The sequence below is a fragment of the Pseudanabaena sp. Chao 1811 genome, assembly GCF_027942295.1.
In the GTDB taxonomy this organism is placed as follows: domain Bacteria; phylum Cyanobacteriota; class Cyanobacteriia; order Pseudanabaenales; family Pseudanabaenaceae; genus Pseudanabaena.
The window spans coordinates 4,612,537-4,670,207 of the sequence record NZ_CP101416.1; the positions used below are offsets into that span (position 1 = coordinate 4,612,537).

The following is a 57,671-nucleotide window of genomic DNA, read 5'->3' on the forward strand; positions in this document are numbered from 1 at the left end:
ACGATCGCTTTGATGGCGTGTCGGTGGAATTAGGTCAAGCGAATTTTGATATTTCGTAATTTATACATACTTGAGATATCGGTTTATACTGACTAAAATGCGATCGCCCTAAGCACCATGACTCAAGAACCAGAAAAACCATCTCGACTGCGAAAATTTTTAAGTTTTTCATCGTTAGGCATTACTGGTAGTGCATTTATCAATTATTTGATTAAGCAAGACTGGGTAATGGCAGCGATCGCACTAACTTGTTTTGTCTTGGCGGCGATTTTGGGGATTTTCTGGGCTTATGTCAAAAACTTTTTGGAACGACTAAAAGAAAAGTTAGCAGAGAAAGGGGCTGAGGATGCCGATCGTTTTTTAGAAGGGATGGAACATTTGCGAGAAAAGTTAGCGGCAAAATCATCACAACAGGAAGCTTTAAAGGAAGTTGTCTCTCAACTATCTGATTTTGAGTCAAAATATCTCGAAGAGCAAAAACTTACCTGCCATGAAGATCGGGCAATTGGCATTAGAGAGATCGAAGGATTTGATAACTATCCTGTCTTACAGGAGATCTTTGTCCCTTTGCGTTTGACGATTAGTGCAAGGGATGCAGGCTATGATCGTCCCGAATCCTTAGAAGATTACAAGACTACCCAAATTTGGGATTTACTACGCAATAGTCAAAACAGACCAAAACTAAAACAAATCGCGATTCATGCTTGGGGCGGATTTGGTAAAACTACGCTTTTAAAGCATCTCTCATTTATTTACAGCGCTCGCGCCTATGGCAAATATAACGCGCCGAAGTTCATTCCCTTTTTAGTTTATTTAGCAGATTGTTATCTGACTCTCTCGCAAGATAATCCGCCAAGCTTGCCAGAATTTTTAACCAATGATCACGTTAATAAATTGCTGGAAGATCAAGAGCTAGTCGCGCCGCCAGATTGGGTGTTGAACTTGCTTAGAGAAGGTCAAGCATTGGTGATGTTTGATGGTTTTGATGAAATACCAATTTCGGAAAGAGCAAAGGTCAGTGAGTGGCTAAGTGCGGCGATGCAGAAATATCGCAATTCGGTTTTTATCATCACTTCGCGTCCAACTGCCTATCGCGAAAACTATACTGCTCAGAAGCCATCATCAAGTTTTTGGATTGAGAAATTTAATCAGGAACAACGTCAAAAGTTTGTCGAGCAGTGGTATCTCTGCCAAGAAATCATGGCTAGGGGTGGTCGTTCTGGCAAAGATGTGGAACGCGCCGCTAAAAACAAAGCAAAGTCTCTCTTAGCGCAAATTAAGGAACGTCCAGAACTAGATGCGATCGCAGGTAATGCACTCTTGTTAAATATGATGGTGCGCTACCATCGGGATGAGCTAGGCGCAGAGCTACCAAAGCGCAAGGTGGAGCTATATCAAGGCATTTGTGAGTTACAGCTAAACCGCAGACCGAGTTTAAGAAAAATTGAATTATTACTCAAATCGACAAATCAGCGTCAAGAGGTGCTGCAATTTGTGGCGCTAGAAATGATGAAACGGGCTACAAACGATCGCGAAGAGGGCTTTAAACAAATTCAACGTGATGATTTGTTAGATAAGCTGAAGATTGGTTTGGATAAATTTGATAGTGAAGTTAATGTGGAAAAGTTTTTGGCGCAAATGGCTGATATCAGTGAGATGTTGGTTAGAAGAGACGAAAATATCTATCAGTTCTCCCATTTGAGCTTTCAAGAATTTCTAGCTGCTTCGGAACTTGTGCGTTTAAAAGAAGATGGGGAGTCTTTGTTATTTAAGAAGTTAAGCTTGAACGTATGGAAAGATACGATTTTGTTTTATGCCAGCCTGACACCAAATCCTAATAGACTCATTCAAAGGCTAGTCGATCTCGATAATCGTGACCTCGTAGATCTCATTTATCGCCAAACTAATAAGGCTGATGTTTTAAAGTCACTCGAAAAGTTAGTGATCGATAAGCGCTATGAGCAATTAGAAACTTATCTCAAGGCGAAGGAATGGGAAAAGGCGGATCGGGAAACCGATAGATTGATGCTGAGTGCAGTCGGGAAAGAATCAAATCAATGGCTAGATGAAGATGACTTACGCAACTTTCCTTGTGATGAGCTATTGGCTATAGATCGCCTCTGGGTAAAGCATAGCAATGGACTGTATGGCTTTAGTGTCCAGAAGCAGATTTATGTCGAGTGTGGTGGTAAGCTAGATTTTAGTTTGCCAAGTTCTGAGACTTGGGATAAATTTTGCGATCGCACTGCATGGAAAAGCGAAGGTAAATGGGTGGACTATCCCGACCAATTTTTTAACGAAAATTTTATAAGTGTGAAGGGACACCTCCCTAGATGGGATGGAATATTCTTTCTCGCATCGAGACTTGTGAAGTGTAAGGCATAAACGTTTCACACTTCTTTTAACTTTTGTAAACCGACATTTACCTACGACATAATGCGCCTTTCCAAGATCCGTTACCTGTCACCAGCCGCCTCTCCTTCATCATTGTCTTTTTCCGAAAATTTCTGGCAAGCCACCTTTGGGTCATAGCAATTTGCTATTACAAATTTTTCAGCAACTTGTCTTATCTCTCCATCGGGCTTATCCCACTCATCCCATAACGACTTCTGCCCTCGACAACCCTTTCCCGTCTTGCCCTTAATTTTTAAATTCGCCAACAACTTCGTACCCCAATAATTTTGCCTCTCAGGTTTCGGCTTCGGCTTATATTTCTGGCAAAATTTGCGATACTTCGCTGCACAGATCTCCAACATCGCACCCAACATTAAAAACGCAGGATGCCACTGCGTCAACCCATCATCAGTTAAGCGGTCATAGGTTCCATAATTGCTATAGTCATAAAAAAATCCCAACTGCATCCCCGCCGCCTTCGGGTTCGCATGAATATATCGCAACGTATTCAAAGCCCACCGCATATCCGTATTCGCAAACCCCGTACTGTGATATCGCTTCTCCCAGAAATGCCCCGTGCGATTCATCATCTGGTTAAAACACATCGCTGTATACCAGTTCAGCCAATGCATGATCTTTGGTAAATTCTCTGGTTGAGAAGGTTCTATCAAATAATGAATGTGATTGCTCATGATGCACAGAGCATAGAGTTTAAACCCAAACTTGTCTTTACATTTTTGAATAGAAAAGAGCAACACCTCTCGACATTCATCCCGAATCAATCGAAATTCGCGATTATTACACCGAACTGTAACGTGATAGCAATAGCCAGTTTTTAGTTCGCGTGGTTTTCGAGCCATAATTTTGATTTTGATTAATTCTGTAGGGGTAGAGCATTTGCGCCACTATCTCGCAACACTCCACCACAATCTCCATCCGCAAATGCTCTACCCTCTTCGCTATTACGAACAATTTATACCTGCGATTGAGAGATTAAATATAGCCATAGCCAGTTATGTTATGACAAAAACAAAACCCAAAAGAGAGTTGCGGCGCTTCGCGCCGCAACTCTCTTTTGGGTTTTATGTCTTAACTTACTTGGCTATAGCTATATTAGATATTTCGGGCAGTTCGAGATTTTTGGTGAATGATGAAGATTAAGGGCAGAGCATTCCCGATTTAGACGGATCTAAGAATTCATAAATTGTTGCGGGAATGCTCTGCCCCTACGACCTGTAAACAAATATTTTCCTTTCCTTGTGTCTAACCGACCATTCCCAAACCGCAGGGATAAATTATCGGTAAACGCGAAGAGGGTAGAGCATTTGCGTATCAAGATTTCCGTGATAATTTACAAACCTTGACGCAAATGCTCTACCCCTACTTGGGAATGCTCTGCTTAAAAACTCCAACCATCTGCCCATCCACCTCCAGATTTGTATGGATATATCGCACTGTATAATTCAACAAAGGCGTTGCATAGCAGCGTCTTTAATTTTTAATTAGATAAAACTTCATGACAGAGCTTTGCGCGATCGCCCTCGGTAGTAACCTGAGCAGTGAAATCGGGGACTCCGAAAAAATAGTCCAAGCAGCGATCGCCCGACTCGCTAATCATCCTGAAATAGAGGTGGTTAAGGTTTCGCGTTGGTATCGCACCAAGGCAATTACCTTGCCAAATTCCGCCCCACAGCCTGACTACATCAATGGTTGTGCAATTTTAAAAACTATTCTTAGTCCATTGCAGTTATTACGCGCTTTATTTTATATAGAGCAAATTTTTGGACGTGAACGCCGCGAACGGTGGGGAGCTAGAACCCTCGATCTGGATTTATTGCTCTATAGCGATCGCCTGATTGACTCGCCCGAATTAGTGTTACCGCATCCCAGAATGAGCGATCGCGCCTTTGTCCTCTTACCCCTAGCCGAAATCGCCGCCGATTGGATTCATCCTGTCACTGGTTTAGCGATCGCCGATCTCGCCCAAAATCCCCCTGATTTAGACCTGAGCCATCCGATTGCCATTAATACTGAAGCCTTGGCATTATAGGCGCTTTTCCAGCAAGCGAGATACAGAGGCTCTCCTACAGCAACAATATAAAAACCAAAAAACTGTGGCGCACGCGCCACAGTTTTTTGGTTTTTATATTTAACTGCGCCCAGCTACTTAACCATTAATAAGCCAACAAGTTAAAGCGGCGGCGATCGCATCGGCAGCATCATCAGGACGGGGAATACTATCTAGCCCTAATTCCCGCTTTACCGCCTCCTGTACATCAGTTTTATCAGCATTGCCATGCCCTGTTAATGCTTGCTTAATCTGTGGTGGCGAAAACTCAATCGGTTCAATATTGTGCTGATTGAGAACTAACACAATTACCCCTCGCGCTTGAGCCACATTTACTAAGTTGCCCATTCGATAAAAGAACAATTTTTCCATCCCCACCACCTGAGGTTGAAATTGTTCAATCAGCGTGTGCATGTCCTCATAAATAGTTTTCAGGCGATCGCCAATTGGTGTCTGCTTGGGTGTAACGATCGTGCCAAATTCTAATAGTTTGGGGGAAGCAGGTTTTTCTACTTCGATTAAGCCAAATCCAACAATTGCTAAGCCTGGATCAATTCCTAAGATTTTCATGACAGCAATCTTATCAGACTTTATCGCGATCGCTTCTTTGGGAAATGTAAAAAGCAATATAAAATACGGATTGCCACTTTTTTATCATAATCATGGCATAACGATTTTATTGTGATCACTAGTGCAATCTAGTTTAATTAAGTTAAGAGTTTTAATGTTAAATCAAAAAAAATTTCAAAAAGCATAATATTAATTTGTTACGGGGGAATAATTAATTGTGCAGGTCTCAAAATCATCCAAGCTATCTAATTTCAATAGTGGAGAATGTATGAAAAAATACCTAGGATTTATTGCAGCTACTTTTCTTTTGGCTGAGGGATTTGGAGTTGGAGCTGCGCTCGCTGACGATAAGTATGGAGCAGTAGCAACTGGTTCCGATGGCTCGTATGGCTATGCCTATAACTACAACAGTAAAGATGCAGCGATCGATGCAGCACTTTCACAATGTGGTGACACCTGCACTACCAAAGTTTGGTTTGCGAATGCTTGTGGAGCAGTAGCAAAGGGTGGTGGAGCTACTGGATGGGCTTGGAATGCTAGTGAAACTGCGGCTAAAGATAATGCTGTTGCTAGTTGTTATGACTACGGTGGTTCTAGTTGTGAAGTAGTTGTTTGGGCCTGCACTGATCGCTAAAATTAATCCTTAAAAAGATTACAAATTAATCTTTTTAAGGATTTTGAGTAATAATAAATTACTAATTCTTAAAAACAAAAAAATCTGAGACAAGATTAATGAGAAGGAATTAAGTTTTAATTCTTTGGGAAACTAAGGCACGGCTATTCAAACATTGGTAGTGATCAAGAGAATGGGATAGTTTCCTTTATTTAGCACTACTCAATCATCTAGGAAATCATCAAACTACTAGGCTATTAAAAAACATGAAAAAGTATCTAGGATTTATTGCAGCCACTTTTCTTTTAGCTGAGGGATTCGGAATTGGAGCAGCGATCGCAGGCAGCCAATACGGAGCAGTCGCCACTGGGCCAAATGGGGCTTATGGCTGGGCTTATAACTTCGATAGTGAAGAGGGCGCAAAACAATACGCGCTTTCGGCTTGTGAAGGCAGTTGTACGGAAGTAGTTACTTTTAGTAATGGTTGTGCTGCTGTTGCTAAAGGTGGTGGCTACTTTGGATGGGCTGCCGCAGCAGACGAAACAACTGCTAAAAATAATGCTCTTGGTTATTGTGGCAATGATAGCTGTGCAATTCAGGTATGGGCTTGCACAGATCATTAGGATTTAATAAAAGCCCTGTTTAGTAAGGCTTTTGCTTCTGATTTTTGAGAGAGGGTTTGCGTAGCAAACCCTCTCTCAAAAACCGTTTTAAATTATTCCGAACTCGTATTTTTCAATGTCAGTTAAACAAATAGCGAAAAATGGTAAGAAGCACCAAGTGCTTCTTACCATTTTTCGCTATTTGCGCTGTGCTTCTCAATAATGCAAATAGCTATATCGAACTCACGTTTTTTTACGCGATTACTGGAGGTACATAAAAACTTATTCTGAGATGGTCTCGACATATCTGTAAGGCTTTTAAGCTATAATGGCAGAGTGTTTTTGAATCTTTACTCAAAAAACACCTTAAAACACCATCAAGAGCGCTTGTAAAGTTTTTCTTTAAAGCCCCCTTGAAGACGACATAATTTCTGGAGTTGTTTACCTTCATGCCTGAGATCGTTACAGAAACTTATAATGCCAATCAGATCCAAGTACTAGAAGGTCTAGAAGCAGTTCGTAAGCGACCTGGGATGTATATCGGTACAACAGGACCAAAAGGATTACATCACCTTGTTTTTGAAGTCGTTGACAACAGCGTTGATGAAGCCCTTGCAGGACATTGCGATCGCATTTTAGTTGAGCTTTTACCCGATGGCTCCGTACAGGTCTCCGATAATGGACGCGGCATCCCAACCGATACTCATCCGAAAACTGGAAAATCTGCCCTCGAAACCGTACTCACCGTTCTCCATGCAGGTGGAAAGTTCGGCGATGGTGGTTACAAAGTATCAGGTGGCTTACATGGTGTCGGTATTTCTGTAGTTAATGCCCTCTCCGAATGGGTAGAGGTCTCCGTATGGCGACTAGAAAAAGTCTATAAGCAACGATATGAAAGGGGCTTTCCTGTCACAGAATTAATCGCTAGCCCAAGCGAAGAAGCTCAACCCCGACGAGGTACACAGGTACGTTTCAAGCCTGATTCGCAAATTTTTACCACCCAAACTGAATTTGAATACGATATTCTCGCGAGCCGACTCAAAGAGCTTGCCTACCTCAATGCTGGCGTAAAAATTGAATTTTGCGATCGCCGAGGTGAAGAACTTCGCACCGATATCTATTGTTATGAAGGTGGTATTCGCGAATATGTCGCCTACATGACTCGCGACAAAGAACCTATTCACCCTGACATTATCTATGTAAATGGTGAACGCGATAACGTTGTTGTTGAAGTCGCATTGCAATGGTGTATTGATTCCTACAATGACAACGTTCTTGGCTTTGCGAATAACATCCGCACAATTGACGGTGGAACTCACTTAGAAGGACTGAAAACCGTTCTTACGCGCACGATGAATGCTACGGCTCGGAGACTCAAAAAGATCAAAGAGGGCGAATCAAATCTCGCTGGGGAAAATGTCCGAGAAGGTTTAACGGCAGTAATTTCCGTTAAGGTTACTGATCCAGAATTTGAAGGTCAAACTAAAACTAAGCTAGGTAATACGGAAGTACGCGGTATTGTTGATTCCTTCGTTGGTGAAGTTCTCAATGAATATCTAGAGTTCCATCCTGCGGTTGCTACTTCAATTATCGAAAAAGCACTACAAGCTTTTAATGCGGCTGAAGCTGCCCGTCGCGCCCGTGAACTAGTTCGACGCAAATCTGCTTTGGAGTCTTCCACTTTACCGGGAAAGCTTGCCGACTGTAGTTCTCGCGATCCCAAAGAATCCGAAATCTTCATTGTTGAGGGAGACTCCGCAGGCGGCTGTTTTGATGGTGATACCCTCGTTGCCCTAGTAGACGGACGCAATATTAGTTTCAAGCAATTGGTAGAAGAAGAAAAGGCTGGTAAGCAAAACTTCTGTTACACGATTCGTAACGATGGCACGATTGGAGTTGAGCAGATTATCAATGCCAGAATTACTAAGCGAAATGCAGAGGTAATTCGTGTCACTTTAGATAATGGTGAGCAGCTAGTTTGTACACCTGATCATCCTTTCATGCTTCGCGATCGCACTTACAAAGCCGCCGCCGAACTCGCGGTTGATGATTCATTAATGCCTCTCTATCGCAGGCTGTCTAGTAAAGCTGATAAGAGCATCACCATCGATGGATATGAAATGGTATGGAATCCCAAATCCGATGGCTGGTTATTCACGCACGTGATCGCAGATTGGTATAACCGTTATCAAGGTGTTTACCAAGTCGAAGATGGGGATCATTGTCATCATGTTGATTTTAATAAACTGAATAATAATCCAACTAATCTCCAACGTTTGCCAAAGTTAGATCATTTGCAATTGCATCAAGTTCACATTGCCCAAACCTTACATCGTCCTGAAGTCATCGAAAAATGCCGTCAATTAAAAACTACGGAAGAATTTCGCGATCGCATGAGTCAGAGAATGCAAGAACCTGCAACTAGAGAAATTCTCTCGCAACAGGCAAAGGCACAGTGGGAAGATGCCGATTACAAAGCCTATATGACTGCGAAGTGGCGTGAATTTTATGAGAGCAATCCTGATTATCAAACACAAAATCAGCAGCAGTTAGATCGGTCTCAGCGAGAATATTGGAGTAATCCTGAACATCGTCAGCAGCAATCTACAAGAACAAAAGAATTTTTTGCCCAAAACCCTGAAGCAAGACAACGCTTATCAGAAATTGCACAGCAACAATGGCAAAATCCTGATCTGATCGATTGGCGACGTGTAAAAACTCAAGAGCAATGGACAGATACCTTTAGAGCAAAACGTAAGGCTGCTTTACAACAAACCTATTACCGCAAAACCTTAGCTGCTCTTAAGCAGATTGCAGTTGAGAATGGTTGTCTTGATTTAGATGCCTATCGTGCTTATCGCATTGATACTCGCGATAAATCTCTACTCAAGTTTGAGACATTTTGCGATCGCTATTTTGAAGGTAATTCCGAACTTGCAGTTGAGGCAGTTACTAATTACAATCATCGCATTGTCAAGGTTGAGAAACTAAGCGAGCGTATTGATGTTTATGACATCGAAGTGCCAAATAGCCACAATTTTGCCCTTGCTAGTGGTGTATTTGTACATAACAGTGCTAAGCAAGGACGCGATCGCCATTATCAAGCAATCCTGCCATTGCGCGGTAAAGTTCTCAATATCGAGCGAGCCGATGATAGCAAGATCTATAAAAACAATGAAATCCAAGCCTTAATTACAGGCTGTGGTCTTGGTATTAAAGGTGAAGACTTTAACGAAGCCCAACTTCGCTATCACAAAATTATCTTGCTGGCTGATGCGGATGTGGATGGAGCGCACATTCGGACATTGCTCTTGACCTTCTTCTATCGCTATCAAAGAGAACTACTCGATCGCGGCTTTATCTATATCGGTTGTCCTCCACTCTATAAGGTGGAGCGCGGTAAAAACCATACCTATTGCTATACCGATCGCGATTTGCAGGAGCTAATAGCTTCTTTCCCTCCTAATGCCAACTACAGCATTCAGCGCTTCAAAGGTTTAGGTGAAATGATGCCGCAACAGCTATGGGAAACGACCATGAACCCTGCCACGCGATCGCTGAAACGTCTCACCATTGAAGATGCTGCGGAAGCTGATCGGATCTTCACAATCTTAATGGGTGATAAAGTTGCCCCACGCCGCGAATTTATTGAGACCTATGGCTCAAAATTAGGACTTGCAGATCTAGATATCTAAAAGAAGAAAGGCAGCAATGCTGCCTTTCTTCTTTTAGAAAGCACCACACAAAGTGTGGTGCTTTTTTGTTAGGATTTCGTTTTTTCTAAAACAAAGCTACTAAGCGATCGCTGGATTGAGACGATAGGAATCTCAGAAATCGCTTCCGTTGCAAAGGCATAGGTCAGCAGTTTTGCCGCACTCTCGGCATCGATCGCCCGACTTTGGAGATAGAAGATTTCTTCAGCATCCAATTGGCTAACCGTTGCACCGTGAGCGCATTTGACATTATCCGCAAAAATTTCTAACTGCGGTTTAGTATCTACTCGCGCCTTGCCCGATAGTAACAGATTACGACTTAGCTGTGCAGAATCAGTCTGCTGGGCTAACTTCGCGACTTGAATCTTGCCATTAAAGACCGCATGGGAACGCCCATCGGCAATACATTTATGCAGTTGCTTGCTCGATCCATGCGGATAGTTGTGAGAGATTACCGAATGGGTATCAGCAAGCTGTTCTCCATCAATAAAAGCTAAACCTGTGAGCGAAGTTTCCGTTTGTTCCGCCATTTGATGCACAATCAAATTTTGACGAGAAATCTTTGCTCCAAAGCTAATCGCTTGGTTCTTATAGACACTATTGCGAGCTTGAGCGATCGCAGTAGTGTTGATATGAATCGCTTCATCGCCTTGTCTTTGCACCTTTGTATGATTGACCTGAGCGCCTTCCGCTAGCCAAACTTCCGTCACCGCATTAGTGAAATAGAGGTGATTATTTTCACCCACAAAGGTTTGCACAAAGGTCAATTGGCTATGGCTTTCCGCAATGATCAAACAACGAGGCTGGGTGATTAAAGTTGCTTCACCTGATTGGGGAGCAGAGATAAAGAGCAATTGCACAGGATTCTCTACCACCAAATTTTTCGGTGCGAGAATGATTGCTACATCTTCCATGCAAGCGGTATTGAGACTCGCAAAAAAATCATTAGCATCGGGATGCTGGGCGAGATGCGATCGCAACTTTGGCAAAATGCGATCGCCTAGAGATTCTAATGTCCCGATGACCAAGCCTTCCGTTACATCGCTAGTATCGGATAAGTCCTTACGATACTTTCCATTCACAAATACCAGACAATTACCTAAAGATTCTGGCGCGATATTATTGGCGATTAAGGCTTCAAGATTAGCACTACGGGAAGTGATCGCTGGTTGATTGGCAAAAGTCAAACTCCCCAAAGCGGAAACATCGGTATATTTCCATTCTTCATCTTTAGTGGTGGGGAAAGATAGGCTTGCTAAGCGATCGCTAGCCAACTGCCGCAGGTTGCCCACAAAATCGCTGGTATCTTGATCGGGAGTGGCAACATCAGAGCGTAAACCCACAACCTGAGCGACAAACTGCTCACTATTGACAGCCAGTTTACTGCGCGTACTTAACGCACCCTTAAATTCCGCTTGATCTTCCAATTGTCCAGAAACTTGAATAGCCATTATGCCAACACCGCCTCTTCTTCTTTGAGCCAGTCATAGCCTTTCTCTTCTAGCTCTAGCGCCAAGTCCTTACCACCCGTGAGAATGATCTTGCCATTTTCCATCACATGAATGAAGTCAGGAATAATGTAATTGAGCAAGCGCTGATAGTGGGTAATTACGAGAGAAGAATTATGAGGTGTGGAGAGCTTATTCACACCACCCGCCACAATCCGCAAAGCATCAATATCTAACCCTGAATCCGTTTCATCTAAAATTGCTAAAGTCGGATCAAGAATTGCCATTTGCAAGATTTCATTGCGCTTCTTTTCACCACCTGAAAATCCTTCATTGACGCTACGGCTCAAGAATGATGGATTCATTTCCACAATCTCTAACTTTTCTTGAATGAAGTCATCAAAATCAATAATATCTAACTCTTCTAACCCCTTATGCTTTCGCAAATTGTTATAGGACAATCTTAAGAAATCAGAATTTGTCACCCCTGGGATTTCCAGTGGATATTGAAAAGCTAAAAATATGCCTTCTCTAGATCTAATTTCGGGTTCTAAATCTAAGAGATTTTTGCCCTTATACCAAATCTCGCCACCTGTGACGGTATAGGCAGGATGTCCCGCTAATACTTTGGAGAAAGTGCTTTTACCAGAGCCATTAGGTCCCATAATCGCATGGACTTCACCAGACTTAATTTCGAGATTTAGTCCTTTAAGAATCTGGACTCCATCCACTTCCGCAGTCAAATCCTTGACCGATAAAATTACTTCACTATTTTCAACAATCATCTATGTTTCTCTTAACAGCTACTTAATATTGTATAGCGTTTTGGAAATGCGTGCGTACTCATTTCCAAAACAAAAAAACAATCAGAGTAAGGGTTTGCGCTTTTCATTTTGCCCTAGGCAAAATGAAAAGCACTATAATCATGTAGTGAACAGATATTGGCATGAGAAGGTCGAAAAACTATGAATTACCAGACAAAAGCGATTCAGACTTTACGTCATCCGTTGAGCCTCGTCATTAGCGCGATCGCTTTGCTCACAGGAAGTTGCACTGTCCCAGAACCTAAGCTGAATGAACCGATCGCGGCTCAACCAACCACATCAGCGATTGCCACTAATAATGCTACTAATAAAGCAATTGATAAAAAACCTACTCCGACTGGTTTCAAAAAAGTCACCGTAGTCAAAGATTTAGAAAGACCTTGGGGAATGGCTTGGTTGCCTGATGGCGCGATTCTGATTACTGAACGGGTTGGTCGAGTCAAAATTTTACGCAATGGATTACTAGAGGAAATTGTGATCGCGAATATCCCGAACCTATTTGTATCTGGACAAGCAGGTTTGATGGATATCTCGTTACATCCAGACTTTGAGCAAAATAACTGGGTTTATCTTACTTATTCTTCTGGAGATTTCCAATCTAACCACACTAGTATTTTACGAGCCAAGTTTGATGGAAAAGCTCTGGTGGAGCCGAAAGTGATTTTTGAGGTCAAACCATCCAAGTCTGGCAATCAGCATTTTGGTTCGCGCATCGTTTGGCGACCTGATCAAACCATGCTGGTGGCGATCGGTGATGGGGGGAATCCACCATTAGAGTTAAATGGTGAACTAATTCGCAAGCAAGCCCAAAAGCTAGATAGTCAACTTGGCAAAGTCCTTCGACTTAAAGATGATGGTTCCATTCCGTCTGACAATCCATTTGCAAAAAACACTAATGCTAATCCTGCAATTTGGAGCTACGGACATCGTAATATTCAAGGCTTGTTTGCCGATCCCTTATCGCAGCAAGTATGGTCAACAGAGCATGGTGCAAGGGGTGGGGATGAATTAAATCTCATCGAAGCTGGCAAAAACTACGGCTGGCCAGTTGTCAGCTTTAGTCAAGAATATATCGGTGGACAGATTTCCACCGAAACATCTCGTCCTGATATGGTCGATCCCCAATTGGTATGGACTCCTGCGATCGCACCATCTGGATTGATGGTATATCGTGGCGATCGCTTTCCAGAGTGGAAAGGCAATCTCTTTGCAGGAGGCTTGGTATCGAAAGATGTTATTCGCATCAAAATAGAGGCAAATAAAACAGCCATTCAAGAGACTATACCCATTGGGCAAAGGGTGCGTGATGTGCGGCAAGGAAAAGATGGATTTATTTATATTCTCACCGATGAACAAGCGGGACAACTAATCCGACTGGAGCCAATGTAAGGAATACAGCGCTTTGCGCTGAATTATAACCCAGAGAAATTTTTGAAAGCGCGGCTCCGCCGCGCTTTCAAAAATTTCTCTTTACTACTTGAATCCTCAACAGGCTGTATATTTTTAAGGTTGAAAGGTGAATGGCGATCGCTCTATCCAACACTATTCTCTAACTTCAAAGCCAAAAGCTTATCTGCTTCCACTGCAAACTCCATCGGCAAAGCGTTAAATACTTCCTTACAGAAGCCGCTAATAATCATGGAGACGGCATCTTCTACCGCGATACCGCGTTGTTGGAAATAGAAGAGTTGTTCTTCACCAATCTTGGAAGTAGATGCTTCATGCTCGACTCTGGCGGTATTATTTTGGACTTGGATATAGGGGAAAGTATTCGCCTGTGAGCAATCACCGATCAGCATCGAGTCACATTGAGAATAATTTCTTGCGCCTTCTGCTTTTGGTGAAATCTTCACTAAGCCACGATAGCTATTTTGGGAGCCACCTGCGGAAATACCCTTAGAAACGATTTTGCTGCGGGTGTTTTTGCCGATATGTACCATTTTGGAGCCAGTATCAGCTTGTTGCTTATTATTGGTAAGCGCAACCGAGTAAAACTCTCCAACGGAATTTTCGCCGACTAAGACACAGCTAGGATATTTCCAAGTGATTGCCGAGCCTGTTTCTACCTGCGTCCAAGAGATTTTGGAATTCTTGCCTTGGCACAAGCCACGCTTGGTCACGAAGTTATAGATTCCACCCTTGCCATTTTTATCGCCAGCGTACCAGTTCTGCACGGTGGAATATTTGATTTCGGCATCATCTAGGGCGACTAATTCCACAACTGCGGCGTGCAGTTGATTGGTATCAAACATTGGCGCAGTACAGCCTTCGAGATAGCTCACATAGCTACCTTCTTCGGCAACGATGAGGGTACGCTCGAACTGACCAGAATCGCCATTATTAATGCGGAAATAGGTGGACAAGTCCATGGGGCATTTCACACCTTTGGGGATGTAGACGAAGGAACCATCGCTAAATACGGCGGCGTTCAGTGCCGAGAAGTAGTTATCAGCGATCGGGACAACGCTTCCTAAATATTTTTTGATTAGTTCGGGGTATTCATGCATCGCTTCCGAGATCGAGCAGAAAATTACACCGACTTTGGCTAAATCTTTTTTAAAGGTAGTTGCGACGGAAACGCTGTCAAAGATTGCGTCAACGGCAACATTGGCGAGGCGCTTTTGCTCTGATAGGGAAATACCTAATTTCTCAAAGGTATCGAGCAATTCGGGATCGACTTCATCGAGACTTGCCTTTTTCTTGGACTGCTTTGGTGCGGAATAGTAAACGATATCTTGGTAATCGATCGCAGGATAATCCACATGCGCCCAAGTCGGTTCTTGCATCTTTAACCATTGGCGATACGCTTTGAGGCGAAATTCCAGCATATATTCTGGCTCATTTTTCTTAGCCGAAATCATGCGGACGACATCTTCGCTAAGCCCGCGAGGAATCGTATCCGACTCAATAGACGTAACAAATCCGTATTTGTATGGTTGGTTGACAAGTGCTTGAACCGTTGCAGTCATGTCAGTTAAGGCTCCTGATAGTTAATGTGTAATTTTAGTGCGTTGCATAAAATTACGGGATTAAAACAACTTGCTTGTTTCTTTACTCATTGTACGGTACATTAGCAACATACAAGTTGTCAAAGTCAATTTTTTTATAACTTTACAACTTCAACACATAACTATGGTCATTAGCTTCAGTCAAAAGCCAAGAGAAGATTGCGATGCAAAGCATCGCAATCTTCTCTTGGCTTTTGCTTATATGACCAACTGCTCGAATTGCCATCAGGAGCTTATTCCATGAAAACTCCCATCGGCGTTGCTGAGATAAATACACCAGACTTAGAACTAGCGCAACTAGATCATAAGTTAGATAAAAGCGTGGGTAAAAGCGATGCCAAGCCTGAAACTAAACATGACACTAAGCAAGATATTTTGCAGCATTTGCTTAAACGGGGCGAAGTGACCGCTCAAGATTTAGCAGATCGTCTAGATATTAGTCCCCAAGCAATTCGGAAGCATTTAAAGGATTTAGAGGCTGAGGGGCTAATCTATCACACTGCTGAGCAGGTGGGCATGGGCAGACCACAGTTTATCTATGCTTTGACGGTGGCGGGACGCGATCGCTTTCCCGATAGCTATAACCAGTTTGCCGTAAATTTCTTAGATACGCTGATCGATACGTTGGGCAAAGAGCAAGTATCTGAGGTGTTGCAAAAGCAGTGGCAACGCAAGGCGCAAAATTATAAATCGCAACTTGGAGGAGGTTCGCTAAAGCAAAGACTAGAGAAATTAGCCGAAATCCGCCGTTCCGAAGGCTATGTAACGGAGTGGTTTCCCGTAGAAGGGAATAGTCAAGACCAGCAAAGTTTTATTTTTACGGAATATAATTGCGCGATCGCCCATGTGGCGGAATCTTTTCCCAGCGTTTGCGGACATGAATTAGAAATGTTTGCTACAGTTCTCGATTGTCCAGTGGAGCGAACTCACTGGATGGTCAATGGCGAACATCGTTGTGGTTATTTGATTCAGGAACTAGCTAATAGCTGTTAGCTATTGGCTTGATGTTCACAACCAGTGCTAATTCGATTAGCATAGTAAGTAGTTTTTAGATAAACAAAGGAAAATATACAAGGGTAAAAATATGAGTTTGACTTTAACTAAAGATAATGTTGAGAATGTTCTTGATGAACTGCGTCCCTATTTGATGTCTGATGGTGGCAATGTGGAACTTGTCGAAATCGAAGGACCAATTGTGAGATTGCGTTTACAAGGTGCTTGTGGTTCCTGTCCTAGTTCAGCAATGACTCTCAGAATGGGGATTGAGCGCAAATTAAAAGAAGAAATTCCCGATATTGCTGAAATTGAACAGGTTTTTTAAAAATTCTTAAAAGAGAACTGGCATAATTGGCAGTGAAATTCTCTTGAAATAAAAAAGCTGGGCTTTGCCCAGCTTTTTTATGAATATTTTTCTTGAAGCAAGGCTAATAGTTCCTGTGTTTTTCCGAATTGATCCTCTAGGGCATCCCATTGCTGAGCGATCGCGTTATTCTCTAAGTCATTGGCGATCGCGGCAAGAGAAATGATACCTAAGTTACTTGCTGACCCTTTCATAAAATGGGCAATATGTCGAATCTCTGTGTAATTTTGAGAGGCGATCGCTTGTTGGAGTTGCTCTAGACTTTGGGTCGTGGAGCTATAAAAGGTTTGGAGTATCTCAGTTTTAAACTCTTCGCTACCATCAGAAATTTCATCTATAAACGTCCAATCTATCAAGGGTAAATCTATGCTCGGAGATTCATTACTAGCTTGAGGTAAAATTAATGGATCAGATATTGCCTCAGTTGTAGTTACCTCGACAGCGTCCATAAATTTGGGCAGTTCCTGCAACTTTAGATCCCACTCTGCCAGCTTTTGGGCTAAATCGTCTTTCCGAATCGGCTTACTGAGGTAATCATCCATACCGCAATTGATACAGCGATCGCGATCCTCTTTCATTGCGTTGGCAGTCATCGCAATGATGATGATCTTCGACTTATCAGAGTTTTGATTGCGGATTGCCATAGTCGTCTCATAGCCATCTAGCTCTGGCATCTGACAATCCATTAAAATGATATCGTAATCAATACATTCTAATAAACTCAACACTTCTTTCCCGTTACCTGCTACATCAGCCTCATAACCAATGCTGCGTAATTGATGAAGAGCCACTTTTTGATTAATTGGACTGTCTTCTGCAATTAAGATTTTGAGTTTAGAAGTTTTGATTACCTGAGTGCCATCCTTAACAGGTATATGCCTAATCTTCGTAGATGTAAAGTTATCTAGATTGCCATAGGATGAGGCGATCACTGACATGAGAGTATCTAGTAAGCGTGACTGTTTGACTGGCTTTATAAGGTATTCATCAAAGCCCAATTTCTTAATTTTATTGACTCCATTTTTTTGATTGAGAGATGTCAACATAATTAACTTCGTATCACTCAATCTAGCATCCGCTTTAATTTGAATACCTAAATTCTCTCCGTCAAGATCTGGCATTTGCATATCGAGGATCGCTAATTCGTAGCGATCGCCTTCATCAAGAGCCTTTTGCATGATTGGTATAGCTTCCATCGCATTTTGGATCGTATCAACCCGCATCTGCCAAGCCGTAAGTTGGTAGGTCAAAATCTTACAATTAGTTTCACTATCATCAACAACCAATACTCGAATATTCTTAAGATCCACTTCCCGTCTAGGCTTAATCTGCGCGATTTCTTCACTAGATTGCTTAGCAAAGGGAATCCAGAACCAAAATTGAGAACCTTTTCCTTCTTCACTATCAATACCAATTTCTCCTCTCATCAAATCTACAAGCTGTTTGCAGATAGCTAGTCCTAGCCCCGTACCACCATATTTGCGCGTAGTAGATGCATCGACCTGCGTAAATGGTTGAAATAGTTTCTTTTGAGCTTCTGGAGAAATTCCAATCCCTGTATCAATAACCCTAAATTCAACATTTGCCGTAGTATCTGTTGCAGATTTCAAAGAAACCTTAATCACGACTTCCCCTTGAGCCGTAAATTTAATAGCGTTGCTAGTGAGATTTGTTAATATTTGCCTTAATCTTGATACATCACCAGTTAAATAGTTAGGAACGTCGTGATGAATTAAAGAAGCTAGCTCTAATCCCTTGTTTTGAGCTAGCATCGCGAGTAAATCTGTGACTTCTTCTACACAAGTACTAAGCTCAAAATTAAGCTCTTCCAATTCCATTTCATTGGCTTCTAATTTAGAAAAGTCGAGGATTTCATTAATTAACGTCAAGAGATTCTCGCCACTGATCCGCACTGTTTCCACAAAATCCCTTTGGATTGCCGAAAGCGAAGTATCTGCGAGTAAACCTGTCATCCCCAATACGGCATTCATCGGCGTACGGATTTCGTGGCTCATGGTAGCCAAAAATGCGCTCTTCATTTTTGTGGCAGTTTCTGCTTCACGACGAGCCTGTTCTAATTCAATATTTTGTTTGGCAAGTTGCTCACGTCTACGGGTTTCCTGCTCTAAAAGTGTGCCTTGATAAAGAGCGATTCCTACTTGATCCGCTAATTCTTTAAGAAATTCAATCTCAAAAGTTCGCCAGTGGCGAGTCTCATGGCATTGGTGAGTTATGATCAAACCCCAAAGGCGATCGCTTTCAAGAATTGGAACTACCAAATTAGCTTTAACTTGAAGTTCCGCCATCAAGTTTTTATAACATTCAGGAGACTTAGATTGCGAGATATCTTCATTAATGGTCTTTTTGCCTTGACGATATTCTTGCCATAGTCCATTGCGAAAACAGAGGTCTTGAATATCTGTATTTAAAAGACTCTGAGTTATTTCATTAATTGACTCAGCAACTACTTTTCCTTCCCAATCGCCATCAAATTTATAAAAGATGACTCGATCTGCACTCAGGAATTTGCGTACCTCTAAGACAGTTGTGTCTAAGATTTCTTTAATATCGAGAGATTGACGGATGCGTAAGGTGATCTGAGATGTAACTAAGGATCGCCAATTCTGTACACGAATTTCTTCTTCTACACGCTTGCGATCGGTAATGTCAGAACCTGTGATGATAATAAATTCAGCCTCATCGTCTTTATTGAGCAAGGTTGTACTTGACCACGAAATTAGAAGCTTTTCTCTATTTTTATTGAACCAATAATTTTCTTGATACTTTAACGATTTATCTTGATTGGTTTTATTTAATTGTTCACGAATCGGTTGAACATCTTCTGGAAGTAAAAATACATTCCAAAAAACTTGATTTCTTATTTCTTCATAGCGATACCCCATTACTTTTTCGCATTCACGATTGAACCGAATAATTTTACCTTCAGGATCGATAACCATTACTAATGCGCCTATGGTATCTAAAACAGTGACCGTAAAATCACGTTCGCGCTTGAGGCTATTTTCTAGCTGCAAACGGGTTTTAATTTCACTATAAACAAAATAAAATAATAGGCAGAGTACTACTAAAGTTGAGAGTAGAGCAACTACAGAAATATCTACTAAGTGATTAATTAAAGCTTGTGTTTCATTGAGCCAAGTTGATAACTTATCTTTTTCGATATTGGCTAACTCTTCAAAATCCATTGTGTAAGAACTTACATCTCTGAATTTATCGTCTAGCATCTTCTTTTGGACTGCTTTAATGCCAGCAGCTTCATAGAGAGCAAGTATTTCTACGGAATGGTCAAGTTCTTTTCTGATGTTTTTTATTAAGAGTTGATACTTATCAAAATTTTGATTCTTCTGTTTTGAATCGTAGAGTTTAATCTTATTAATCTTTTTGAGATTCTGAATTGATTCAATATCTTGCTTTAGCTGCACAGATAATATTTCGTACCTCCCTAAGCTATCTTCACTATTAGTAAAGATATATTCCGCCACTGCCACTTTGAGATCACGGATGTCATTTAATGGACGGCTAATTCTGGATAAGATCTCTTGCTGCTGTAAAAAAGCAGTATTTGTTTCTTGTAACTTGACTAAATTATTATAGGCAACACTACCGAGTGTAATCACCATTCCCGCAGCAATACTTGTCAAAAACGCAATCTTTTTTAAAAATTTATTTTTATAATTTGAAGATTTTGAGGCGAAAGATAGACGGTTGACTTCCTGTATGGTGCGTCTGGTATCAATGAGATAAACAGCCTGACTGGCTAAAGTTTTTAAAGCTTCAATCTGTTTTTGATTTAATTCTCTTGGCTGGTAATCAATTACACATAAAGTGCCGATGGGATGTCCGCCAGCGATTTTCAGAGGTGCTCCCGCATAGAAGCGAATATTTGGTGGTTCTGTAACTAGTGGATTATCTCTGAACCTTTCGTCATTTAGGGTGTCAGATACGATAAAGACATCATCTTGAAGAATTGCATGGGCGCAAAAAGCGATTTTTCTGGGGGTTTCTGTTGCCTCAAGTCCTACTTTTGATTTGAACCATTGCCGATCTTTATCGACTAAGCTTACCAAGGCTATCGGGGTTTGACAAATGTGAGCAGCTAATTGAGTGATATCGTCAAAACCTTGTTCTGATTCGGTATCTAAAATATTGCAGGCGTAAAGAGCGCTAACTCTTTCTACTTCATTGCTTGGTTTTGGGGCGGGAATCATTTAGATGATGTTAATAGTTAATACTGCATAGACCTATTAGCTAGAAAAACTTAATAGCTAAATTTAGTAGCCTAATATCGCCAGATGACATTTTATTTTTGCTATTCCATTTTACTCTGAACTATTCTGAATTAAAATTATTGTGCTTATCCCTAGCGAATACTCATCATAATTTTAGTATTACCAACGATTCTATATAGAGAGAATTGGTAAATTGGTATGAATCCACTTTTCTCCACAAAAAGTATGTTCACACTAAAGAATCTAGGTATTTGGTTAAGCTGAATACTTGCTATGACTATAGCTAGAATTTAGTCTATAGTTACGCTGAATAATTCCCGTTATTTACTTCTAATATACAGTCTAATTTAGGCTTTATGTAGTCTAGATAAATTAAAAAAATAACGAAACCAGTTTTTTAATTTATCTGTTTTTGGAGAAAGCGCGAAGCGCTCTAGCACTCCTAAATCATGTTGTGAGATTAATAAAAGTACTTAGTATAGCGATTGGTTAACTTTGTAATGCCACTTTTTTTAAAGAAGTGTTGCGATCGCGCTTTAAAGCGGTATTCCTTCGCAGTACAATGGCGATCGCTATCTTTATGTTGTAAGCATATATACTCTCTTGATTTCACTTGAATCCGTTACCAAGATTTACCATCAGCCTTTGTTGTCTCTAATATTTGAGGCACAATCAATACATCGTCAGCACCACCAAACTGATACTGTGCAGATGTGTACGCTTTCCAATATTAAGTCGGGGCGATGTCCTGAAGATTGCAAATACTGCCCTCAAAGTTCGCGTTATCCCACAGGTGTAGAGACCTATCCTTTATTGCCGCTAGAGGAAGTGATTACCCAAGCCCAAGAAGCGAAAGAGCATGGTGCTACTCGTTTTTGTATGGGCGCAGCATGGCGTAATGCTCCCGATGGCGAAGACTTTGAACGGGTTTTACAGATGGTAGAAGCAGTGGCTGGCATGGGAATGGAAGCCTGTGTAACTATGGGAATGTTGCGTCCAGATCAAGCCCAACGCTTAGCTAAAGCAGGTTTAACTGCTTACAATCACAATCTTGATACTTCCGAAAATTTCTATCCCGAAATTATTACGACTCGCACCTATCGCGATCGCCTTGAAACAATTCAGCATGTTGCTGCCGCAGGAATTCAAGTTTGTTGTGGTGGCATCGTCGGCATGGGTGAAACTGATCGCGATCGCATTGAGCTTTTACATACCTTAGCAAATCTCACCCCCCAGCCTGAATCAGTTCCCATTAATGCCCTTTCCCCTGTAAAAGGAACTCCTTTTGGTGATCTTGAACCAATTGATCCTTTAGTACTAGTGCGGATGGTGGCAACGGCAAGAATTCTGATGCCTAAGGCAATTGTGCGACTCTCCGCAGGACGCGATCGGCTCAGTGTTTCCGATCAAGCTCTATGTTTCCTTGCAGGAGCAAATTCCATCTTCTCTAGTGAGAAATTGTTAACTACGGCAAATCCCGAATGGGAAGATGATACAAATATGTTCCAACAGCTAGGCATCAAACCCAAAGAACTCGTATAAGTCGCTCAGCATAGTTAAAAAAAGGGAGCGCAAAGCGCTCCCTTTTTTTAATTATGCAAACTCAGGTCTACCCTGTGACATGAAATGCTTCTGAGAACTCATCTCAGGTTCACCATCCTTAGGATGCCTTTGAATATATGTACCATCAGACTTCAAATCCCATGTTTGGCGATTGTCTGCTAACACAATTTCAAGGATCTGCTTCAGTTCTTTAACTAGGGATAATTCTTCTACTGGTGTAACTACCTCCACACGAGCATCTAGATTACGCGGCATCCAATCAGCACTGCCAATATATACCTGTTCATCACCACCATTACTGAAATAGAAGATACGTGAATGTTCGAGAAAGCGTCCAATCACACTAATGACCCTGATGCGATCGCTTAAGCCCTTCACCTTAGGACGCAGGCAGCACATACCGCGAATAATTAAATCTACATTCACGCCCACCTGTGAAGCTTCATACAACGCTGAGATGATCTCAGGGTCAACCAGTGAATTCATCTTCGCAATGATATAGGAAGGATATCCCTGCTTTTGATGTTCGATTTCCCGATAGATCAGATGCAAAAACTTTTCACGCATATTCACGGGGGCAACTAATAGCTTGCGATATTCGCGTTGGCGGGAATATCCAGTGAGATAGTTAAATAAATCCGTCAAATCTGCTCCCAAATCATCACAACAGCTAAATATTCCGAGATCGCTATAAAATCTGGCAGTTTTGGGATTGTAATTACCCGTACCAATATGCACATAGCGCACTAAGCGATCGCCTTCTTGTCGCACAACCAAAGCCGTCTTGGTATGGGTTTTCAGATTCTTTAGTCCATAGACCACATGCACACCCGCATTTTCTAGTTTTCTTGCCCAGAGAATATTGTTCGCTTCATCAAATCTCGCCTTAAGTTCTACCAATACCGCAACCTGCTTACCATTCTCCGCCGCCCGAATCAATGCATGGACAATTGGCGAATCGCCAGAGGTACGATACAAAGTCTGTTTGATCGCTAATACCTGAGGATCATTAGCTGCCTCCTCAATAAAGCGCTGTACCGTTGTTGTAAAAGACTGATAGGGATGATGTACTAAAAAGTCACCTTCACGAATGATGTCAAAAATATTTTTATGCTCATCTGATTCCTTTAGTCGGGGATGGGTTACAGATTTCCAAGGCTGATCCTGATATTTAGGCAGTGGCAAAAAAGAGATCGCCATTAGATCGCCCAAACCAATTAGCCCCGGAATGTCATAAACATCTGCCTCCGTAATTCCCAATTGATCAATCAATTCTTGGCGAATAGCAAGAGGTACATCGTTGGCAATTTCCATTCGTACAACTGAGCCAAATTTTTGCTTACGGAGTTCCTCTTGCAAAGCCGAAATTAAATCATCTGCTTCTTCCTCCTCAATATCCAGTTCTGCATCACGGGTAATCCGAAATGGATAGTAACTGAGGATCTCCATCCCCGGAAATAATGAGTCAAGGTTATGGGCAATCACCTGCTCTAAAGGTACAAACGTATGATCCTTAGTTTCAGGAATTCGTACAAATCTTGGCAATACATTAGGAACTTTCACCCTTGCAAAGTTTTCTTCCCCCGTTTCGCGATCGCGTACTAGCACCACTAAATTGAGACTGAGATTGGAGATATAGGGGAAGGGATGGGCAGGATCAACCGCTAATGGTGTAAGTACTGGAAATAGCTTTTCCCGAAAATAGGTGGTGAGATAGTGTTGATGCTTCTTATCAATATTTTTATAATCCAGAAGTTTCACACCATGTTTGTGTAGTTCTGGACGCAATGTATTCTCAAAAAACTCATGCTGCATCGTTACCAATGGTACTAGCGCATCACGAATCGCTAGCAACTGTTTGTCGGGTTTCAATCCATCATCGGTAATAATATCGAGCTGTTCTGCAAATTTCTTCTTGACTCCTGCGACTCTAACCATAAAAAATTCATCAAGGTTAGTGCTAAAAATGGCGCAGAACTTAGCTCTTTCTAGCAATGGGGTACGTGAGTCAACCCCTTCATGTAAAACTCTCTTATTAAAGGCGATCCAACTTAATTCACGGTTGAAAAAATATAGCGATCGATCAATTGTCTTTTCAGGTCTTTTGTTAATTGGTTGATTAATTGATTGCTCTAGTTCTAATAGAACTTTATTTGCCTCTCCAACACTCTCTAGATGCGGCAATACCTCTACTGGCAAATCAACGGGTATTTCCACATCAGCTTCTAAATTTTTCTTAGATAAATCTCTTTTAGGCTTAGTCATAGCAACAAGTGTTTATTTTCTAATAACTAGATTACAGATATATCGAATGTTACTGTGTGAGGATAAACACTTACCTAAAGTCAGGAAGAAAAGGCTTACAAAATAAATTCTTACTTCATATAACAATCCTAAACGGTTTATGGAAGTGCACCCTGACTGAGGGAGGACACTTCCACAAACCCAAAAATCTACAAATGATTGAGGACTGCTATATTAACACTTAATCTCAGCGCTCTGCGATTGAATACAGAAGCAGGTATTTTGCAGTAGGACAAAGCCACACCATAAAAAATCGGTTCTTTTTCTACTGTATGTCTCTAAAGTAACAACAATAAGCAAGTAGTCAACCATAAGTAAACTTAAAACCCATATTTCTGTACCGCCTGCGTAGCGGGCGGTACAGAAATATGGGTTTCGCTTATAACTATGCCGAGCTACTTAATATTAGCTTTGGTTAAGCTTACAAATTCCTTAAAGCCCTAGATCAAAACTCTTGAATAGCAAGAGTTTTGATCTAGGGCTTTAAGAGAGGTTTTGTGTAACAAAACCTTTCCTAAAAATTGTTTCAAGTTATGCCGAACTCGCGTTAAGTCTTATTTACTTAACAAAGATTCAATGTCTTGACGTAACCCAGCATCCTCAGGAGCAACGCTAGAAGGATAATACTTCACGACTTTACCTTCTTTATCGACAAGAAACTTATTGAAGTTCCATTGCACCTGACTACCCGTGGTTTCGGTTAAGTATTTATACGCATCGGTCATGTCAGCGCCTTTCACCTTCACTTTGCTAAACATATCAAAGGTGACATCGTAGGTGAGAGAGCAGAAGCTCTTGATTTCTGATTCAGTACCAGGTTCTTGTGCGCCAAAGTCATTGCTAGGAAATCCCAAAATCTCAAAACCTTGATCTTTGTATTCACGATAAAGAGATTCTAGACCCTTGTATTGCTTGGTATAGCCACATTTAGAAGCAACGTTAACTACTAGAGCAACCTTGCCTTTGTATTTGGCGAGATCAACTGGTTGACCATCAATGTTAGTAATCTTGAAATCGTAAAGTGTAGACATATTTTAAGGTTTTTAGTTTTTTTTTGAGGATAGGGTCTGAGTGTTTAAGTCTTAAGTATAAATGCTCAGATCGATTGGTGGTTGCTATAGTTGAAAAGATCCATTTAGCATTTTGCGGCGATTTGAATGGCAAGTGTAATTATCCTGATTGGCGTACCTGCAAGTGGCAAGTCTAGCCTCGCTGAGCAGATGTTGCGTACTTCTAATCAGACTGCTAGTCAAAATAGTAGTAGCCTCACCTATGGACAAACTCAACTCATCAGTCCCGATCGCATTCGTGCTTCACTTTATGGATCAGCCGATATACAGGGAGATTGGACAGAAATTTGGACAGAGGTACAACAGTCATTTGCAAATGCTGCCAAATCGCAACAATCTGTAATATATGATGCCACAAACTATAAGCGAGAATATCGCAAAAATGTTATTTCCCTCGCCAAAGAGCATGGATTTAAACCAATTACAGGACTTTGGTTAAATGTCCCTCTCTGGATTTGTTTATCACGTAACGATAATCGCGATCGCCAAGTCCCTGACGATATCATCATTGAAATGCATCGCACTCTCTCCTATAGCCCACCAAGCCTCAGCGAAGGTTTTGACCGCATCCTCTTTCGTGATGAAAAATCAGACAATGAGTGGATTGATTAAAATAGTTTTTTATTTCCCCGCCAAAGGCGGGGAAATAAAAAACTATGTAATGTAAGTCTAATATTGTGCTTTTCAAGACATAAAAAATAATTTGTCTTTGTCTATTTCTCGTTTTGTGCTAGCTTAAATAGACGCAATCTCTAAGGGGTATAATAGGTTAAAATGGCTAAGCGCCGCAATCAGAAAAAAGAAAAAGCTCTTCGCAACCAAGCGTATGCGCGTAAGTTTCGCAAGCGCACCCCTATGGGTCGCTTTGGACGTAGAAGACCAATGGGCAGCTATAACGATCCTGAAGATTCTGAATCCAATGGAGCTGCTGATACAGGTGCAGCCGATACTGGCGCTGCCGACACTGGCGCTGGAATTGGTAAGTTCTAGACTGTGAATTCTGGTGATCACTTCCCAGTATTCTATAGATCATGACCACAAGTTTCGCCCTTGCATTACATACGACAACGACAAAATTAGAGCTTGCGATCGCTGAAATTAATCAAAATTCAGATCGCAATTCTCAAATTTATACCATCCACAAACAACAGTCATGGGAACTAGGCAGAGAATTATCTGTACAATTACATGGCTGTTTAAATATGTTTGTGGGTGATATCCCATGGAGTGATTTTGCTTTTTTAGCGATCGCCACTGGCATTGGCAGTTTCACTGGCACAAGGATTGGCATTGTCGTGGCAAGAACCCTCGGCGAACAGCTAAATATCCCTGTGTATGGCATTAATTGCGAGGAAATTATTGCCCGATCGCAGCAGTTTCAACCAAACCTATCTTTAGGTGAAAGTTTACTTGCGATCGCCTATGACCAATGGCAGGACGGAATTTATCCATCTTGGCAAAATGCTTTGCCACTTTATGAAGCCTAATTTCCAAGATGGCTTCGTCCCAACACAAAAAGAGAGTCGCGTTGTAACACGACTCTCTTTTTGTGTTCTATACAATAAATCAACAGAAGCGGCACTTCGTGCCGCTTCTGTTGATTTAAGTTTTATGACCTAACGCAAGTTCGGGATAATTTGTAATGGACTTTGAGAGAGGGTTTGCCCTCTCTCAAAGCCCAAAAGTAAAAGCCTTGCTACGCAAGGCTTTTACTTTTGGGCTTTTAAAATTTGCTAGCTTAACCCGAACTGACGTGACCTAAGCAAAACTTTCACTGTTATAGAGAACCTTCTATTTTTAAGGCGGTTAGTACACTTACGTTTTGGTATTTCAAAGTGCTAAAATTACGATGCTGAAAGTATATATAAAGTTGAATTTTCTCAACTAACGATCGCTCGTTACAATTGCAGGGAATCCTTTTATTACCTAGGCAAATACATCTAGGACGGTAGTTATTCCAGCTTGACCTATGCTTCAAGACGCGATCGCCATTCGTCATTATCAAAAAATTACTGACTCACTCGTTGAAATGTCCGAACGAGGCTATCGTTCGACGGACGAAATGAGACTCTTTTTAGACGGTTACTTATCGGCTCTGCGCGTTACTAATGCGGTAGAAGTTCATAATATTCATCGTCTCGAAGAGGAAGTAATCCGCTTTCTATATGATTCCTCTAATTTTGAATCTCCCTACGAGTTTGAGATGGAGGTAGAACGGGGTGAAAGGTAAACACTATGTCGGATACCCGCGGTAAGAGGGGTTTGAAAACGATCTTGCTTAACCACTTGTAATTCTTGTTCTTGACAAAACAAGTCAATTTGCTCGCTCTCTTCGGGTAGCCATTGACCTCGATAGAGAATTGCTGTGCCACTCCTTTTAAGGAATGGCAGACAATAACTAGCGCAAATATCTGGCTTGCCCACAGCGCGGACAACCGCTAAGTCATATTTCTTGCTATAGCCAGAGGTTTGGTTAAGCTCTTCAACACGACCTGCTAGAGAGATCGCATTAGATAATTGCAAATCTTGAATGGTTTGCTGCACAAAGGCAACCTTTTTTTGTTTGCTATCGACTAGGGTGACTTGCCATGAAGGCTTAGCGATCGCGATCGGTAGTCCGGGGAATCCTGCACCCGTGCCAATATCAATTAGTTTTATATTTTCGCGATCCCAATAGGCAAGAACGCCACGCAATGAGTCCCATAGATGCTTTTCCCAAAAATCATCGGGGGCAATGATTCGCGTCAGGTTTTGCTTACTATTCCCCTCCAGAACTAGTTCATAAAGCTTTTCAAATTGGGCAAGCTGCTCTGGATTGGGCAACCAGTTGAGGGTAGATTGCCATTGTTCAAACAAGTGGGAAAAGTGGGGCATAAAAAACATCAAGTAGAAACGGCGCAAAGCGCGATCTCTACTTTACTAGCGATTTGACAGATTTAGAAGAAACGTCCTTCAGGAAAAGCAAGAAGCGATTTTTTGTAGCGAGGCTAAGCCTCGCTACAAAAAATTTGGTTACTTATTTCAATCGCAGAATCCTAATACCACAATTAAAAATGGCGCAGCCATTTTGGTAGTGCTAAATAGGAAAGGATGGACAGAGCTTCGCGCCGCCCATCCTTTCCTATTTAGGACTAACGCCATTTTTAGTTTTGAAAAATCTTGCTGGGTTTGTTTTTTACTTCACAAAAGTGCTGTCACCCTTTCGTGAATTGGTATAAGTCCATAGATGTTTGTCGAATTTTGACATTAGAGGATAAGATCAAACAAACATTAAGATTCATGTAGCATTACTAAGCAATTTATGTTTGGATAGGCGTATAAAGCGCTTTCACTCAGCATCTTCATGCTACCGATATAACAAAAAGATATAAAAGGTAAAATTTAAATGGCAGAACCAACTAAAACCCGCACCGCATTTACTAAAGACGAGCGTGGAATTTTAAATAATTGGGCGATCGAACCCAAGATGTATTTTGATGACAAAGTCGATAAGAAAGCTGAGGAAAAAGGCAAGGAGCAAGGTGAAGCTACAAAATATGCTGAACTCCTAAAGGGACGCTTGCCAATGATTGGGATTACCTTGCTCGTTTTGGTAATGATTGGGGCTACTTTACTCGCCATTGCCTAGGTTGCTACTGGTAAAGAATTTTTACAAATTATCGGTTTCTAAAAATGGGGGCAAAGCCAAGCTTTGCTCCTAGAATTATAGTTTTATGACAGTTCCCCAAGACCCAATCCAGTTTTTAACATTAGCCGAAGCCCATGCGATCGACGGAGCGCTTCTGTCAACGATGGAAAAATTTATGACCCGCATCACAATTTCTTCGATGCGGATCATCACCAAAATTGCTCAAGAGCTTAGTGTTCATGCAGAAACTCTTTCAGCACAACAAATTGTGCAATGGATTGAGCATGATTCGCAGATTCGGAAAGAGCAAGGTGAAGATGCTGCCTTTCTCAAATGGTCTTCCCCCCATCCTGATCTAGATTTTGAAGATACTAGACAGGATGAAGTGACCCCAGCCAAGCTTTCCAGCCATGAGAAATTTTTAACTCGTATGGTGATTTCGGCAATGCAAGCATTAACTGCGATCGCTAAAGACTACAGTGTTCATCTCGAAGATTTGACCGCAGAGCAAGTAATTACTTGGGTAGAGCGTGATGCTAAAGTCAAGCGTGAACAGGGTATCGAGGCATCATTTCTATCTTGGTAAATCTCTTGTAAATTCTTTAGTGTCTAGCAAAACTCAGAAGATTAAACAAATTATTGACGGATATTTGCCAGCCTTTTAAGACTTCTGGCACAGGCAAAAGATCTTCACCTCGGTGACTATTAAAGCGATCGCCTTGAAAGCTAAGTACGGTTCTTTCTTGAGGGGCAATAAGCCAGCCTAGTTTTGTACCATTTTGTTTTGTGCCATGTTTAAGAGCAAAGCTGATTTTATCGATGACATCAATCGGTGACTGATCAGGCGACAGAATTTCAATGAGCCAGTCTGGTGGGATTTCAATTCTATTAACAATTTCACCATTAGCATCAAGGGGAATATGCTCCCACTCAAATACAGCGATATCAGGAACAATGGATCTTCCTGCAAAGGTGCAGCGCAGTTCAGGAAAGGCAAAAACGATTTGCTCAGGTTCACCACGTTGATTAATCGTAGCAACTAGTTTTCCCTGCAATGTGCTGTGTTGTCCCTGCGGCATTGGTTTCTGAGTAATATTTCCTTTGATATATTCACTAGCTGGCTCAGTTTCAGGAAGCACTAAAAAATCTTCCAGTGAAATAAGACTAGGTTGTGATGGTTTTGGTTGAGTAGTAGCTAGCATAAAAATATTCCTAAAATTAACTACTAATTAACGCCAAGTCGCTAGGATGCATCTTTTCATATTTCTCAAAGGGCTGATGAATCCAAGGATTGTCGGATAAAAAGTCGATGTAATAATCGGGCTTAGCTATAGAACAAGCCTTGAACCAAAGCACCGCCGATCGCACTTCGGTAATTGCAAATTCTGGATGTTGCTTGAGCCATTCGAGAATTTGTGCCAACGTGACACCTGAATCCACCAAATCATCCACTAGCAAGATCCGCTTGCCGAGCGTATCCGTAGTCATGGTGATGCTATGGGCAATTTTTAAATCACCACGTTCTTGAAAATTTTTACCTCCATAGGAAGAAGTCGAGAGAATAGCTAAAGGTTTGTCAAAAATGCGCGACAGGATATCCCCAATGCGTAAGCCGCCCCTAGCCAGACAGAGAATTTGGTCAAACTCCCATTGCGAATGATAAATTTGAGCTGCCAGTCCTTCGATTTTGGCGTAATATTCGTCCCAAGAAACATATAGATCAGACATAGTGGCAGCTTTAACAAGTAAATTTCAAGCAAATATCCAAATTTTGCTGTGTGCTTATAGTATCAATTAGTACATTCAATTGGACTTGTCCAAAAGTAGGGACTAGACTAGAGGAAGAAAAAATGAGATAGGGAGACAAAAGCGTGGTAGCTGTTACTGAGATTCCATCTATTGGCAACATTTTAGAGAAGCCTATTGAGCGTCGCCTAACCGTGCAGGTTTCGGAAATTGCGGCTGACACTACTACCATTCGATCGCTAGATTGGGATCGCGATCGCTTTGATATTGAGTTTGGCTTGCAAAATGGGACAACTTATAACTCCTATATCATTCGTGGCGAAAAATTAGCCCTAGTCGATACATCACACGCTAAGTTTCGCGAACTATACCTTAAAACCCTCAAGGAACAAATAGATCCCTCTCAGATTGATTACCTAGTCATCAGTCATACAGAGCCAGATCATAGCGGACTAGTAAAGGAAATTTTAGAACTCGCACCCAATGTCACCGTAGTAGCGACAAAGGTTGCATTGCAATTTTTGGGTGAGTTGATTAACCGACCTTTTAAACAGCAAGTTGTCAAAAATGGCGATCAAGTAGATCTCGGTAAAGGGCACATTTTACAGTTTGTGAATGCGCCAAACTTGCATTGGCCCGACACGATGATGACCTTTGACCATGCCACCTCGATTTTATATACCTGCGATATTTTTGGAATGCACTATTGCAGTGAGGCAACCTACGACGAGGACTTGCAAAAGATTACGCCCGACTATCGCTTTTACTATGAATGCTTGATGGCTCCCAATGCGCGATCAGTCATCTCGGCAATGAAGCGGATGGATGAGTTGCCTCAGGCGGAAATCGTCGCTAATGGGCATGGTCCTCTGCTGCGCTACAACGTTAAGGAATTGACTGAAAACTATCGCCAATGGAGTCAAGCCCAAACCAAGGGCGAAACTAACGTTGTGGTTTGCTATGTGTCCGACTATGGCTATTGCGATCGCCTATCGCAAGCGATCGCCCGTGGGATCGCCAAAACAGGTGTCGCCGTGGAAATGGCGGATCTCAAGGCGATTGATTTGCAGGAATTGCGGGAACTAGTGGGTCATGCTTCGGGCTTAGTGGTATGCACACCGCCAGCATCCAATAGTCGAGTAGAAACGGCGATCGGCGCAATCTTGGCAGCAGCAACCGAAAAGCAAGTAATTGGGTTGTATGAGCCGCACGGGAATGAAGATTCCTCCATTGATTTGTTGAATAATAGATTTAAGGATCTAGGGGTAGTGACAGCTTTTCCTGCGATTCGCGTCCGAGAAAATCCCAATGAAGCGATATATCAGACCTGTGATGAGGCGGGAACTGACTTAGGGCAGTTGCTCACTCGTAAGCAAAATATCAAACAACTCAAGGCGATCGATGCTGATCTCGATAAAGCTTTGGGCCGTTTAGCGGGTGGTTTATATATTATTTCCGCCGCCAAGGGTGGTGCTCGGAGTGCGATGTTAGCCTCTTGGGTCGCGCAGGCAAGCTTCAAGCCCCTTGGATTTACCGTTGCGGTGGCAAAGGATCGGGCGATCGAGTCATTTATGCAAGTAGGCGATCGCTTTGTCTTGAATGTGCTCGAAGATGGCAACTATTCCAAACTGATGCAACATTTCCTCAAGCGATTTGCTCCTGGGGCAGATCGCTTCGAGGGTGTGAAAACGCAAATATCTAGCTCTGGCGCACCGATTCTCACAGAGGCTCTTGCCTTTATGGAATGTGAAGTAATGAGTCGGATGGAATGTGCTGATCACTGGATTATCTATGCGATCGCTGAAGAAGGTCGTGTTTCTAAACCCGATGCGCTTACCGCCGCCCACCATCGCAAAATTGGCAACCATTATTAAAAAGAAAGGGCGGTAAGCGCCCTTTCTTTTTATTGGCAATAAAGGGTAAAATATCTGTAAAAATAGCTACAATTTCACAACCAAACTCTCGTTTTTGGGAGTAAAATGTCAAGAATCTATGACATTTTACTCCCAATTTTTATTTGTTTTTGTTCATGTTGAATTTTCAAAAAGCGCGATCAAAGTGGCAAAGTTATTGGTTCAAACTCTTCGGTAGATGGCAATCCTGTCCCCTCACCTGTCCGATTGATCGCCCGCATCATAAACATGTTGTTTGGAGTTGGTTGGGAAGTTGTATTGCGATCGCCATGACTGCCTATCTCTCAACAGTCACGAACTCACCTTTGATCATGGCTCCCTTTGGCGCAACGAGTGTCCTAATTTTTGGTGTTCCTGAAAGTCCCTTAGCCCAACCGCGCAATGTTATTGGAGGCAATCTCTTATCAGCACTGATTGCCTTAACAATTTTGCACCTGTTTGGCTCTTCTCCTTGGACAATGGGTTTAGCCGTAGCAACAGCGATCGCTGCCATGCAAATTACCCATACTGTACATCCGCCATCGGGAGCCGTTGCTCTTGTGGTGATGATGACTAAACCCGATTGGCAGTTTTTGGTGACACCAACCTTTGAAGGATCAGTAATTTTGGTGCTATGTGCGGTTATTTTTAATAATCTTGCAGAAGAGCGTACTTATCCCAAACACTGGCTATAAAGAAAGGCATTCGTACTTGACACCGAGCAAATTTTCACCCCCCTCATTCCCCCCTTGAAAGGTGGGGAAGCATAAATTCTCCCCCTTGAAAGGGGGAGTTAGAGGGGGTAAAGATTTTTGGTGTATCAAGTATTTGATGCCATCCAAAATGACAAAAATCACTAAGTACATTCTTATAAAAAAGGAGGCGCAAAGCGCCTCCCTTTTTTATACTTTGCCAAAACGGCGATCGCGCTCTTGATAATCCATCAATGCTCGGTGAAATTCACGACGATCAAAATCTGGCCAAAGAGTATTGGTGAAATACATCTCGGTATATGCCATTTGCCAGAGCAAGAAATTACTTAATCGCATCTCGCCACTAGTGCGAATGAGCAGATCAGGATTATGGGTTCCCGCAGTATAGAGATGCTGCTCAAACAGGTTCTCATCAATATCTTCAGGCTTGATTTCCCCTGATTGGGTAGCTTCAGCGATTTGGCGACAGACTTTCACGATCTCACGACGACTACCATAATTAATCGCTACCGTAAAATGAATCGCTTGATTATTTGCCGTAGCAATTTGCGATCGCTCGATTTCCGCACGCAAGGAATTGGAAAGAGAATCCAGATCACCAACAAAGGAAATCCGCACCCCTTCACTGCACATTTCGTCTAATTCACGACGCAACATCCGCTCAAACAAAACCATCAAGAAATCAACTTCCTGTGCAGGTCTACTCCAATTTTCCGTAGAAAAAGCGTAGACCGTCAGCGCATCAATTCCCCAGTCTTTGCAACAGCGTAGCAAGTCCTTGAGCGCATCAACCCCCTGTCTATGCCCCGCAATTCTGGGCATTCCTTTCTGCTTTGCCCAACGACCATTCCCGTCCATAATTACGGCAACATGTTTAGGCAATCGCTGACGATCTAGATCTGGTGGCAAAGTTTGCAATAGCTTAGCAGTCATTTCTTTTCTGACGATTTTCGACTTACCATATTTTTGATATTCACACTTGACCAGAGCCAATTAAACTTGGGCACTGTTCTTCCTAAAGGAGTCGGACGATAATTACCGAGTTTAGTTTCTAATATTTCTCGGAGCCGACTACTAGCGAGAGGACGATCTAATATGCCATTTTCTGCGATCGCGATCGAACCTGTTTCTTCAGAAACTACAACACAAAAACAATTTCTGACGCGATCGGTAATGCCCATAGCGGCTCGGTGTCTTGTGCCAATTTCCCGTGAAGCGGCCCGATCAGAAATAGGCAAAATCACGCCTGCCGCTACAATCCGATCTTCACGAATCAGGATTGCCCCGTCATGTAAAAGTGTTGATGTTTGAAAAATGGTATGTAGTAGCTCTTTGGATAACAAGGCATTGAGTCTGACACCAGGCACAGAAAAATCGCGATCATCAATCGGTTCACCAGTCTCAATAATCATTAAGGCACCTGTTCGATTTTGAGATAGCTCAATGACCGCCTCAATAATTTCCTCAATTACTGAATCAGCTTCTACAGGCGAACGCCGACTGGTGGCTGGTTGAAATAGGGAGAGTAAATCCCCACGTCCCAAACGTTCGAGAAACCGCCGCAGTTCTGGCTGCAAAATCACTGCCATCGCTACAGCGGAACCAATTAATAATTTATCAAGAACAAAATTCAGCAATCGTAAACCAAGGCGATCGCTAACAACACTAGCAATCAGTAAAAAGATAATGCCCCGCACCATCAACAAAGTGCGGCGATCGTTGCTGAGGGACAGCATGAGGTAGATCAATCCAAACAATGCAAGGATATCGATCGCCCTCATGATGAATGCAATTGAGTTGATATTGGCAAACCACTGCATTCATAACCCTCTCATTCACAACTAATTTCGCAACTCACTTGGCAACGCATTTCGTGACTACTTGCGTAGTCTCTCTGGCAAACAATCTTGACGTAATAGATCCTCACGAGTTTCACGTTTAATGATCAAACTAGAGTCACCACCTTGGACAACTACTGCCGCAGGCTTGGGTAGACGGTTGTAATTGGAAGCCATGCTGTAGTTGTAAGCACCAGTTCCAAATACAACTAGAGTATCGCCTGCCTTGGTTTCAGGTAATTGAATATCTTTAATCAAAATATCACCTGATTCGCAATGCTTACCTGCGATCGTCACAGTTTGCGATAGGGGAGCGCTCATCTGATTTGCCACCACAGCACGATATTTAGACTGATAGGTAATCGGACGAGGATTGTCAGACATACCACCATCAATGGTCACGTAGGTGCGAATATCAGGCACAGTCTTGCTACCACCGATGGTGTAAGCAGTCGCGCAGGTTGCACCAACTAGCGATCGCCCTGGTTCACAGAGTAATTTAGGCAAGGCTAAACCTGCGGTAACAAAAGCTTCAGTCACACCTGCACTAACAGCTTTGATCCATTCTTCAATGCTAGGGGGATCATCGGACTCGACATAACGAATACCTAAGCCACCACCGATATTTAGCTCTGAGAATTGCAAGCCATATTTTTCGCCAGCGAGTTTAAACCACTGCACCATCACACCGCCGATATCTTGGTGAGGCTGCAATTCAAAAATCTGGGAACCAATATGGGCATGAATACCAATGCAGTTCAGATTTGAACCTGCAACAAAGGCAAATACAGCCTCAATTTCATTGGGGTCAAACCCAAACTTACTATCAATATGCCCTGTCTGAATATATTCGTGGGTATGACATTCAATGCCAGGGGTCAAGCGCAACATGATCCTTGGGGCTGTAAAGGCGACCGAGAGCGCTTGCTCTTTGGCAAGACTGGCTAGAGTCTTTAGCTCATGCCAATTGTCCACTACAATTGTGCAGCCAACCTCTAGGGCATAGCTCAGTTCATCTAGGGATTTATTGTTGCCATGAAAATAAATCAAACTAGGTGAAACACCCGCACGCACTGCCGTCAGGATTTCCCCTGCGGAAACCACATCAATACCTAAGCTTTCCGAGGCAACGATCGCACAAACGGCAAGGCAACTCCAAGCTTTAGAAGCATATAAAACTTGAGAGGCTCCTTGATAATGTTTGACCAAAGCATCGCGATATTGCTGACAAGCAGTTCGCAAACTTACTTCATCCAAAATATACAGTGGTGAACCATATTGCTGGACTAATTCCACCACATCACAACCACCAATTTCTAAGTGATCATCGGCATTAACTACAGCCGTTAGTGGTAACAGTTGTTGATTGGGCGACAAGCTATTTAAACTCGTAGCATTATCCTGTGGTGAATTCGTCGCAACAGCCTCTTGTCTAAGACTATTTAAAACAGTAGTCATGAAGTACCAATAATTTGTTGTAAATCTTTATCTAATACCTATTATAAAAAATAGCGGCATTTTTATTTTATAAAATACCGTCGGGCGCTTTGTGGCTCATGAATATTTTAATTTTCAATTTTTTCAAGATTTAGCGATCGCTGTAATTCTGCAATTTCATCTTTATGGGCGCGCACTTTTAGTCTGGCTTCAGGCAAAAGTTGCAAGCTAACTTTATGCTCACGGGGAACTCCACGCCAATAAAACACACCTGCGATCGGTGATGCAATTGTCAACCACAACCAGAGATTCTCTAAATCGGGAATTAAAATACCTAGTACTAGACCTAGACAAATCAAACCAATAGCCGCCAAGATTGTCAAAAATATTGCTAAGAAAACACTTGGTCTGACTTGACCCAGCAAAATGGCAATATCCCGTTCTGGATCAATCTCCACAACCTTATAAGCCCTTTGCTGGAAATGATCGCGGACTTGCATTAACAGGCGATCGTCCGTAAGTTTATCAACATTAAAAAGAGCCTCGGTAGTGCGATCGCGAATCGAACCACGTAAAAAAGAAATTAGACCCAAAAATAACAGAATTGTTAAGAGGAGCGTGGAATATATTGTAGGAATAGTTGCAGGCATTCGGACTGAAATTTTATAGGTTTGGGTACAATCTGTTAACTGTTTTGGTGATCAGTACCTTGGCATAATTAAAAACCAGATCTAAAACCCACGGCGCAGGTTTTAGGGCTTTATATTTAACTTAAGCCTACTTACTTAGTGCTTTGCCAATGAATCCATAGGCATTTGCAAAACGAAACAATCAACGACAGCAAAGGTTAAGCAGGCTTCATTTTAGCTACAGCAAAATAAAACACGCTATAACTGCTTATTATAAGTAGCAAATCTAAAAATTCATAAGCATTAGCATCTTTAAATTTGATAGACAGTGCTTTGATCTGATACTTTGATTTGATCTCAAATCGAGATTTTGCTGTAAATCCCTAATTAGTTATAAGATCTGTAGCCAAATAATAAACTTCCTACAATTCTTAAACATATCCAAACCCTTCTTGATTGCTATATGTTCTTAGTTTTGATATAAAGATTAGCGGTTCAGCCTGTGATGATTTAGAGCTACTTAGGTAAAATAAAACGATGACTGAATATCCTAAAGCGAACTATGCAGGCAAGTACATCGATGATTCGTTTAAACTTGCCAAATTTTTCCGAGTATTACGCAAACGTTGGATGGTCATCGTAGCCGTTTCTGTCACTGTATTTGCTGGAAACACTTACTACACATTTACCAGAACCCCTCAATACCGTTCAAGTGCTTCTCTGCTGATCAATAACTCCACGATCGCAGTATCTGATATCCAAGTCCCCGGTTTACCAGGCACCTCATTAATTAACCTGGGCACAGAGATTGGCATCCTCCGAAGTCGCCCTTTGATTGAAGTTGCCGTCGCTAAATTACAGCAATCTGCATCAAGCAATGCTTCTAAAGATATAGATGCTGCCACGATCATGAAGTGGTTAGAGATTCGCCCCGAAAAAGATGCGTTGATCCTACGTTTGACCTATACGGACAGCAATCCCAAACGAGCGCGGGAAGTTCTCAATGCCCTATCGGAAACTTATGTCGAATATAGCTTAAAGGATCGCCGTACAAAATCTAGTACTGCCATTAAATTTATTCAAGGTAAGTTGCCTCAAGTCAAACAACAACTTGATAAATCGGCGCTCGCAGTTACGCAATTTCGCAAAAATTACAATATCGTCGATCCTGAAGTCTACGCTGCTGCGGTTTTCAAAATGCGCGAAGCTTTAGAGGCTCAAGCTCAAGAATTACAAATCAAAATTGCCCAATATCAGCAGCAATATACAGCTCTCAGTCGTCAAGTTGGGAAATCACCAGATGCCGCGATCGGTGGCGCAATCCTCCAACAAGATATTCCCTATCAGTCCCTAGTAAAGCAATTCCAAGAAGCTGAAACTAACTATTTCTTAGAGCGCACTAGATTTCGCGAAGATTATCCTACAGTCAAAGCTCTCAAGGACCGTCGTGATGAACTCTACAAATTATTAGAAACTCGCGCTCAGTCCGTAGTTGGGCTTAAAGGTAGTGCAAACATTGCTAATGAACCAAATAGCCCCATTCAACAAACTCTAGCGACTCAGCTATTTGAAGCCCAGACAAGCCTTGCAGTTAGTCAAGCCCAGTTAGAAAGTATTAGAAGCGCTCAGGCTGAGGTTGCTAAAGCTTTTTCGCAGATTCCCCAAATTCAGCAAAAGTATATAGAAATCCAAAGACAACTGGCTCTGGATACATCTACTTACAACAAGTTAACTGAAAAGCTCGAAGAATTAAGGATTTCAGAAGCTCAAGAGATTTCCTCATGGCGAGTTTTAGAACCACCCCTAATTCCCATAAAACCATCATCACCAGATATTGAGAAAAGCTTGATTATTGGAGCTTTGGGAGGTGTGGTACTAGGGATATTATTTGCTTTAATTCTCAATCGCCTTGATCAACGTATTCGTGAAGTGGAAGAAGTCAAGGAAATCATCGATATTCCTCTGCTTGCTTCAATTCCCATGACCGAAGTTGCTTCTTTGGGAGCGATGTTAAGTCAGGGCATTTTGCCAACCAGCAGCTACTATGCTTTTAAGGAAGCTTTGAGTTCGCTGGCCTTAAACCTGCGCTATTTAGGTACAGATAACACGATGAAAGTGATTGCTTTCACTTCGTCAGTACCATCTGAGGGCAAGAGTACTCTTACTTATAACCTATCTACTATTCTGGCTGCTCTGGGATATAAAGTTCTCCTAGTAGATGCTGATATGCGGAAGCCCACAGTACATAAGCTAACAAATCTAAGTAATAAATCTGGTTTATCCACTGCGTTAGCTACCCCAAATCCTTGGCAAGATCTGGTGCAGGTTGCTGATGAAAAGGGCAACTTACATGTTTTGACATCGGGTTCACTGCCACCAAATCCGATGTTGTTGCTAGAGTCTACGAAGATGACAGCACTTTTGCAGGAGTGGAGACAAGCCTATGACTATGTTTTAGTAGATACTCCTCCCGTAATTGGGATAACTGATGCTCAATGTTTAACTTCTAAGGTTGATACCTTTATTCTAGTCGCCGCGATTAATCGCTCTACTAGAGGTGGTATCGCGAGAGCCTTGGAGATTTTATCGACAGCAAGGGCAAATGTGTCTGGTTTATTGATTAATATGATTGGTTCTTCAGATAGTGAATACCATTATGGATATTACGATCAGTATTACCTCAATCCCAAAGGTAGTGAAGAAGAAATTGAACCAGATTCAGAAGTAACAGCAATTGAAATTGCTAAACCATAGATATGAAAGGAGCGCTTCGCGCTCCTTTCATATCTATGGTTCGGGATAATTTGAAACGGGCTTTGAGAGAGGGTTTGCTATGCAAACCCTCTCTCAAAGCCCAAAAGTAAAAGCCTTGCCTAGCAATGCTTTTACTTTTGGGCTTTTTAAATTTGCCACCTTAACCCAAACTGACATTAAATATCTACACCACGTTTGAGATCTACACCTTTTTCGGCGTAATGTTTGGGACAGACCATTTCCGAATAAAAAGGCGGTGCAATGCACCGCTTTTTTATTTTTTAAAAGTCTACGCCACGTTTAAGATCGACACCTTTTTCGGCGTAATGTTTGTGGCAGACCATTTCTGAATGGACTGACGCGAGATCGAAGTAGGCGGGGTTGTTTAGGCAGCGTCCTGTGATGATTACTTCCGTATCACGAGATTTTTTAAGTAGCGCTTGGCAGATTGGCTCTACGGGTAATAGATCGAGATCGACGGTAGGATTGAGTTCATCAAGAATGATCGTTTTATACAACCCTGATGCGATCGCAGCTTGAGCAATTTCCCAACCACGTTGCGCTTCGATGCAGTCGATTTCCTGCTGTTGACCACGCCAAACGATCGCATCACGTCCACAGCGCTGATGATCAATCACATGGGGATAGCCACGTTTGAGCGCTGCGATCGCTGCATCTTCGGTGTAGCCCGCTCCACCCTTGAGCCATTGCATAATCAGAACTCGGTGGGATAAATCGCGACTGATGCCCGTACCGATCGCTTTTAGAGATCTTCCTAATGCTGAGGTACTTTTCCCTTTACCTGCGCCTGTATAAATCTCAATGCCTGTGACATCATATTTCTCGGCATGGGCATCATCGTGCGATCTCATTTCCGAGTGCAGATCGGCGATATCAATTAATGCTTGGGGTGCACCGCGTCCTGTGCAGATTACTTCGAGGTGGGGTGGTTTATTTTTTAAATCTTTAACAACGAGATCGGCAGGAATTAAGCCTAAATCGAGTACGGGATTAATTTCATCTAAAACTACGACAGAATAAAGTCCTGATGCCATTGCGCCTTTAGCGATCGCCCAACCGCGTTCGGCTTCTTGGCGATCGAAGGGGGTGACATGTTCAGCATCAAAAAATTCGGCGCGTCCAGTGCGAACATGATCGATTAAGTGGGGAAATCCCTGTTGTAATGCAGAAATTGCGGCATCTTCAGAATATTCACGCTCGGAGCCTTTGAGAAAGCGCAATAGTAAAATCCTTGTGCCAAATGGTGAGTTATCAGACATGCCTAAGCCCAGCGATCGCAGGACTACGCCGAGAGCCGCCTGTGATTTACCTTTGCCAGTTCCGTCATAAACATGGATTTGTCCGATCTCACGTTCGGGACGCACCTGTGCGGTCATGATGCCAATCGCTGCCATGTATTTACTTAGTCTCTTTTCACAACGCAATACAATAGTATAGCAACCCTTCCAAGACAAGAGTGGCGGCGGCGCTGCCTCTTGTCTTGTATAGTACAATCCGAATAGCTAGGATACTTCTGGGATTAGCTAATGCTACAAATAGATCTCAAACATCTGCCCACCAGCGACGAATTACCTGATTCCGATGATACGCCTGTGGATAACGAAGACCAGAATTTTGTACCGAATTTACTATTGTTCTTGTTGGAATATATTTGGAAAAGTCGCGATGATTGGTACTTTGGTGTGGATATGGGGATCTATCACACCACTGGCGTAAGTCCTAGAGTTCCTGTAGTTCCCGATGGATTTTTGAGCTTGGGAGTGGAACGTCGTAAAAATGGTGGATCACGCAGCAGTTATGTGATGTGGGAAGAAGAAGATACTGCACCGATTTTGGCTTTAGAAGTTGTATCCCATACCTATGGCGATGAATATGAAAAGAAGTTGGATATTTATCGCCAACTAGGTATCAAATATTATGTGATTTACAATCCTCAATTCTGGCGGCGCGATGGACATTTGCCTTTTGAGGTTTATACATTAGTTGATGGTGATTACCAATTACAAATTGGTGAACCTCTATGGATGCCAGAAATCGGCTTAGGGATTGGACGTTGTGTTTTGCCAAGCGATCGCTTGAGTCGTGAAGTTTTAAGCTGGTTTGATCAAAAAGGCGATCGCTATCTTACAGCGGAGGAACAAGTTGATTTAGAAAGACAACGGGCTATTGAGTCACAGAAACAGGTGGATTTGTTAATGGCAAAGTTGCGATCGCTTGGTATATCTGAAGAGTAGAAGCCCACACTGAAATCGCGATCGCACGAAATAAATTCATTTAGCTACAGCCAAAAGTTCATTTAGCTTATTTTTTAGATCTGGGGATGTTCTTAAGGAACTGTAGAGTTCGTCTGCGTAAAATTATATTTAGAAATTTATATTTAAAGATTCGCCAGCTTGTGCTGATGAATGCTAATATTTCTATTAGTCACGACAAACAAGACAAAAGTAGCTTTTTGTCTTGACAAAAATTATTGTTGTGTTTTATTTAACCCTATCTACGCTAAAAGCGAGGATGACAGTATATTGAGAAAGGAACACGCATTGCGGGGCATTAGTATTGTTGCATCAATACTAGTACCCTTCGCGAGTCTTGAAGCTAGTTTTCAAACCGCCAAACACGAGACTGGAAGCGATGTTACATACCAAATGGTAATATCTCTAAAGACAACCTCAAAACGTTAGTTCAGAGACTTAAGCAAGTAGGTGCTACCAACATCTGCTTGCTTTTTTATTTAACTTAGTTAACGTATTGCTATCGTATTGGTTACATACCAATATGTCAAGAGTAGATTTTCTTCTTACTGATTTCTGATTGCGTCAAAGCGTTGCTGAGAGAGTATTTCCATCTTTTACTTCATTTCACTCTGACCTTAGTAGCAGCCTAAATTCATACTTTATACCCAAGCGTAAACAAAACAACACTTTCTAAATCAGCGATCATCCCTGAATCTAACTGTCCCAACCTTTTAATCAATCGAGTTTTATCAAGGACTCGAAGCTGATGACAGAGTGCCACTGAATCTTGACTTAAGCCACCTTGATCACTAGGGATTAACAAACAAGTTGGCAGAGCTGCCCGTCGTAAGTTAGTTGTGAGGGGAATTGTGATGATAGTGCTAGTGAATTTAGAGATTGTGTTTTCTTGAAAAATGATAATTGGACGAGTGCCAGCTTGCTCTGAGCCTTGAGTTGGATCGAGAGTTGCTAACCATATTTCACCACGAACCACTTTCATTTTTGTCCTCACTGTTCAAGAGTTCAGCATACTCAGAAATCCCTACTTCAGCCAGTTCTCGATCTTCCTGAGCAAATTCTTGATAGAGGTTAGCAAACTGACTAATATCGGCTGTCGGCTGACTAAATCTCGTTTGAAACTTGATAAAAGCAATAAAATCTGCAACTTGCTTTAGCTGTTGATCATTAAATTGGTCTAACTCTTGTTTAAGGTATTCCTTAGTGATTACTGTCATTGCTAAACACCTCGCAAATTCTCATCACAACTTCTCGCTCAATTATAAAAGAATATAGTTTTCCGTTGTGGCTAATGCCAAAGACAAGATAATCTGCGGATTGGGTATAGGGGTTACATGGGCGAAAATCTTTGTATAAGGCATAATTAATCTGTATTACCTCACATCTCTGGCAATCCTCTCGAAATTTATGGCAAAAAAATTGGCGATCGCTATAGCTGCATTTTTGTATTTTGGTATTAGCGCAGCAGCCTATGGCGATACCAAAATGGCACGGCGAGCTAAGGACATCGAAATCGATCGCCAAGTGATCGAAAGTAGCCCTGTATTACGCCGCTGGCTAGAGAAGCCCCCCGATCTTTTAGACGATATTTATAACGTGCCGAGCTTTGATAAAAAACTGAAGCTAGGGATTACATCACGGAATAACTCACTGGGGATTGAGGCAGGATTTGAAGATATGTTTGTGGGGCAATCGCCCTTAACCGTGAATGGTAGCTACCAGACCGAGTTTAGCGGTCGCGAAAGCGAGCTACAGGCAAATTTCCGTTACTATATCTTGCCCCTAGGTTCCTATTGGAACATAGCGCCAATAGTCGGTTATCGCCAGTTTAATCAACTAGATCGTCCGCAAATTTCAGGGCTAGATGTGGGCTTGCAAGGAGTCTTGATATTATCGCCCCATAGCTCAGACCTGCGATTAAGCCATACCTTTACCTCTCCTAGTGGCGATCTAGAGATGAGTACAACGACGCTCTCCAGTAGTTATGCAATTACGAATAATTTACGGCTCGGTACAAAAATTGAATGGCGGCGATCGCCTTTAATTTATGACAGTCGGGTTGGCTTTTTATTAGAGCTGGCACTTTAAGCAGTAAACAGGTTGTTGCAAAGCAACAACCTGTTTTTTTAATGCAATTTTGCGGCAGGATAATCGGTTAATAGTTGGCGTTGCGTGAGTAGATCGATCGCTGTAACCAATAACTCGCGATTTTCACTAATGCTAAATAAAACCTTGAGGCGATCGCAGTCAGGCTGACCGAGAGGATCGAGTATGGCGATCGCCTGTGGGATACCTTCCCCATTAACATCGGCTTGTAAGGGTTGAAAATTCTCTTTCTCTTTTTGGTTAAACTGCATCACGATGCGATCGCCATCAAAGCTAATCTCAGCAGCACCCTTGGGACGACTTTCGAGTTCGCCAATGGTGAGGGCAATTTCGGACTGATCGGGGTGAGTGGCTCTAAGTACTAACTCAATGGGACGACGGGTGGGATAGACCTGACCTCTCCGAAATAGGGGCTGATATTTCCATTGTTCCGTAGTCCGATCCCAATGACGAATCGCATAGGAATGGAATAGATAGTCCTGCACACTTACACCCTGACTAAGTAGCAATGCCCCGTGAGCGATCGCTTCAAAGGGTTTGTGGCTATAGACTTTTCCCATCGTGAAATAGGATTCAACAAAGGTACGCACTGAGGGAATGAGGGTACAACCACCGACTAAGAGAATATGCTTGATATCACCTTTGAGAACTCCTTTATTAAAAGCACGGTTAATTAATTCATCGATCGCTAATTGCAGAATTCGATAAAAACCTTTGCGATCGAGTAACTGTTCTAGCTGTTGGCGAGTATAGCTAATCTCAAGTGCTGATTGAGAATTGATATCAAAAAATATTTCGGAAGCAGTTTCTGTTTCCGAGAGCTGGATTTTAATCCGTTCCATTAATAACTTCAGAATACTAGAACTCCTTAATCCATCACTATTGGCAATATCTTCACGACTATCTAAATAATCCTGAACTAGCCACTGATCGATATCTTCACCACCCAGCGTATAACCAGTTTTGGCGATCGCTTCGGCTTTATGTTCCGTCCATTGACTACGATTAACCCCAATCTGATCGCCCCATTTCACCACATTGTCACTCTTGGGCAAACGTACCAGTGACAAATCCAAGGTTCCACCCCCAAAATCAATCACTAGTACCAATGCACTAGGGGAGATCGCCTCATAGCCCAATGCTGCTGCTGTTGGTTCGTCAATAATCCGAATACGCGGTACTTCTAAGGTCGGTAAATTTGAAGCGAATATTTCTACACTACATTCCTCTAGCCAGCGGAGATATTTCTCGTAAGCTTGGACAGGAGCCGTCAAAATTACTTCCGATGGAAAGATTTGTTGCGATCGCAATTTATTGAGGAGTTCCCGCAAGAACTGATTGCCGACCCATTCTGGAGTTACCTTTACATCATCAAGCCTAGGACTATAGCCAACATTTGCCACCAATCGCCGCTTGATTTGATTAAACAATCGTGGTTGAGGACGATCTTTTCCCCTATCGATTACATATTGACCAATCTCTACAATTTCCTCTTGAGCGTTCTGAACATAGAGCAGTGATGGCACAAGGGCATTTAAAGGTGCTGGACGATTGAGATTTTCAAAATTTAAAGTTTCAGGTTGATTAGTAGCGATATTCCATCGAGCAATTACCGTATTACTACTACCAAAATCAATGGCGATCGCATTCATAAAGATTCCGTAAAACTAACATCTTCGTACAGATCCGCAAACTTGCCTTCAAAATTAATGCTAGCTAGTCGGAAAATTTCTTGCTCTTCGGAATATGTTGCTAAAAACCAGCGTCCTGCTTCTTTCCGAAAACAATCAAGGCGTTGACGTTTGGTATTAACTAAAACATATTCTTCTAGGCTTTCTAATTGTTGATAATCAGCGAATTTATCACCACGGTCAAAGCCCTCAGTAGATTTTGAGAGAACTTCGATAATTAGCTTAGGAAAGCTTTTGTGATTTGGAGTTTGAGTATCTCTGGGATCGCAAGTTACCATAACATCAGGATAATAAAAGCGATTTAATGAGTCTATCCGTGCTTTCATATCGGACATGTAGACTCGACAATTAGAACCGCGTAAGTGACTGCGAATTACAAAAGCCATATTTAAAGCGATCGTCACATGGGGATCGTTGGCTCCCGCCATTGCATAAACATATCCATCGATATATTCATGTTTGATATCGCTGTTTTCCTCCATTTCGAGATATTCTTCTGGAGTTATATAATTAAATTGCGGATTGGCAATCATAATTTATTGGGGACGCAAATAAGAAATTCCTTTCGCAAGAAAGGTTAGACAATCGCTAACCCCTCCTCCAAATTACAAATAGATTTACTTCTTCTTAAAGAATGGCAAAGCTCCCTTGAGCAATTCCATTACACTCTTATCCTCTAAATTATTGGACTGTTCTTCATCTACAGGATATTTAAAATCTAAGAGTAGAACGATGCGAGTTTGTGTGCCGCGATTCCATGCCTCATGCTCGGTGGTGTCGTCAAATACGAAGGTCTTCCCCTCTTCCCAGCCGCGTGTCTCATCGCCAACTCTCAGCCCACATCCTTCACAACCGACTAAGCCCAAATGACAACGTAGCACTCCATCAGGATAGCCAGTATGGGGCTTGATATGGGTTCCGGGCTTGAGGGAGGAAAAACCTGCGGTGACGAGATGCGGAATTTGTTCGACAAGTTTGGTGGTTTCGGGACAGAGTTGGCAATTTTTATCTAGCTTCATGCCAAAGGCGTACAAACCAAAAATATCCCAGCCATCTTGATAGAGGTGCTTTTCTGGCCATTCCACAAAACTGCGATCGCTGAGTTGTTCGAGTTCGCGGCGCACAGTCAGCCAATTGTCTTCTAAAATATTGGTAAAAGGAAAATCTTGAGAATTTTTATACATAAGTTTATTTAACTGTAATTAGGCAGCAACTCCAGAAGCGATCGCCTGACTATCAACCACACTCGTAACATCGACTAATTCTGCCTCAAAACTGACTTGGGCACGATTGGTTTTGCCTCCGACATAAAGGCGATCGCCAACCTGCAAAGCCCATACCTGTGAATGACTGATATAGCTCATCACTACACCCAACATCAACAGTCCAAATCCTGCGTAAACAATGGGAATTCCGGGGTCAGCTTTAATTTGTAAGCCTGTGCTACCGATCGCTTCTTTTAACGTAAAGGTAACACCATTAACTTCTGCTTTACCATTAGTTCGCACTGTAGTGAGCAGATTTCCTTGCTCGTCATAAATCAAGAAAGTACCTTGCAAGTCTGGTGTAATCAGTGTCACTCCTGCACTGAGATCAGGCTTAGTAGGAATCCATGTTCCCCAAACTTGTCGCCCACCGTTTTGAGATTCTAATTTATTGACAGGTAATTGCAGAACAGGACTATTATTGAGCGTAAATTTGATGGCGTGAATATCCCAGTTTGCTTGATAGAAGCTGACTCCCTTATATTTCAAGGGCTTGTTCACATGGATCGTTTGGCGATCAACTTCTTTGCCATCTTTATCGAGAACCGATAAATCGGAATAGAACTGATCAATTCTTCCTGTCGGTGTGTAATCAATCCAAAAGCGATTAACCCGCACTGACCAATCCTTGGGAACTTGGGAAGCCGACCACATCCCTGCTTCCGTAATATTTTTTACTTGAAATGTCTCGCCACTGGGAACCATTTCCTGTGCGATGAAGCCTGTCATCGAACCCCAGATCGAGCCAATTAAAACCAATAACATACTGGCATGAACGACGATGGGACCAATTCTGCCAACAAGTCCTTTACGGGCATAAAGGCGATCGTCAGCTTGATATACCTTGTAATTTTTAGACTGTAATGACTGTGCTAACTGGGTGAGATTGCCGCCGACAATTTCCGTGGCAAGGGGCAGTTTCGCAAAACTTTGGGGCTTAGTGTAGTAAAACCAACGTTTAGAAGCCTTAAGGATTGGCAATTGACGATTGAAAGTGCAAGCAGTAAGGCTTGTGCCAAACAAAATCAGTAAAGTGAGAAACCACCAGCTACCGTAAACATGTTCTAGTCCGATCGCCAAAATCACTTTGTACGACAAGAAACCAAATAGGGCAGGATGTTCAGGATAATTTTCGCGATAGAAATCAAGGGTTTGCCCCTGCTCAATCACCGTGCCAAGGATGCTAAACAGGGCAATTAATAATAAAAGGGCGATCGCTACCTTGAGATTGGCAAGGACTGCCACGACCTGATGTCGCCAAATTTGGTTTGCCTGAAATCGGAGTTGTTGAAACACGTCACGTCAATGATTACTACTTCTAGACTAGATCTTAGCTCATATGTTTATCTTGACCTTCGTTAAGGGTTAAAAGTCAATTTTTGTAGCACGGCAAAGCCGTGCTACAAAAAATCGGTTCTTTATTTAAATTCACGCTAAAGTTATGCCAGATATCTAGGTATTTAAAATTTATGTCACAGGGCAAAGAAACTACAGTTTTAGTTCTGTCATTACTGGTCACAGCAGGGATTGCTGGTGGTGGCTATTGGTTCTTCTCGCAGCAGAGTAAACCAACTCAATCTCCCACTTCGACAGCCACACCTGAAGCAACATCTCCTACAGCGACTAAAACCAGTGCGCCAGCTCCAACTAGCTTAAATTTTGATACATCTTTGCCCAATCCCAATGTTTTGGAAATTGACGGCAGCACCACGATGGTGACGTTAATTAAAGAACTGCGGACTGCCTATAGCCAAGTTAATCCGAATATCCCCACCACATTTGGATTGCCTGATGGTAAACCCAATGGCTCTAGTCAAGGTTTGCAAAATCTGATAAGTGGCTCGATCTCGATCGCTGCAACCTCACGCCCCCTCAAAGCCACTGAAGCCCAAGCAGGTGTCCAACTAGTACCGATCGCTAAAGATGCGATCGCGGTAGTGGTGAGCATTAACAATCCCTTTAAAGGCAATTTAACCAAGGATCAAGTCCGCGATATTTATCAGGGCAAAATCACTAATTGGTCACAAGTTGGTGGCACAAATCAACCAATCAAAGTAATTAATCGCGCAACCACAAGCGGCACTAGAGAAGCTTTTCAAGATATCGTCCTACTCGGTCAAAGCTTTCCTGCTGATAGTCCTAACTTCATTACTTGGAAACAGGATGAAACGACAGCAATTTTGCGAGATTTAGGTGACAATGGCATTAGTTACGCCACAGTCTCTCAAGTGGAAAAGCAGGAAATAGTCAGAATTGTGCCAATTGATGGCATCAATGCCACTGATATCGCTGCGATTAAATCTGGTAAGTATCCGATTAGTCGTAGTTTGTTTTTAGGAGCCAAGAAAACAACTAGCCCCGTTGTTAAGCACTTTATCGAGTTTGCCCTTTCGCCTCAAGGTCAGCAGATTGTCCAAAAATTAGGATTCATTCCTATGCAATAAAAAAAGGGATGCAATGCATCCCTTTTTTTATGAGTTGATAATTTTATTTACGCTCGCCTGTATAACCTGATAAATCGGCTAGCTCATCTAAAGAGCGATCGCCTGAAACCATCTTGCCATTAATTTCCCAAGTGGGATAACCCTTAATGCCCTTGTCTATACATAATTGCGTTTGGGGCTTTTCGCCTTTGGGATCGCATTCAATGTAAGGAATTAGTTTCTGAGCGTCGCCGAACCTTTTTTTCTGATCCAAACAATGCGGACACCAATATGCGCCATACATCTTGGCATTGGTGGCATTTAAGTGCTGGGCAAGCCTTCCAGCAAAAGAGTTACTTTGCACAGCAAGTTTACTCTGGCTAGCATAGACACCAACAGTACCTGTCAATGTGATAATTGCCACGATCGCACCAGTGAAGAATAACTGCCCCACATCTTTCCAAGAGTTGCCAAATACTGTCAGCAACCAAATTAAAGCCATGTTTGTCGCGGAGGTGACACAGTAAAGGCAGAACTGTGGTTGCCCGTTAATGCTGTCAACTTTACCTGAGGCAAGTAGATACATTAAGTAACCACTAAACACAAATGTTGATGACGACACCATAAACATCAAGAAATTGGCAACTTCCTTGATTTTGGCTTGCTCCTTAGGATCGTCGCGCTTTAGCAACATTGGCACTCCAGCCAGAAGCCCCAGAGTCAGATAGCCTAAAGCTCCAAAAATCGTGAGGGGAATACCAAAGATTTTGGCATATTCACTACTTAGTACTAGGTCACAACCACTGCCTTGAACATCACAAAGAGCAACTTTTTGCCCAAAGAAGTGTGTGACGGTTAAATAGGTTGTAAGCGAAAAGCCAAATATAGCGATCGCAATGATCGCAGGGTGCGACCATCGATGCAACCAAGGCTCAGATCGTTTTCGCGTATTCGTTCCAGACAATTTGTACCTACCTGCTAATAGCCCCGTTGAAAATCACAGCGCATATTGCACCATGATTTCCAAATTATAAGATTTTATTCAATCTACTTTTATCCAATCGAAACTGTTGGCGATCGCAATATTTGCTCTTCAGCCAGATTTTTTTTGCGATTAGCAATATCCAAACGGACAGCATCAACAAAACGGCTAACCCGAATCGGATCGATCGCCTGTTGAATCTGACCATTTCGCTTGAGAGAACTGGAAACAATAACACCATCAGCATATTGCATCAGTTGCGGCACATTATCCCATGTTGCGCCAGAGCCAACAAATAGCGGCGTGTCACCACAGGCAAGCTTTGCTTCCTTAAGATCCTCAGCTGTGGGTGGATTGCCTGTTGCCCATCCCGATAGGATCACGGCATCGGCAAGTCCGCGATGAATCGTATCGTGAACCGCCGCGGTAATTTGGGGCACAGAAATGGGTTGAGCGTGCTTGACCAAAACATCGGCAAAGATTTTCACATCTGTACCGAGTTCGCGGCGATAACGCAGCAGTTGATAAGCATCACCTTCGATAATGCCTTGATCGGTTGCCATTACGCCCATGAGGACATTGACACGGATAAACTGAGCGCCTACACAGGAGGCGATCGCCATCGCGCTATGACCGTCATTCCTCAAAACGTTAATGCCCACGGGGATACCCACCATCTGTTTGACACGATGCACAACCAGACTCATGGCACTAACCACCGCAGGATCAACACGATCTTTGGTAAAGGGAGCGTCAAAAAAATTCTCTACGATAATTCCTTGGACTCCGCCTGCGGCAAGGGCAGTAGCTTCTTGTTCGGCTCGATCAATGACCTCTTTAAGGCTGCTCCCCCAACGCGGTGAAGTAGGCAATGGTAAAAGATGAATGACCCCTATTACGGGTTTTGGTGTATCAAATAAACTAATTAAATCCACATGCGTGATGTTTATAAAAATTTGGGTAAAAAGCTCAGTTACTAGCTTTTAATTTAACTCGATTATGAGTGCATAATTTTATCGTGAATTCGATCCCGTCATTTCAATTTCTGGCGATAATACAGAAAATGAGTTTTAGCGATCGCGCCAATAGCAAAGGAGCAAAATAAATGACTCAAGCAATTGCACCACCATTGACCCTGTACGAGCGCGATCTTGATCTGTGGTTAGAGACTGTGATCACCCAATTAAAAGCAGGTGACTTTCACAATCTTGATGTCGAAAATTTAATAGAGGAGTTAGAGGGCTTGTCAGGCAGTAACAAACGTGAGATTGAGAGCAGACTCAAAAGATTAATCGAACATATCCTGAAACGATGCTATGTCGATATGCCTGAATGTTATCGCGGCTGGCTGTTAACAATATTCGAGCAACGAGATGAACTAAAATCATTGCTCAGACAGTCCCCTAGCCTCAAGCGTCACTTTTTGAAAATGTTTGATGATTGTTTTGAAACTTCTTTAAAGCGGCTCAAGATTGAATATCCTGATTACCAATTCCCCGATACATGGCAATTTGGGCGAGATATCGACACAATGATCAATGTTGATTTTTGGGAATAACTATTACGCTTGACTCGATAGATCCTATAACGCACGCGCATACAGGGTTTTAATATGAGTGGTGGCGCTTAGCGCCGCCACTTAATATTTATATTTTGGGTTTATGATTGGGAAGAAAAATCGGTAATTATTCATGCTCTCCACTCCTCTTGTCACAGATATTTCTACGGATATCCTGATCCTGTCCAATGGACCAGGGGAGCTGACTACATGGGTATATCCTTTTTTGAAAGCTTTGGAAAGCGCGTGGCGATCGCCCGATGATGCCGCAAAAACTCGGATCTCGATCGCCATTGCCCCTTGTCAAAATGCTAGTGGACAGGAAGCGCAACTCGCCAAAAGTTTTCCCAATATCAATCGCGTCTTGCCGCAGGAACAGTTTTTTGATTTTCTCCTGTGGGGCAGAACTCCTGATTGGCCATGGGCAAAGCAGGGCATTGTCGTATTTCTGGGAGGGGATCAGTTTTTTGCCTTAGCGATCGCTAAACGACTGGGCTACAAAACTCTAATCTATGCCGAGTGGGAGGCAAGATGGTATCACTGGGTGGATTTTTTTGCAGTGCGAAATGAGGCGATCGCCACTAAAATTCCTAGCTCATTTCGACACAAAGCACAGGTAATTGGGGACTTAATGGTGGATCGCCTAGATTCCCAGCCGCAATCAGAATCGCTCTCCCAGAAGCGCATTTGTTTTATGCCAGGATCAAAGGGACACAAACTGAAGATTGGTGTGCCTCTAGTTGTGGCGATCGCCGATATTTTGCACCAAAAGTATCCTGACATTGAACTAGCGATCGCCCTTGCGCCTACGACGACACCCGAAATTTTAGCGACCTATGCCCAGTTCAGTTTTCCGACCGCAGATAGTGAGGGATCGACGGCAAACTTGGTCGATAGCAACTTATTAACCACAAAGGGAACAACCATCAAGATTCATCGTGAATTCCCTGCCCATGCTCTCATCAAGAGTAGTCAACTATGCGTTACTACCGTTGGCGCAAATACTGCGGAGCTTGCCTCGCTTCATCAACCGATGATCGTCCTTTTGCCAACAAATTTTGCGGATATAAAGGTTGGTTGGGATGGAATATTGGGATTATTGGCAACTGCGCCAATACTAGGTAAGGTACTAGCCAAATTAATTAATTCCACCCTGATTTCTCAAATTCAGAAAAAAGGTCAATTACTAGCTTGGCCGAACATCTGGGCAGGTGAAGTGATCGTGCCAGAACTTTTAGGAGAACTTACGCCCACCCAAGTTACGGAGCAAATTTTGTTTTATCTGGATCATCCTGAAGAACTAGAGAAAATGCGCGATCGCTTAAAACAAGTCTGCGGAGAAGCAGGTGCAGCCAGTAAACTCGCCGCAATGGTCATCAACGCAATATAAAAGCCTCGCAATGCGAGGCTTTTATATTTGCACTTTGAGAGAGGGTTTGCTACGCAAACCCTCTCTCAAAGACCGTTTTAAATTATCCCGAACTCGCGTTAACAAAAAAGAGTTCGCAATGCGAACTCTTTTTACAATTTAAGCGACTGTGGCAGCAGGGTAGCAAACATTTGTACCACCTAAACCACAATAGCCATTGGGATTTTTAGCAAGATATTGCTGATGATAGCCCTCAGCATAATAAAACTCGCCTACATCGCGAATTTCGGTAGTAATACCTTGCTTCATTCCCGAAGCCTTCAGGGCATCTTGATATACTTCTCGCGAATCCTCCGCTAACTTGCGTTGGACATCGTTGTATACATAAATGCCTGAGCGATATTGAGTACCATGATCATTGCCCTGACGCATCCCCTGAGTGGGATTATGGGACTCCCAAAAGACTTTTAGCAAATCGGAGTAGCTAATTACCTTGGGATCGTACACAACTAGGACAACTTCATTGTGGCCAGTCATGCCAGAGCAAACCTCTTCGTAGGTAGGGTTAGGTGTTAAGCCTGCGGCATAACCGACAGCCGTTACATAAATACCCTTTTGTTGCCAGAAGCGACGTTCTGCCCCCCAAAAACAACCGAGTCCAAACACCGCCGTCTCCATCCCTTCAGGGAAAGGTGGTTTCAGTGAATTGCCATTCACAAAATGATGGGATGCCGTAGGAATAGCTGTAGTTCTACCAGAAAGAGCATCCGCCGCAGTTGGAAGTGTTGATTTTTTACCAAGTCCAAATAACATAATGCTCACTAAAAAAGTTAAAAATATTTAGCATTCGCATAAGAGGTATACCCCTCATTTGGTGCTGAATTGTTATATGAAAAAGTTCTAATAGTTAAACTGACATCCAGCGATCGCTGATATGCACAGATATAGATCTTGTAAAGATCCTCTTTATGCATTTATCTCATAAAAAACTAGGGGCATCAGCCCCTGAATTCATTCATCAATTTAGTGACTACAGAGTCTGACCGCTAAATGCAGGAAAACGGTCGAACTTAAAATCCAGTGAGTCGTCATAAATAGTCAGCTTTTCAGGCTTACAGCGTTTAACTGATACTGCCAAACCTTTCGAGCCTTCTGATTCCAAATCTTCTATATAGCCGATTTTTGCAGTCTCAGCTTCAGATTCATCAATGAAAGGACCAAAGTAATAGGTGCAACGTGGTGAATCGGTGACAATTTCGACCCACACAGCCAAACCAAACGTTTCGAGAACTGAGGTAAAGATATTCTTAAACAAATTACCACCCATGAGTTTACATAGCTAAAGTGAATGGTTTAGGTGAATGAGAAAGACTTAAATTCAAGGCGGTTTCTACCTTAACTTAATATAACTTAAAAAAGCAGTGCTTCAATTTAAATCTTTCCCTCCATATGTTTATATAACTTAAAACATGACTTCAAGACAAATTGTTCAGGTTTAACGTATTGACCCAACGTTGTCTAAAAATCTCGTACAGAGCCATTCCAGTCGCCACCGATGCGTTTAAACTTTCTACTTTTCCATCTAAAGGTATAGATACGAGGAAGTCGCAATTTTTCTGAATAGAAAGACTCAATCCTTCTCCTTCTGCACCAATTACTAAGGCGATCGCTCCAGTAAACTTGGCTTTGTGAATGGCATCACCTGCGCTTGCGACAGTTCCATAAACCCAGAAACCAGCTTCCTTAATTTTCTCAAGGGCACGATTGAGATTGACCACACGGGCAACGGGCAAGATTTCTAATGTACCTGCGGCAACTTTAGCGACAGTGGCAGTAATGCCTGCGGCACGACGTTGAGGAATCACGAGAGCTTGTGCGCCAAGGGCAGCAGCACTACGAATAATTGCGCCCAAGTTATGGGGATCAGTGATGCCATCAGCAATCACAATCACAGGGTTAGCAGATTTCTCTTTTGCCTTCACAATCAATTCATCAAGATCCGCATATTCATAGGCAGAAACTTGAACTGCGATCCCTTGATGTCTGCCATTTTCAGTAATCCGATCAAGGCGGGTATTGTCCACTTCATCAACTACAGCTCCTCCTGATTTTGCTTCATCAATGAGGGGCAAGAAGTCAGCAGAGTAGCGTAGTCTGGGTGTGACCCAAATACGGTTAATGCTGCGATCGCTATTTAGTACTGCTTCAACGGCATGACGACCATAGACAATATCAGGATTTGCTTCAGCTTGGCTGGGTGGCACAATCGCTAGCTCGCCATCGGGATCGAAGTTGCGCCCAACGGGTGGGAGAGAGCGTCTTTCAAAGTTGGGAACCGCTGGGCGATCGCCAAAATTGCGATCGCGATCAAATTTGCGGTCAGGACGATCACCAAAATTGCGATCGCGATCAGAGCGATCAAATTTACGGTCAGGGCGATCACCGAAATCGCGATTGCCACGATCAGAGCGCTCAGGGCGATCCCGATCAAACTTGCGATCGCCAAATTTCTTATCACCGAATTTTTTATCGCCGAACTTCTTTTCAGCAAACTTGTCCCCAATCTTTTTGGCGATCGGCTTGTCAAACTTGCGATCGAACCTAGGTTCAGATGCATCTGCTCGTCTCTCAAAACTCTTTTCGGGACGACGATCTGCATATTTGTCTGAATACTTGTCAGATTTGCCTGAATACTTAGAATCAGAGCGGCTATCTGAGCGCTTATCAAAGCTTCTATCTGAGGATTTGTAAGGTTTATCAAAGGACTTGTCAGAGGCTCGGTCTGGACGCTTATCCGAGCGCTTATCAGCATATTTGTCTGAATATTTACCAGCACGGCTGTCAGTACGCTTGTCCGAATATTTATCGAAAGACTTTTCTGGACGACTCTCGAAATTTCTATCTACGTCTCTATCGGACTTTTTCTTCTTCGATTTCAGTTTGGGTTGCGATGTCATGGCGATGGGGGATCGATGTGGCTAAGTAGCTGAGTAAAAATTTGGTCGAGGCGATCGCGATCAGTTAAGTAAAGATAACCAATCAGCACCTCAAATCCTGTTGCCTTTTGATAAATACTAGGATCGACTTTACGTGGAACAGATCCCGCAGCGTTGCGTCCGCGTCTTACGAGATCGGACTCAAATTCTGTAAGATCAAGTTTTTCAAGAAGTTTGGCTTGTTGCTCTGCTCTAACTTGACTGACTACAAGTTGGTGATATTGCTTAGCAGTGCGTGGCGGGAGTAAGTAATGCAATCGCATCTGCGTTTCATAGATAGCGTCTCCAATATAGGCTAGAGCAGAAGCTGGAATCTCAGCGATATTGTCAATGGTTAGGCTAAGAGACATTACAGAATAATGCCGTTACACGATAGTTAGTTTGCTTAAGTTACGTTTAGACAAAAATGTTTAGATACTGACTTAGATACTTAACATTTACATTTATTTTAGACACTGATGGGCAAGCAATGCTTGCCCATCAGTGTTGATAAATTTTGTCTTACTTACATCATAAGTTGATTCTGCCTAAATCGGCACAATCTCAAGACAATAGATTTAGATAGAGGTTTTTATTCTTCGGTG

At 42.4% G+C, this 57,671-nt stretch carries 52 protein-coding genes (1 of these 52 running past the window's edge); 24 read left to right on the forward strand and 28 right to left on the reverse strand.

Annotated elements, in window-relative coordinates; genetic code table 11:
- Positions 1–59 carry the final stretch of a hypothetical protein gene (locus NMG48_RS21040; protein ID WP_271253344.1) on the forward strand. The gene continues 172 nt to the left of window position 1, outside the view, so the window shows 59 of its 231 coding nt (coding positions 173–231); its start codon lies off the left edge, out of view; it ends in the stop codon at positions 57–59.
- A gap of 58 nt (positions 60–117) precedes the next feature.
- Positions 118–2,385, forward strand: coding sequence for an NACHT domain-containing protein (locus NMG48_RS21045; protein WP_271253345.1), 2,268 nt, complete (start codon positions 118–120; stop codon positions 2,383–2,385).
- Positions 2,386–2,456: 71 nt separating this feature from the next.
- On the opposite strand, the gene NMG48_RS21050 is transcribed toward NMG48_RS21045, so the two are convergent.
- Positions 2,457–3,254: a transposase gene (locus tag NMG48_RS21050; protein WP_271253346.1), complete on the reverse strand. Its 798-nt coding sequence runs from the start codon at positions 3,252–3,254 to the stop codon at positions 2,457–2,459.
- A gap of 656 nt (positions 3,255–3,910) precedes the next feature.
- Between NMG48_RS21050 and folK the strand changes: the two genes are divergently transcribed.
- The gene (gene folK, locus NMG48_RS21055) at positions 3,911–4,444 is read left to right on the forward strand and encodes a 2-amino-4-hydroxy-6-hydroxymethyldihydropteridine diphosphokinase (RefSeq protein ID WP_271253347.1); all 534 of its coding nucleotides are present in this window, start codon (positions 3,911–3,913) and stop codon (positions 4,442–4,444) included.
- Positions 4,445–4,561: 117 nt separating this feature from the next.
- Here the strand turns inward: folK and ruvC are convergent, their stop codons facing one another.
- Entirely contained in the window at positions 4,562–5,032 is a 471-nt protein-coding gene (gene ruvC, locus NMG48_RS21060; protein WP_271253348.1) for a crossover junction endodeoxyribonuclease RuvC, read from the reverse strand.
- Positions 5,033–5,300: 268 nt separating this feature from the next.
- On the opposite strand from ruvC, the gene NMG48_RS21065 reads away from it, so the two are divergent.
- The 3 genes from NMG48_RS21065 (at position 5,301) to gyrB (ending at position 9,942) form a co-directional block, all read left to right on the forward strand.
- Positions 5,301–5,666, forward strand: coding sequence for a DUF4189 domain-containing protein (locus NMG48_RS21065; RefSeq protein WP_271253349.1), 366 nt, complete (start codon positions 5,301–5,303; stop codon positions 5,664–5,666).
- Between the two features lie 245 nt (positions 5,667–5,911).
- Positions 5,912–6,268 carry a DUF4189 domain-containing protein gene (locus NMG48_RS21070; protein WP_271253350.1) on the forward strand — a complete coding sequence of 119 codons (357 nt, stop codon included), beginning with the start codon at positions 5,912–5,914 and terminating at the stop codon, positions 6,266–6,268.
- Between the two features lie 428 nt (positions 6,269–6,696).
- The gene (gene gyrB / locus NMG48_RS21075) at positions 6,697–9,942 is read left to right on the forward strand and encodes a DNA topoisomerase (ATP-hydrolyzing) subunit B (RefSeq protein WP_271253351.1); all 3,246 of its coding nucleotides are present in this window, start codon (positions 6,697–6,699) and stop codon (positions 9,940–9,942) included.
- A 68-nt stretch (positions 9,943–10,010) separates the two neighbouring features.
- Here the strand turns inward: gyrB and sufD are convergent, their stop codons facing one another.
- Together sufD and sufC are read right to left on the reverse strand one after the other, a co-directional pair.
- On the reverse strand, positions 10,011–11,411 hold the full coding sequence (gene sufD, locus NMG48_RS21080; RefSeq protein WP_271253352.1) for a Fe-S cluster assembly protein SufD: 1,401 nt from the start codon (positions 11,409–11,411) through the stop codon (positions 10,011–10,013).
- Positions 11,411–12,193: a Fe-S cluster assembly ATPase SufC gene (sufC, locus tag NMG48_RS21085; protein WP_271253353.1), complete on the reverse strand. Its 783-nt coding sequence runs from the start codon at positions 12,191–12,193 to the stop codon at positions 11,411–11,413. The genes sufD and sufC overlap by 1 nt, the downstream gene beginning before the upstream one ends.
- Positions 12,194–12,373: 180 nt before the next feature.
- On the opposite strand from sufC, the gene NMG48_RS21090 reads away from it, so the two are divergent.
- On the forward strand, positions 12,374–13,621 hold the full coding sequence (locus tag NMG48_RS21090; protein WP_271253354.1) for a PQQ-dependent sugar dehydrogenase: 1,248 nt from the start codon (positions 12,374–12,376) through the stop codon (positions 13,619–13,621).
- Positions 13,622–13,764: 143 nt separating this feature from the next.
- Here NMG48_RS21090 and sufB read toward each other — a convergent pair whose 3' ends face one another.
- Complete coding sequence (gene sufB / locus NMG48_RS21095) at positions 13,765–15,201, reverse strand: Fe-S cluster assembly protein SufB (protein ID WP_040688473.1); 1,437 nt, start codon at positions 15,199–15,201, stop codon at positions 13,765–13,767.
- 279 nt (positions 15,202–15,480) lie between these two features.
- Between sufB and sufR the strand changes: the two genes are divergently transcribed.
- Together sufR and NMG48_RS21105 are read left to right on the forward strand one after the other, a co-directional pair.
- Positions 15,481–16,233 (forward strand): iron-sulfur cluster biosynthesis transcriptional regulator SufR, encoded by a 753-nt coding sequence (gene sufR / locus NMG48_RS21100; protein ID WP_271253355.1) that lies wholly within the window; start codon positions 15,481–15,483, stop codon positions 16,231–16,233.
- 91 nt (positions 16,234–16,324) lie between these two features.
- Positions 16,325–16,561 (forward strand): NifU family protein, encoded by a 237-nt coding sequence (locus tag NMG48_RS21105; protein WP_169362153.1) that lies wholly within the window; start codon positions 16,325–16,327, stop codon positions 16,559–16,561.
- Positions 16,562–16,638: 77 nt separating this feature from the next.
- On the opposite strand, the gene NMG48_RS21110 is transcribed toward NMG48_RS21105, so the two are convergent.
- A complete protein-coding gene (locus NMG48_RS21110) occupies positions 16,639–20,829 on the reverse strand; it encodes a response regulator (RefSeq protein WP_271253356.1) in 4,191 nt (1,396 codons plus the stop codon).
- Positions 20,830–21,453: 624 nt separating this feature from the next.
- Between NMG48_RS21110 and bioB the strand changes: the two genes are divergently transcribed.
- Entirely contained in the window at positions 21,454–22,392 is a 939-nt protein-coding gene (bioB, locus tag NMG48_RS21115) for a biotin synthase BioB (RefSeq protein WP_345961219.1), read from the forward strand.
- 51 nt (positions 22,393–22,443) lie between these two features.
- On the opposite strand, the gene ppk1 is transcribed toward bioB, so the two are convergent.
- Positions 22,444–24,678, reverse strand: a complete 2,235-nt coding sequence (ppk1, locus tag NMG48_RS21120; RefSeq protein WP_271253358.1) for a polyphosphate kinase 1 — start codon at positions 24,676–24,678, stop codon at positions 22,444–22,446.
- Positions 24,679–25,271: 593 nt separating this feature from the next.
- Positions 25,272–25,748, reverse strand: a complete 477-nt coding sequence (locus tag NMG48_RS21125; RefSeq protein ID WP_271253359.1) for a glutathione peroxidase — start codon at positions 25,746–25,748, stop codon at positions 25,272–25,274.
- Positions 25,749–25,874: 126 nt separating this feature from the next.
- Between NMG48_RS21125 and NMG48_RS21130 the strand changes: the two genes are divergently transcribed.
- The 4 genes from NMG48_RS21130 (at position 25,875) to NMG48_RS21145 (ending at position 28,017) form a co-directional block, all read left to right on the forward strand.
- On the forward strand, positions 25,875–26,399 hold the full coding sequence (locus NMG48_RS21130) for an AAA family ATPase (protein WP_271253360.1): 525 nt from the start codon (positions 25,875–25,877) through the stop codon (positions 26,397–26,399).
- Between the two features lie 162 nt (positions 26,400–26,561).
- A complete protein-coding gene (locus NMG48_RS21135) occupies positions 26,562–26,777 on the forward strand; it encodes a hypothetical protein (protein ID WP_009625842.1) in 216 nt (71 codons plus the stop codon).
- Between the two features lie 41 nt (positions 26,778–26,818).
- Entirely contained in the window at positions 26,819–27,274 is a 456-nt protein-coding gene (tsaB, locus tag NMG48_RS21140; protein ID WP_271253361.1) for a tRNA (adenosine(37)-N6)-threonylcarbamoyltransferase complex dimerization subunit type 1 TsaB, read from the forward strand.
- Between the two features lie 482 nt (positions 27,275–27,756).
- Positions 27,757–28,017, forward strand: coding sequence for a DUF6761 family protein (locus NMG48_RS21145; protein ID WP_126386286.1), 261 nt, complete (start codon positions 27,757–27,759; stop codon positions 28,015–28,017).
- Here the strand turns inward: NMG48_RS21145 and rsmG are convergent.
- Positions 27,978–28,661, reverse strand: coding sequence for a 16S rRNA (guanine(527)-N(7))-methyltransferase RsmG (gene rsmG / locus NMG48_RS21150; protein WP_271253362.1), 684 nt, complete (start codon positions 28,659–28,661; stop codon positions 27,978–27,980). The two genes, NMG48_RS21145 and rsmG, sit on opposite strands and share 40 nt — an antisense overlap.
- A gap of 511 nt (positions 28,662–29,172) precedes the next feature.
- On the opposite strand from rsmG, the gene NMG48_RS21155 reads away from it, so the two are divergent.
- Complete coding sequence (locus tag NMG48_RS21155; protein ID WP_271253363.1) at positions 29,173–29,415, forward strand: chlorophyll A-B-binding protein; 243 nt, start codon at positions 29,173–29,175, stop codon at positions 29,413–29,415.
- Positions 29,416–29,500: 85 nt separating this feature from the next.
- Positions 29,501–30,001: a hypothetical protein gene (locus NMG48_RS21160; RefSeq protein WP_271253364.1), complete on the forward strand. Its 501-nt coding sequence runs from the start codon at positions 29,501–29,503 to the stop codon at positions 29,999–30,001.
- 16 nt (positions 30,002–30,017) lie between these two features.
- Here NMG48_RS21160 and NMG48_RS21165 read toward each other — a convergent pair whose 3' ends face one another.
- Positions 30,018–30,617, reverse strand: a complete 600-nt coding sequence (locus tag NMG48_RS21165; RefSeq protein WP_271253365.1) for a Uma2 family endonuclease — start codon at positions 30,615–30,617, stop codon at positions 30,018–30,020.
- Positions 30,618–30,633: 16 nt separating this feature from the next.
- Complete coding sequence (locus NMG48_RS21170; RefSeq protein WP_271253366.1) at positions 30,634–31,143, reverse strand: phosphoribosyltransferase; 510 nt, start codon at positions 31,141–31,143, stop codon at positions 30,634–30,636.
- A gap of 143 nt (positions 31,144–31,286) precedes the next feature.
- Here NMG48_RS21170 and NMG48_RS21175 point away from each other — a divergent pair, with 143 nt between their 5' ends.
- Entirely contained in the window at positions 31,287–33,035 is a 1,749-nt protein-coding gene (locus NMG48_RS21175) for a diflavin flavoprotein (protein WP_271253367.1), read from the forward strand.
- A gap of 155 nt (positions 33,036–33,190) precedes the next feature.
- Complete coding sequence (locus NMG48_RS21180) at positions 33,191–33,748, forward strand: HPP family protein (RefSeq protein WP_169362093.1); 558 nt, start codon at positions 33,191–33,193, stop codon at positions 33,746–33,748.
- A gap of 207 nt (positions 33,749–33,955) precedes the next feature.
- Here the strand turns inward: NMG48_RS21180 and uppS are convergent, their stop codons facing one another.
- The 4 genes from uppS to NMG48_RS21200 form a co-directional block, all read right to left on the reverse strand.
- Positions 33,956–34,699: a polyprenyl diphosphate synthase gene (uppS, locus tag NMG48_RS21185; RefSeq protein WP_271253368.1), complete on the reverse strand. Its 744-nt coding sequence runs from the start codon at positions 34,697–34,699 to the stop codon at positions 33,956–33,958.
- On the reverse strand, positions 34,696–35,586 hold the full coding sequence (cdaA, locus tag NMG48_RS21190) for a diadenylate cyclase CdaA (protein WP_271253369.1): 891 nt from the start codon (positions 35,584–35,586) through the stop codon (positions 34,696–34,698). Before cdaA ends, uppS begins: the two co-directional genes overlap by 4 nt.
- Before the next feature lie 57 nt (positions 35,587–35,643).
- A complete protein-coding gene (gene lysA / locus NMG48_RS21195; protein WP_271253370.1) occupies positions 35,644–37,062 on the reverse strand; it encodes a diaminopimelate decarboxylase in 1,419 nt (472 codons plus the stop codon).
- Positions 37,063–37,169: 107 nt separating this feature from the next.
- Positions 37,170–37,691, reverse strand: coding sequence for a cofactor assembly of complex C subunit B (locus NMG48_RS21200; RefSeq protein WP_271253371.1), 522 nt, complete (start codon positions 37,689–37,691; stop codon positions 37,170–37,172).
- Positions 37,692–38,207: 516 nt separating this feature from the next.
- Here NMG48_RS21200 and NMG48_RS21205 point away from each other — a divergent pair.
- Positions 38,208–40,424: a GumC family protein gene (locus NMG48_RS21205; protein ID WP_271253372.1), complete on the forward strand. Its 2,217-nt coding sequence runs from the start codon at positions 38,208–38,210 to the stop codon at positions 40,422–40,424.
- A gap of 281 nt (positions 40,425–40,705) precedes the next feature.
- Here NMG48_RS21205 and NMG48_RS21210 read toward each other — a convergent pair whose 3' ends face one another.
- A complete protein-coding gene (locus tag NMG48_RS21210) occupies positions 40,706–41,839 on the reverse strand; it encodes a cob(I)yrinic acid a,c-diamide adenosyltransferase (RefSeq protein WP_271253373.1) in 1,134 nt (377 codons plus the stop codon).
- Between the two features lie 132 nt (positions 41,840–41,971).
- On the opposite strand from NMG48_RS21210, the gene NMG48_RS21215 reads away from it, so the two are divergent.
- Positions 41,972–42,679 (forward strand): Uma2 family endonuclease, encoded by a 708-nt coding sequence (locus tag NMG48_RS21215; RefSeq protein WP_271253374.1) that lies wholly within the window; start codon positions 41,972–41,974, stop codon positions 42,677–42,679.
- A 652-nt stretch (positions 42,680–43,331) separates the two neighbouring features.
- On the opposite strand, the gene NMG48_RS21220 is transcribed toward NMG48_RS21215, so the two are convergent.
- Positions 43,332–43,679, reverse strand: coding sequence for a type II toxin-antitoxin system PemK/MazF family toxin (locus NMG48_RS21220; protein ID WP_271253375.1), 348 nt, complete (start codon positions 43,677–43,679; stop codon positions 43,332–43,334).
- The gene (locus tag NMG48_RS21225) at positions 43,660–43,914 is read right to left on the reverse strand and encodes a hypothetical protein (protein ID WP_271253376.1); all 255 of its coding nucleotides are present in this window, start codon (positions 43,912–43,914) and stop codon (positions 43,660–43,662) included. The genes NMG48_RS21220 and NMG48_RS21225 overlap by 20 nt, the downstream gene beginning before the upstream one ends.
- Positions 43,915–44,104: 190 nt before the next feature.
- On the opposite strand from NMG48_RS21225, the gene NMG48_RS21230 reads away from it, so the two are divergent.
- Entirely contained in the window at positions 44,105–44,785 is a 681-nt protein-coding gene (locus NMG48_RS21230) for a hypothetical protein (protein ID WP_271253377.1), read from the forward strand.
- A gap of 38 nt (positions 44,786–44,823) precedes the next feature.
- Here the strand turns inward: NMG48_RS21230 and NMG48_RS21235 are convergent, their stop codons facing one another.
- The 4 genes from NMG48_RS21235 to NMG48_RS21250 all read right to left on the reverse strand — a co-directional run bounded on the left by NMG48_RS21235 (position 44,824) and on the right by NMG48_RS21250 (position 49,055).
- Positions 44,824–46,455, reverse strand: coding sequence for an Hsp70 family protein (locus NMG48_RS21235; protein WP_271253378.1), 1,632 nt, complete (start codon positions 46,453–46,455; stop codon positions 44,824–44,826).
- Positions 46,452–47,027, reverse strand: a complete 576-nt coding sequence (locus NMG48_RS21240; RefSeq protein ID WP_271253379.1) for a Uma2 family endonuclease — start codon at positions 47,025–47,027, stop codon at positions 46,452–46,454. The genes NMG48_RS21235 and NMG48_RS21240 overlap by 4 nt, the downstream gene beginning before the upstream one ends.
- 84 nt (positions 47,028–47,111) lie before the next feature.
- Positions 47,112–47,678 (reverse strand): aspartyl/asparaginyl beta-hydroxylase domain-containing protein, encoded by a 567-nt coding sequence (locus tag NMG48_RS21245; protein ID WP_271253380.1) that lies wholly within the window; start codon positions 47,676–47,678, stop codon positions 47,112–47,114.
- Positions 47,679–47,696: 18 nt separating this feature from the next.
- Positions 47,697–49,055: a cytochrome c biogenesis protein gene (locus tag NMG48_RS21250; RefSeq protein ID WP_271253381.1), complete on the reverse strand. Its 1,359-nt coding sequence runs from the start codon at positions 49,053–49,055 to the stop codon at positions 47,697–47,699.
- Between the two features lie 173 nt (positions 49,056–49,228).
- On the opposite strand from NMG48_RS21250, the gene NMG48_RS21255 reads away from it, so the two are divergent.
- Positions 49,229–50,203: a phosphate ABC transporter substrate-binding protein gene (locus tag NMG48_RS21255; RefSeq protein ID WP_271253382.1), complete on the forward strand. Its 975-nt coding sequence runs from the start codon at positions 49,229–49,231 to the stop codon at positions 50,201–50,203.
- A 43-nt stretch (positions 50,204–50,246) separates the two neighbouring features.
- Here NMG48_RS21255 and NMG48_RS21260 read toward each other — a convergent pair whose 3' ends face one another.
- Entirely contained in the window at positions 50,247–51,146 is a 900-nt protein-coding gene (locus NMG48_RS21260; protein ID WP_271253383.1) for a vitamin K epoxide reductase family protein, read from the reverse strand.
- A gap of 89 nt (positions 51,147–51,235) precedes the next feature.
- Positions 51,236–52,099 (reverse strand): photosystem I biogenesis protein BtpA, encoded by an 864-nt coding sequence (gene btpA, locus NMG48_RS21265; protein ID WP_271253384.1) that lies wholly within the window; start codon positions 52,097–52,099, stop codon positions 51,236–51,238.
- Positions 52,100–52,269: 170 nt separating this feature from the next.
- Here btpA and NMG48_RS21270 point away from each other — a divergent pair, with 170 nt between their 5' ends.
- Together NMG48_RS21270 and NMG48_RS21275 are read left to right on the forward strand one after the other, a co-directional pair.
- Positions 52,270–52,722: a DUF29 domain-containing protein gene (locus NMG48_RS21270; protein WP_271253385.1), complete on the forward strand. Its 453-nt coding sequence runs from the start codon at positions 52,270–52,272 to the stop codon at positions 52,720–52,722.
- Positions 52,723–52,855: 133 nt separating this feature from the next.
- Entirely contained in the window at positions 52,856–54,112 is a 1,257-nt protein-coding gene (locus NMG48_RS21275) for a lipid-A-disaccharide synthase (RefSeq protein WP_271253386.1), read from the forward strand.
- A gap of 138 nt (positions 54,113–54,250) precedes the next feature.
- Here the strand turns inward: NMG48_RS21275 and msrA are convergent, their stop codons facing one another.
- The 4 genes from msrA to NMG48_RS21295 form a co-directional block, all read right to left on the reverse strand.
- Positions 54,251–54,907, reverse strand: coding sequence for a peptide-methionine (S)-S-oxide reductase MsrA (msrA, locus tag NMG48_RS21280; protein ID WP_345961296.1), 657 nt, complete (start codon positions 54,905–54,907; stop codon positions 54,251–54,253).
- Between the two features lie 214 nt (positions 54,908–55,121).
- Positions 55,122–55,418, reverse strand: a complete 297-nt coding sequence (locus NMG48_RS21285) for a DUF1816 domain-containing protein (protein ID WP_271253388.1) — start codon at positions 55,416–55,418, stop codon at positions 55,122–55,124.
- 148 nt (positions 55,419–55,566) lie between these two features.
- A complete protein-coding gene (rlmB, locus tag NMG48_RS21290) occupies positions 55,567–57,048 on the reverse strand; it encodes a 23S rRNA (guanosine(2251)-2'-O)-methyltransferase RlmB (RefSeq protein WP_271253389.1) in 1,482 nt (493 codons plus the stop codon).
- A complete protein-coding gene (locus NMG48_RS21295; protein ID WP_271253390.1) occupies positions 57,045–57,437 on the reverse strand; it encodes a Mini-ribonuclease 3 in 393 nt (130 codons plus the stop codon). Before NMG48_RS21295 ends, rlmB begins: the two co-directional genes overlap by 4 nt.
- Positions 57,438–57,671: the final 234 nt, after the last annotated feature.

Excerpts from the sequence above, each read along its gene's own strand:
- NMG48_RS21295 (WP_271253390.1), bottom strand. The coding sequence starts at position 57,437 with ATGTCTCTTAGCCTAACCATTGACAATATCGCTGAGATTCCAGCTTCT.
- uppS (WP_271253368.1), bottom strand. The coding sequence starts at position 34,699 with ATGACTGCTAAGCTATTGCAAACTTTGCCACCAGATCTAGATCGTCAG.
- NMG48_RS21240 (WP_271253379.1), bottom strand. The coding sequence starts at position 47,027 with ATGATTGCCAATCCGCAATTTAATTATATAACTCCAGAAGAATATCTC.
- NMG48_RS21145 (WP_126386286.1), top strand. The coding sequence starts at position 27,757 with ATGCTTCAAGACGCGATCGCCATTCGTCATTATCAAAAAATTACTGAC.
- NMG48_RS21110 (WP_271253356.1), bottom strand. The coding sequence starts at position 20,829 with ATGATTCCCGCCCCAAAACCAAGCAATGAAGTAGAAAGAGTTAGCGCT.
- NMG48_RS21065 (WP_271253349.1), top strand. The coding sequence starts at position 5,301 with ATGAAAAAATACCTAGGATTTATTGCAGCTACTTTTCTTTTGGCTGAG.
- NMG48_RS21125 (WP_271253359.1), bottom strand. The coding sequence starts at position 25,748 with ATGTCTACACTTTACGATTTCAAGATTACTAACATTGATGGTCAACCA.
- NMG48_RS21275 (WP_271253386.1), top strand. The coding sequence starts at position 52,856 with ATGCTCTCCACTCCTCTTGTCACAGATATTTCTACGGATATCCTGATC.
- NMG48_RS21245 (WP_271253380.1), bottom strand. The coding sequence starts at position 47,678 with ATGTATAAAAATTCTCAAGATTTTCCTTTTACCAATATTTTAGAAGAC.
- NMG48_RS21270 (WP_271253385.1), top strand. The coding sequence starts at position 52,270 with ATGACTCAAGCAATTGCACCACCATTGACCCTGTACGAGCGCGATCTT.
- NMG48_RS21285 (WP_271253388.1), bottom strand. The coding sequence starts at position 55,418 with ATGGGTGGTAATTTGTTTAAGAATATCTTTACCTCAGTTCTCGAAACG.
- rlmB (WP_271253389.1), bottom strand. The coding sequence starts at position 57,048 with ATGACATCGCAACCCAAACTGAAATCGAAGAAGAAAAAGTCCGATAGA.
- NMG48_RS21170 (WP_271253366.1), bottom strand. The coding sequence starts at position 31,143 with ATGTCTGATCTATATGTTTCTTGGGACGAATATTACGCCAAAATCGAA.
- sufC (WP_271253353.1), bottom strand. The coding sequence starts at position 12,193 with ATGATTGTTGAAAATAGTGAAGTAATTTTATCGGTCAAGGATTTGACT.
- ppk1 (WP_271253358.1), bottom strand. The coding sequence starts at position 24,678 with ATGACTAAGCCTAAAAGAGATTTATCTAAGAAAAATTTAGAAGCTGAT.
- NMG48_RS21255 (WP_271253382.1), top strand. The coding sequence starts at position 49,229 with ATGTCACAGGGCAAAGAAACTACAGTTTTAGTTCTGTCATTACTGGTC.
- sufD (WP_271253352.1), bottom strand. The coding sequence starts at position 11,411 with ATGGCTATTCAAGTTTCTGGACAATTGGAAGATCAAGCGGAATTTAAG.
- folK (WP_271253347.1), top strand. The coding sequence starts at position 3,911 with ATGACAGAGCTTTGCGCGATCGCCCTCGGTAGTAACCTGAGCAGTGAA.
- NMG48_RS21180 (WP_169362093.1), top strand. The coding sequence starts at position 33,191 with ATGTTGAATTTTCAAAAAGCGCGATCAAAGTGGCAAAGTTATTGGTTC.
- rsmG (WP_271253362.1), bottom strand. The coding sequence starts at position 28,661 with ATGCCCCACTTTTCCCACTTGTTTGAACAATGGCAATCTACCCTCAAC.
- NMG48_RS21205 (WP_271253372.1), top strand. The coding sequence starts at position 38,208 with ATGACTGAATATCCTAAAGCGAACTATGCAGGCAAGTACATCGATGAT.
- NMG48_RS21050 (WP_271253346.1), bottom strand. The coding sequence starts at position 3,254 with ATGGCTCGAAAACCACGCGAACTAAAAACTGGCTATTGCTATCACGTT.
- NMG48_RS21215 (WP_271253374.1), top strand. The coding sequence starts at position 41,972 with ATGCTACAAATAGATCTCAAACATCTGCCCACCAGCGACGAATTACCT.
- NMG48_RS21210 (WP_271253373.1), bottom strand. The coding sequence starts at position 41,839 with ATGGCAGCGATTGGCATCATGACCGCACAGGTGCGTCCCGAACGTGAG.
- NMG48_RS21090 (WP_271253354.1), top strand. The coding sequence starts at position 12,374 with ATGAATTACCAGACAAAAGCGATTCAGACTTTACGTCATCCGTTGAGC.
- NMG48_RS21160 (WP_271253364.1), top strand. The coding sequence starts at position 29,501 with ATGACAGTTCCCCAAGACCCAATCCAGTTTTTAACATTAGCCGAAGCC.
- NMG48_RS21225 (WP_271253376.1), bottom strand. The coding sequence starts at position 43,914 with ATGACAGTAATCACTAAGGAATACCTTAAACAAGAGTTAGACCAATTT.
- ruvC (WP_271253348.1), bottom strand. The coding sequence starts at position 5,032 with ATGAAAATCTTAGGAATTGATCCAGGCTTAGCAATTGTTGGATTTGGC.
- NMG48_RS21155 (WP_271253363.1), top strand. The coding sequence starts at position 29,173 with ATGGCAGAACCAACTAAAACCCGCACCGCATTTACTAAAGACGAGCGT.
- sufB (WP_040688473.1), bottom strand. The coding sequence starts at position 15,201 with ATGACTGCAACGGTTCAAGCACTTGTCAACCAACCATACAAATACGGA.
- NMG48_RS21230 (WP_271253377.1), top strand. The coding sequence starts at position 44,105 with ATGGCAAAAAAATTGGCGATCGCTATAGCTGCATTTTTGTATTTTGGT.
- NMG48_RS21235 (WP_271253378.1), bottom strand. The coding sequence starts at position 46,455 with ATGAATGCGATCGCCATTGATTTTGGTAGTAGTAATACGGTAATTGCT.
- NMG48_RS21200 (WP_271253371.1), bottom strand. The coding sequence starts at position 37,691 with ATGCCTGCAACTATTCCTACAATATATTCCACGCTCCTCTTAACAATT.
- NMG48_RS21135 (WP_009625842.1), top strand. The coding sequence starts at position 26,562 with ATGGCTAAGCGCCGCAATCAGAAAAAAGAAAAAGCTCTTCGCAACCAA.
- NMG48_RS21130 (WP_271253360.1), top strand. The coding sequence starts at position 25,875 with ATGGCAAGTGTAATTATCCTGATTGGCGTACCTGCAAGTGGCAAGTCT.
- NMG48_RS21070 (WP_271253350.1), top strand. The coding sequence starts at position 5,912 with ATGAAAAAGTATCTAGGATTTATTGCAGCCACTTTTCTTTTAGCTGAG.
- lysA (WP_271253370.1), bottom strand. The coding sequence starts at position 37,062 with ATGACTACTGTTTTAAATAGTCTTAGACAAGAGGCTGTTGCGACGAAT.
- NMG48_RS21045 (WP_271253345.1), top strand. The coding sequence starts at position 118 with ATGACTCAAGAACCAGAAAAACCATCTCGACTGCGAAAATTTTTAAGT.
- tsaB (WP_271253361.1), top strand. The coding sequence starts at position 26,819 with ATGACCACAAGTTTCGCCCTTGCATTACATACGACAACGACAAAATTA.
- gyrB (WP_271253351.1), top strand. The coding sequence starts at position 6,697 with ATGCCTGAGATCGTTACAGAAACTTATAATGCCAATCAGATCCAAGTA.
- sufR (WP_271253355.1), top strand. The coding sequence starts at position 15,481 with ATGAAAACTCCCATCGGCGTTGCTGAGATAAATACACCAGACTTAGAA.
- NMG48_RS21220 (WP_271253375.1), bottom strand. The coding sequence starts at position 43,679 with ATGAAAGTGGTTCGTGGTGAAATATGGTTAGCAACTCTCGATCCAACT.
- cdaA (WP_271253369.1), bottom strand. The coding sequence starts at position 35,586 with ATGCAGTGGTTTGCCAATATCAACTCAATTGCATTCATCATGAGGGCG.
- NMG48_RS21165 (WP_271253365.1), bottom strand. The coding sequence starts at position 30,617 with ATGCTAGCTACTACTCAACCAAAACCATCACAACCTAGTCTTATTTCA.
- NMG48_RS21105 (WP_169362153.1), top strand. The coding sequence starts at position 16,325 with ATGAGTTTGACTTTAACTAAAGATAATGTTGAGAATGTTCTTGATGAA.